The sequence below is a fragment of the Burkholderia sp. FL-7-2-10-S1-D7 genome, from assembly GCF_001524185.1.
In the GTDB taxonomy this organism is placed as follows: domain Bacteria; phylum Pseudomonadota; class Gammaproteobacteria; order Burkholderiales; family Burkholderiaceae; genus Burkholderia; species Burkholderia diffusa.
The window spans coordinates 1-47410 of the sequence record NZ_LOWY01000027.1; the positions used below are offsets into that span (position 1 = coordinate 1).

General features: G+C 67.9%; 39 protein-coding genes and 5 pseudogenes. 18 read left to right on the forward strand and 26 right to left on the reverse strand.

All coding sequences use genetic code 11. From position 1 onward, the window contains the following. The 3 genes and pseudogenes from WS75_RS34515 to WS75_RS12190 all read right to left on the reverse strand — a co-directional run. A pseudogene (locus WS75_RS34515) lies at window positions 1-149 on the reverse strand (glyoxalase); the annotation flags it as partial. A gap of 53 nt (window positions 150-202) precedes the next feature. After that, window positions 203-361, reverse strand: a pseudogene (locus tag WS75_RS34090) (DoxX family protein); the annotation flags it as partial. A 130-nt stretch (window positions 362-491) separates the two neighbouring features. Then, window positions 492-659 carry a DUF1427 family protein gene (locus WS75_RS12190; RefSeq protein ID WP_059467730.1) on the reverse strand — a complete coding sequence of 56 codons (168 nt, stop codon included), beginning with the start codon at window positions 657-659 and terminating at the stop codon, window positions 492-494. 113 nt (window positions 660-772) lie between these two features. Here WS75_RS12190 and WS75_RS12195 point away from each other — a divergent pair, with 113 nt between their 5' ends. Then, the gene (locus tag WS75_RS12195; protein ID WP_059680698.1) at window positions 773-1696 is read left to right on the forward strand and encodes a LysR family transcriptional regulator; all 924 of its coding nucleotides are present in this window, start codon (window positions 773-775) and stop codon (window positions 1694-1696) included. A gap of 18 nt (window positions 1697-1714) precedes the next feature. On the opposite strand, the gene WS75_RS12200 is transcribed toward WS75_RS12195, so the two are convergent. Beyond that, window positions 1715-2401 (reverse strand): hydrolase, encoded by a 687-nt coding sequence (locus WS75_RS12200; protein ID WP_059680724.1) that lies wholly within the window; start codon window positions 2399-2401, stop codon window positions 1715-1717. A gap of 284 nt (window positions 2402-2685) precedes the next feature. Between WS75_RS12200 and WS75_RS12205 the strand changes: the two genes are divergently transcribed. Genes WS75_RS12205 through WS75_RS12220 form a run of 4 tightly spaced genes read left to right on the forward strand, consistent with a single transcriptional unit; the run spans window position 2686 to window position 5891 of the window. Next, the gene (locus WS75_RS12205; RefSeq protein ID WP_059523312.1) at window positions 2686-2946 is read left to right on the forward strand and encodes a DUF1427 family protein; all 261 of its coding nucleotides are present in this window, start codon (window positions 2686-2688) and stop codon (window positions 2944-2946) included. Window positions 2947-2956: 10 nt separating this feature from the next. Then, complete coding sequence (locus tag WS75_RS12210; protein ID WP_059680699.1) at window positions 2957-4537, forward strand: Na+/H+ antiporter; 1581 nt, start codon at window positions 2957-2959, stop codon at window positions 4535-4537. Window positions 4538-4589: 52 nt separating this feature from the next. Then, a complete protein-coding gene (locus tag WS75_RS12215) occupies window positions 4590-4982 on the forward strand; it encodes an OsmC family protein (protein WP_059680700.1) in 393 nt (130 codons plus the stop codon). A 24-nt stretch (window positions 4983-5006) separates the two neighbouring features. Beyond that, window positions 5007-5891 (forward strand): pirin family protein, encoded by an 885-nt coding sequence (locus tag WS75_RS12220; RefSeq protein ID WP_059606463.1) that lies wholly within the window; start codon window positions 5007-5009, stop codon window positions 5889-5891. 60 nt (window positions 5892-5951) lie between these two features. On the opposite strand, the gene WS75_RS12225 is transcribed toward WS75_RS12220, so the two are convergent. From WS75_RS12225 to bcsB, 9 genes are read right to left on the reverse strand one after another with little or no spacing between them, the layout of a single operon-like run. Then, window positions 5952-6146 (reverse strand): hypothetical protein, encoded by a 195-nt coding sequence (locus tag WS75_RS12225; protein ID WP_059680701.1) that lies wholly within the window; start codon window positions 6144-6146, stop codon window positions 5952-5954. Then, window positions 6128-7681 (reverse strand): cellulose biosynthesis protein BcsG, encoded by a 1554-nt coding sequence (gene bcsG, locus WS75_RS12230; RefSeq protein ID WP_059680702.1) that lies wholly within the window; start codon window positions 7679-7681, stop codon window positions 6128-6130. Before bcsG ends, WS75_RS12225 begins: the two co-directional genes overlap by 19 nt. 27 nt (window positions 7682-7708) lie before the next feature. After that, entirely contained in the window at window positions 7709-10246 is a 2538-nt protein-coding gene (gene bcsA / locus WS75_RS12235; RefSeq protein ID WP_059680725.1) for a UDP-forming cellulose synthase catalytic subunit, read from the reverse strand. Then, complete coding sequence (gene bcsQ / locus WS75_RS12240) at window positions 10243-11031, reverse strand: cellulose biosynthesis protein BcsQ (RefSeq protein ID WP_059680703.1); 789 nt, start codon at window positions 11029-11031, stop codon at window positions 10243-10245. The genes bcsA and bcsQ overlap by 4 nt, the downstream gene beginning before the upstream one ends. Beyond that, window positions 11028-11237, reverse strand: a complete 210-nt coding sequence (locus WS75_RS12245) for a hypothetical protein (RefSeq protein WP_059606456.1) — start codon at window positions 11235-11237, stop codon at window positions 11028-11030. Before WS75_RS12245 ends, bcsQ begins: the two co-directional genes overlap by 4 nt. Then, window positions 11234-13189, reverse strand: coding sequence for a cellulose biosynthesis protein BcsE (gene bcsE / locus WS75_RS12250; protein WP_059680704.1), 1956 nt, complete (start codon window positions 13187-13189; stop codon window positions 11234-11236). Before bcsE ends, WS75_RS12245 begins: the two co-directional genes overlap by 4 nt. 9 nt (window positions 13190-13198) lie before the next feature. After that, window positions 13199-17131, reverse strand: coding sequence for a cellulose synthase subunit BcsC-related outer membrane protein (locus WS75_RS12255; protein ID WP_059680705.1), 3933 nt, complete (start codon window positions 17129-17131; stop codon window positions 13199-13201). Next, complete coding sequence (bcsZ, locus tag WS75_RS12260) at window positions 17116-18336, reverse strand: cellulose synthase complex periplasmic endoglucanase BcsZ (RefSeq protein WP_059680706.1); 1221 nt, start codon at window positions 18334-18336, stop codon at window positions 17116-17118. The genes WS75_RS12255 and bcsZ overlap by 16 nt, the downstream gene beginning before the upstream one ends. A gap of 3 nt (window positions 18337-18339) precedes the next feature. Continuing rightward, on the reverse strand, window positions 18340-20667 hold the full coding sequence (gene bcsB, locus WS75_RS12265) for a cellulose biosynthesis cyclic di-GMP-binding regulatory protein BcsB (RefSeq protein WP_059680707.1): 2328 nt from the start codon (window positions 20665-20667) through the stop codon (window positions 18340-18342). Window positions 20668-21171: 504 nt separating this feature from the next. On the opposite strand from bcsB, the gene WS75_RS12270 reads away from it, so the two are divergent. Further along, window positions 21172-22194 carry a sensor domain-containing diguanylate cyclase gene (locus tag WS75_RS12270; protein WP_059680708.1) on the forward strand — a complete coding sequence of 341 codons (1023 nt, stop codon included), beginning with the start codon at window positions 21172-21174 and terminating at the stop codon, window positions 22192-22194. A 37-nt stretch (window positions 22195-22231) separates the two neighbouring features. On the opposite strand, the pseudogene WS75_RS34520 reads toward WS75_RS12270, so the two are convergent. Then, window positions 22232-22504 (reverse strand): annotated as a pseudogene (locus WS75_RS34520) (serine aminopeptidase domain-containing protein); the annotation flags it as partial. A 68-nt stretch (window positions 22505-22572) separates the two neighbouring features. Continuing rightward, window positions 22573-23178 carry a CDP-alcohol phosphatidyltransferase family protein gene (locus WS75_RS12280; protein WP_059606443.1) on the reverse strand — a complete coding sequence of 202 codons (606 nt, stop codon included), beginning with the start codon at window positions 23176-23178 and terminating at the stop codon, window positions 22573-22575. 450 nt (window positions 23179-23628) lie between these two features. Between WS75_RS12280 and WS75_RS12285 the strand changes: the two genes are divergently transcribed. Both WS75_RS12285 and WS75_RS12290 read left to right on the forward strand, forming a co-directional pair. After that, window positions 23629-24261 (forward strand): lysophospholipid acyltransferase family protein, encoded by a 633-nt coding sequence (locus WS75_RS12285; RefSeq protein ID WP_059467781.1) that lies wholly within the window; start codon window positions 23629-23631, stop codon window positions 24259-24261. A 38-nt stretch (window positions 24262-24299) separates the two neighbouring features. Then, entirely contained in the window at window positions 24300-25229 is a 930-nt protein-coding gene (locus WS75_RS12290; RefSeq protein WP_059680710.1) for a phosphatidate cytidylyltransferase, read from the forward strand. A gap of 104 nt (window positions 25230-25333) precedes the next feature. On the opposite strand, the gene WS75_RS12295 is transcribed toward WS75_RS12290, so the two are convergent. Continuing rightward, window positions 25334-25918: a flavin reductase family protein gene (locus WS75_RS12295; protein WP_059680711.1), complete on the reverse strand. Its 585-nt coding sequence runs from the start codon at window positions 25916-25918 to the stop codon at window positions 25334-25336. Between the two features lie 433 nt (window positions 25919-26351). Here WS75_RS12295 and WS75_RS12300 point away from each other — a divergent pair, with 433 nt between their 5' ends. Then, window positions 26352-27512 (forward strand): porin, encoded by a 1161-nt coding sequence (locus WS75_RS12300; RefSeq protein ID WP_059680712.1) that lies wholly within the window; start codon window positions 26352-26354, stop codon window positions 27510-27512. Here the strand turns inward: WS75_RS12300 and WS75_RS12305 are convergent. Then, window positions 27500-27700 (reverse strand): hypothetical protein, encoded by a 201-nt coding sequence (locus WS75_RS12305; protein WP_059680713.1) that lies wholly within the window; start codon window positions 27698-27700, stop codon window positions 27500-27502. The genes WS75_RS12300 and WS75_RS12305 overlap by 13 nt on opposite strands. 229 nt (window positions 27701-27929) lie before the next feature. Here WS75_RS12305 and WS75_RS12310 point away from each other — a divergent pair, with 229 nt between their 5' ends. Next, the gene (locus WS75_RS12310; RefSeq protein WP_059680714.1) at window positions 27930-29144 is read left to right on the forward strand and encodes a transglycosylase SLT domain-containing protein; all 1215 of its coding nucleotides are present in this window, start codon (window positions 27930-27932) and stop codon (window positions 29142-29144) included. Window positions 29145-29165: 21 nt separating this feature from the next. On the opposite strand, the gene WS75_RS12315 is transcribed toward WS75_RS12310, so the two are convergent. Next, window positions 29166-29501, reverse strand: a complete 336-nt coding sequence (locus tag WS75_RS12315) for a hypothetical protein (protein ID WP_059680715.1) — start codon at window positions 29499-29501, stop codon at window positions 29166-29168. Window positions 29502-29774: 273 nt separating this feature from the next. Then, window positions 29775-30533, reverse strand: coding sequence for a MipA/OmpV family protein (locus WS75_RS12320; protein ID WP_059680716.1), 759 nt, complete (start codon window positions 30531-30533; stop codon window positions 29775-29777). A gap of 246 nt (window positions 30534-30779) precedes the next feature. On the opposite strand from WS75_RS12320, the gene WS75_RS12325 reads away from it, so the two are divergent. Together WS75_RS12325 and WS75_RS12330 are read left to right on the forward strand one after the other, a co-directional pair. Further along, entirely contained in the window at window positions 30780-31505 is a 726-nt protein-coding gene (locus WS75_RS12325; protein ID WP_059606429.1) for a response regulator, read from the forward strand. Continuing rightward, on the forward strand, window positions 31506-32876 hold the full coding sequence (locus WS75_RS12330) for an ATP-binding protein (RefSeq protein WP_059680717.1): 1371 nt from the start codon (window positions 31506-31508) through the stop codon (window positions 32874-32876). Between the two features lie 635 nt (window positions 32877-33511). Here WS75_RS12330 and WS75_RS12335 read toward each other — a convergent pair. Then, entirely contained in the window at window positions 33512-34390 is an 879-nt protein-coding gene (locus WS75_RS12335) for a LysR substrate-binding domain-containing protein (RefSeq protein ID WP_059680718.1), read from the reverse strand. Between the two features lie 75 nt (window positions 34391-34465). On the opposite strand from WS75_RS12335, the gene WS75_RS12340 reads away from it, so the two are divergent. The 6 genes and pseudogenes from WS75_RS12340 (at window position 34466) to WS75_RS12365 (ending at window position 41158) form a co-directional block, all read left to right on the forward strand. After that, the gene (locus WS75_RS12340) at window positions 34466-35365 is read left to right on the forward strand and encodes an HpcH/HpaI aldolase/citrate lyase family protein (RefSeq protein WP_059680719.1); all 900 of its coding nucleotides are present in this window, start codon (window positions 34466-34468) and stop codon (window positions 35363-35365) included. Further along, window positions 35362-36594, forward strand: a complete 1233-nt coding sequence (locus WS75_RS12345) for a CaiB/BaiF CoA transferase family protein (RefSeq protein WP_082729576.1) — start codon at window positions 35362-35364, stop codon at window positions 36592-36594. Before WS75_RS12340 ends, WS75_RS12345 begins: the two co-directional genes overlap by 4 nt. 167 nt (window positions 36595-36761) lie before the next feature. After that, window positions 36762-37574 carry an amidohydrolase family protein gene (locus WS75_RS12350; RefSeq protein ID WP_059680727.1) on the forward strand — a complete coding sequence of 271 codons (813 nt, stop codon included), beginning with the start codon at window positions 36762-36764 and terminating at the stop codon, window positions 37572-37574. A gap of 71 nt (window positions 37575-37645) precedes the next feature. Then, the gene (locus WS75_RS12355) at window positions 37646-39022 is read left to right on the forward strand and encodes a TIGR00366 family protein (RefSeq protein ID WP_059680720.1); all 1377 of its coding nucleotides are present in this window, start codon (window positions 37646-37648) and stop codon (window positions 39020-39022) included. 16 nt (window positions 39023-39038) lie between these two features. Then, window positions 39039-40484: an MmgE/PrpD family protein gene (locus WS75_RS12360; RefSeq protein ID WP_059680721.1), complete on the forward strand. Its 1446-nt coding sequence runs from the start codon at window positions 39039-39041 to the stop codon at window positions 40482-40484. 77 nt (window positions 40485-40561) lie between these two features. Beyond that, a pseudogene (locus WS75_RS12365) lies at window positions 40562-41158 on the forward strand (NAD(P)H-dependent oxidoreductase). Here WS75_RS12365 and WS75_RS12370 read toward each other — a convergent pair. From WS75_RS12370 to WS75_RS12385, 6 genes and pseudogenes are all read right to left on the reverse strand, one after another. Then, a complete protein-coding gene (locus WS75_RS12370; RefSeq protein ID WP_082729577.1) occupies window positions 41109-42983 on the reverse strand; it encodes a PAS domain-containing sensor histidine kinase in 1875 nt (624 codons plus the stop codon). The pseudogene WS75_RS12365 and the gene WS75_RS12370 overlap by 50 nt on opposite strands. Continuing rightward, window positions 42964-44286: a M17 family peptidase N-terminal domain-containing protein gene (locus WS75_RS31985; protein ID WP_082729578.1), complete on the reverse strand. Its 1323-nt coding sequence runs from the start codon at window positions 44284-44286 to the stop codon at window positions 42964-42966. The genes WS75_RS12370 and WS75_RS31985 overlap by 20 nt, the downstream gene beginning before the upstream one ends. A gap of 105 nt (window positions 44287-44391) precedes the next feature. After that, window positions 44392-44766, reverse strand: a complete 375-nt coding sequence (locus tag WS75_RS31990) for a BON domain-containing protein (RefSeq protein ID WP_156429769.1) — start codon at window positions 44764-44766, stop codon at window positions 44392-44394. Window positions 44767-45063: 297 nt separating this feature from the next. Beyond that, the gene (locus WS75_RS34925) at window positions 45064-45549 is read right to left on the reverse strand and encodes a DUF3331 domain-containing protein (RefSeq protein WP_082729580.1); all 486 of its coding nucleotides are present in this window, start codon (window positions 45547-45549) and stop codon (window positions 45064-45066) included. 78 nt (window positions 45550-45627) lie between these two features. Continuing rightward, complete coding sequence (locus tag WS75_RS12380) at window positions 45628-47103, reverse strand: alginate export family protein (RefSeq protein ID WP_059680723.1); 1476 nt, start codon at window positions 47101-47103, stop codon at window positions 45628-45630. 100 nt (window positions 47104-47203) lie between these two features. After that, window positions 47204-47410 (reverse strand): annotated as a pseudogene (locus tag WS75_RS12385) (DUF1275 domain-containing protein); the annotation flags it as partial.

The following is a 47410-nucleotide window of genomic DNA, read 5'->3' on the forward strand; positions in this document are numbered from 1 at the left end:
ACGCACACGTGCGTCGTATCGTACTGCGGACCGACGGCAACCGTGGGCGCGACGGCGGGCGGCACCGGCGGTTTCGCGAACGCGGCAGGCGCGGCGACGAGGCCGCTGGCAACCGCAAGCGCCAGCAACGCGGAACGAAGGATTTTCATGACGGGTGTCCTTGTTGTTTCATCAAATGGTGCAGCGGCTCGAGCGATCCCGGTCACCCGAGGCCGTCGCCGGCCGGTTGCCGAGCATCGTCGAGCAGGGTCGCGAGCACGAGTGCCGCGATCAGCCCAAGATGCTCGAAAAAGCTGTTGAGCGCCATGAAATGTTCGGCGCCCGAGCGGTTCCAGAAATCGTTCGCCACGACCATCGCGACGAAGCGGCCCGCGGTGATCGCCACTGCGGTCGCAGACGGGTTTGCGCGGTCGAGCGTCGAGAACCTTCCGTCGTGAAGGATCAGATCCGGTTGGGACTCGGTTGCGCTCATCAATATGTCCTCGATGCAATCAGAAACCGAGCCAGTGACGGACCGGTGCGACGGCCGCCACGCCGATCAGCATGCCGGCCAGCCCGACCAGCGCGATCAACGGCGGTGCGGGCGAGCGCACCTTGATCACGCTGTACACGACGCCGACCAGCACGCCCGCGCCCAATGAAGCCAGATACGATTCCATGCGCCCTTCCCGACTGAATTAGAATGTGCCGCATTGCCGCCCGGACGCCGTGCGACGGCGGCACGAACCGTTGCCGCCCCGTCCGCTTCACTTCGCCGCCACGCTCTCCAGCCATGCAACATCTTCCCGATCTCGAAGCCTGGGCCATCTTCGCGCGCGTCGCCGAGACCGGTTCGTTCGCCAAGGCCGCCGACCTGCTCGGCATCTCGCAACCGACGGTGTCGAAAGCGATCGCACGCCTCGAAAAGCGCCTCGGCGCGATGCTGCTGTACCGCACGTCGCGCAAGCTGTCGCTCACACCGACCGGCGAACTGCTGCGCGATCGCGCGATCCGGCTGCTCGCCGACGCCGAGCTGATCGAGGGCGAGGCATCCGCGCACGCGCTCGAACCGCACGGCCTCGTGCGCGTGAACGCGCCGATGTCGTTCGGGCTGCGCCACCTGGCGCCGGTACTGCCCGCGTTTCTCGAACGCTACCCGCGCGTCGACATCGACCTCGTGCTGACCGACCACTTCGTCGACATCGTGTCGGGCGGTTTCGACGTCGCGATCCGGATCGCCGAGCTGAACGATTCCTCGCTGCGGGCGCGTCGTCTCTGCGCGGTGCGTCGGCCGCTCGTCGCATCGCCTGCGTATCTCGACCGGCATGGCCGGCCGACCCATCCGAGCGAACTCGACCAGCACGTGTGCCTGACCTACACGAACATCCCGACGCCCGACTACTGGCGCTTTCGCCACGCCGCGTCGAACGACGAAATCGGCATACCCGTGCGCGGCCGCATCCGCACCAACAACGCCGACGTCATAGTCCCCGCGCTGCTTGCAGGCCACGGTCTCGCGCTGCAGCCGACGTTCCTGGTGTGGGATGCGCTGCAAAGCGGCGAGATCGAGGAAGTCATGCACGACTGGAAAATCGCCGACATCAACGTCAATCTCGTCACGCCACCCGGCATGCTGCGTGCCGCGCGCGTAACGGCACTGCTCGACTTCCTCGTCGAACATCTGTCGCACGCGCCGTGGGCACTGCCGCCCGTCTGAACGGGCGGCCCGCGCCCGTTACTTCGCCGGCACGGCCGGGATCGACTCGTGCGGCGTCGCGGTGCGCGGCGCGGCCTTGTGGACCATCGTGTACGCGTAGTCGACGCCCATGCCGTACGCACCCGAATGCTCCTTCGCGATCGCCATCACGGCGTCATACGTCTCGCGGCGTGCCCAGTCGCGCTGCCACTCGAGCGCGACCTGCTGCCAGGTGACGGGCACGACACCGGCCTGGATCATCCGCTGCATCGCGAAGTCGTGCGCGTCCTTCGACGTGCCGCCCGACGCGTCGGCCACCATATAGATCTCGTAGTCGCCTTCGAGCATCGCGCAGAGCGCGAACGTCGTATTGCAGACTTCCGTCCAAAGGCCCGAGACGACCACCTTCTTGCGACCATTCTCGGCCAGCGCATCGCGCACCTTCTGGTCGTCCCACGAGTTCATCGACGTGCGTTCGAGCGTCTTCTGGTTCGGGAACACGTCGAGCAGTTCGGGATAGGTGTAACCCGAGAAGCTGTCGCTTTCGACGGTCGTGATCGTGGTCGGGATGTTGAACGCCTTCGCGGCCTTGGCGAGCCCGACGACGTTGTTCTTCAACGTCTGGCGATCGATCGACTGCACGCCGAATGCCATCTGCGGCTGCTGGTCGATGAAGATCAACTGGCTGTTCTGGGGGGTGAGGACTTCAAGCTTCGGGTTGCGCATGGCGCGAATCATCCTTTGAACAGGAATCGTGGGAGGCTTGCCTCGATCGGAAACCGAGAGGAGCCGGCTGTGCGTTACCCCGGATCTGCGTCTTCCGGTTGCAGGCATTTAATCGGAAAAGCCGCGGCTCAAACACCCAAGAAATGGAATCGATCGAATTCCGAAAGAAGGGGCTCATCAAGGGCTATCCGCCCTTTTGTTCCACACGTAAACCCGATACGCTTCCAGCACGTTGAAGGCGCGCCCTTCGCCCCCCGATCAGCCTATCACGAGCGATTTTCATCATGAAACCGTATTTTCTGTCGCTGTTCGCAGGCATCCTCGCCGGTGTCATCTACGGCGCGCTCGGCGTGAATTCTCCGGCGCCGCCGATCATCGCGCTCCTCGGCCTGCTCGGCATGCTGGCCGGCGAGCAGATCCTGCCGCTCGCGCGCCGGATGCTGTCCGGCTACCGGCTGAATACCGCGTGGCGCGATGCGCAATGCAGCCAGCACATGTTCGGCACGCTGCCGGGCGGCGCCGCGAACGACCGTAAACCGTCGTGATGCAAGGCTCATGACCAACGTCGAACTGTTTCATTACCTGCTGCTGTTGATCTGCGGTGCGGGCGCGCTCACGTGGCTCGCGGAGCGGATCTCGATTCCACCTGCCGTCGTGCTGCTGCTCGGCGGCTGCGTGGTGGCCGTCGCCGGCAAGCGCGTGCCCGACATGGACCCGGCGCTGCTGCTTGCGGCCGTGTTGCCGCCGCTGCTGATGTCGAGCGGCTTCTATACGGCATGGAAGGAATTCCGGCACGAGCTCGGATCGATCGCGTCGCTCGCGCTCGGTGCGGTGGCGTTCACGACGGTTGCGGTCGCGCTCGCCGTGCATGCGGTCAATCCGGCGCTGCCGTGGGCCGCGTGTTTCACGCTCGGCGCGATCGTGTCGCCGCCCGACGCGGTCGCCGCGAAGGCGATCCTGCAGCGCCATCCGCTGCCCGCCCGGCTCGTCGCGGTGCTCGAAGGCGAAAGCCTCGTCAACGATGCGTCGGGCCTGCTGCTGTATCAGATGGCCGTGTCGGCCGCGCTCGCCGTCACCATCACGACCGCGAGCGCCACCGGCCTGTTTTTCTCGCTCACGCTGATCGGCATCGCGGTCGGTCTCGCATGCGGTCATGCGATGTGCTGGGTGTTGCAGCGCCTGCGCGAGCCGATGCTCGGCATCGTCGTGACCTTCGCGATAGCGTGGGGCAGCTACGGGATCGCGGAAGCCGTGCACGGCTCGGGGGTGCTGTCGGTCGTGACCTGCGGCCTCGTGCTCGGCGTGCGCCAGCATCGCGTGTTCGACGCCGACATGCGGATCAAGGCGAAGGCGACCTGGGAAGCGATCGTCTTCGTGCTCGACGCGCTCGTGTTCATCCTGATCGGCCTCGCGCTGCACGCGATCCTCGCGCGCGTGAACCACGAAGGCGCGGTGCTGATGGCCGGCCTGCGCGTCGCGCTGCCGGCGACGGCCGCCGCGATCGCCGCGCGCGTCGTGTGGGTGTTCGTCGCGATGTGGCTGCCGGGCCGCCTGCGCGCGCCGCGCGCGGGCCACGCGCCGTGGTCGTGGCGCGAAGCCGTCGTGCTCGGCTGGTCCGGCATGCGCGGGGTCGTGAGCCTCGCGGCCGCGATCGCGCTGCCGAACGACTTCCCCGGGCGCGACCTGATCCTGTTCAGCACGTTCCTGCTGATCATCGCGACGCTGGTGGTGCAAGGCGGCACGCTCGCGCCGCTGATCCGCGTGCTGAAGCTGCGCCCGGCCGCGCGGCACACGATGTCCGAGCATGCGGCGCGCGCGTACACGTTCGGCGCGGCGCTCGCCGAACTCGATGCTCGCGAACAGCGCGGCCCGGGCCTCGAACGTGCATCGCTCGACCGGCTGCTGACCGAATACCGCAGCCGCGTCGCGTTCAACGAGCACGCGCACCGCGACGGCGCGCAACCGGCGGACGTACGCGCGCGGATGCTGCGCGTCGAGCTCGAGCTGGTCGGCGTGTCGCGCGACGCGCTGCTCGACCTGCATCGCGACGGCCGGGTCGACGACGCGGTGCTGCACCGCATAGAATCCGAGCTGGATTTCGAGGAACTGCGACTGCAGCGCCTGCTCGAACCGTGACGCCCGGCCATGCCTGGCCGGCCCGTCTCCCCTTTCCCCACATGGAATTGCAATGAGCGAACTATCCGTCGAAGCGAGCATCGGCTCCGTCGATTACCTGGTCCATTTCACCGACGGCGTGCATCAGTGGCGCGCCGACGAACCGGCGTCGCTCGGCGGCGGCGACACCGCACCGACACCCGTCGCGCTGCTGCTGTCGAGCCTCGGCGCCTGCACCGCGATCACCCTGAAGATGTACGCGCAACGCAAGGGCTGGCCGCTCGCCGAAGTCCACGTGAAGCTCGCGCACGAAGCGGGCAGCGCGGGCAGCACGATCATGCGCCGCATCACGCTCGACGGCGACCTGACCGACGAGCAGCGCGAGCGCCTGCTGCAGATCGCGAACGCGTGCCCGGTGCACAAGATCCTCACGCACCCGATCACGATCGATACGGCCATCGCCTGACTCACCGAAACCGGGAGACCCACCATGTCCGCATCGATCAAGACCCTGCTCACGCCGCGCGAGAGCGACATCGGCAACCTCGTCGTGCGGCGCGTGCTGCCCGCGCGCGCCGCGCGCCTCGTCGGTCCGTTCATCTTCTTCGACGAAATGGGGCCGGCCGTGCTGCCGGCCGGCAGCGGGATCGACGTGTTGCCGCATCCGCACATCGGCCTCGCGACCGTCACCTACCTGTTCGACGGCACGCTGATGCATCACGACAGCCTCGGCTTCCGGCAAAAGATCGTGCCCGGCGACGTGAACTGGATGACGGCCGGGCGCGGCATCGTCCACTCGGAGCGCTCGCCCGACGAGGACCGCCCGCATGAACAGCCCGTGCACGGGATCCAGACCTGGGTCGCGCTGCCGGTCGAGCACGAGGACACGGCGCCCGCGTTCGTGCATCACGCGGCCGACACGCTGCCGTCGTTCACGCGCGACGGCGCGAGCGTGCGCGTGATCGCGGGCACTGCATTCGGGCTCACGTCGCCCGTCGCCGTGTTCTCGCCGACGCTGTATGCGTATGCGGAATTCGCCGCGGGCGGGCAACTCGCGCTCGATGCCGAACACGACGAGCGCGGCGTGTATCTCGTCGACGGCGACCTCACGATCGACGGCACGCCGCTCGCAGCTGCGACGATGGCCGTGCTCGAACCCGGCGCGAACGTCGCGCTCGCCAGCGGGAACGGCGCGCGCGTCATGCTGCTCGGCGGTGCGCACCTGCCGGGCGAGCGGTTCATCGAATGGAACTTCGTGTCGAGCGAGCGCGCGAAAATCGAGGCGGCCCGCAACGCGTGGGCCGAGCAGACCTTCGGCAAGGTGCCCGGTGAGGAAAACGAGTGGACGCGCCAGCCGGCGCGCCGCGCGCAGTAGGCCGGCAGCAGTCGGCTCATCGATGCGACGCGGCCGGCTTTCACGCCGGCCGCGTCGCGTTTACCGCTTCAATCCCATCAGCTTCGCCAGCACCGGCCAGCGGTCGAGCGATTCGACGATCGCGCGCCGCGCCTGCTCGTCGACGTAGCGTGCCGGGTCCAGCGCGGGCAAGTGCCGCGCGAGGCCGAGCACGTCGTTCGGTTGCGACAGGCGATCGTCGTCGCCTTCGCCGATGTTTACTGTTCGTCGATCCATACGCCGTCCGGAGTCTTGACCGCATAGCCGGCGCTCGTCTGTATCGTCACCGTGCCTTCGTTCTCGCCGACCATCCGCGTGCGCGGCAGGTCGGCAGCATATTGTGCGAGCGTCGCGCCCGGCTTGAACGGGCTGTTCGACACGAGGTTCGACAGCAGCTGCGCGAGCGCGAGAAAGCTCGTCGGCTGGTCGATCACGGTCGTCGTGCCGTGATTCCCGGCGAATCCGACGAGCCGCACGCCGACCGGCCCGTGAACGATGCGCGGCGTCGGAATCTCGCGCAGGCCCGCGACCTGGTTCTTGTCGCCTCGCAGCGCGGCACCGTGCTCGGGCACGAACACGATCACCGCGCGCCGGCCCGATTGCGCGATCAGGTCGGCGAGCCGGTCGAAGTCGTTCATCAGCTTGGTCGCGCGCTGCGGATACGAATCGATGCTGGTCAGCGCGCTACCCGCCACGCGGTTGCCGTCGTGCAGGCTGATCGTGTTGTAGTACAGCGCGACCGGGCCCGGCACCGACGCGCGCTGCGCATACCAGTTCGCGAGCGTGCCGTAATCGTCCTTGATCGGCGAACCGTCGAACGCATGCATCGCGACCGGGGCGGCGGCGTTCGAGATCATCGGCGCGTCGGGCACGCCGATATTATCGTGAATGACCTGCAGGAAGTTGTCGAAGTGGCCGTCGTGGTTCAGCAGCGACTGCACCGTGTAGCCGGCGGACGCGAGCTGCGAGAACAGATAGCACTGCTGGGGGGCGGCCTTGTAGAGGTCCGCATGCGCTTCCTGCCCGCAGCTTGCGCGCAGCACGCGGATCGCGGCCGGCCCGCTGTAGCTCGCCGCCGTGCTGAAGTTGTTGAACAGGTAGTCGAAGTGACTCAGCATCGGGTGGTTGCGCACCTTCGCGGCGTCGAGGTCGTCCCACGACAGCGAGCAGACATGCAGCACGATCACGTCGAACTGCGCGGCCGAGTCGTTGCCGAGATGACCGAACGCGACCTGGCGCTGAGATTCCTGCGCGCGGAACGTCGCGAGCGCCGCATTGTGATCCTCGGGCTGGCCGGCGCGCCCGCCCGTCGCGTCGGCCTGCTGCGGAAGCGGCGCGACGACGCGCGCCATCAGCCCGTTGCCGGCCTGCCACAGCGGCATCACGATCAGCGCGGCCAGCACGAAGGTCGCGACACGCACCCAGCGGTTGACGACGAAATAGACGATCAGCACGCCCGCGACCGTCAGCACCAGCACCGGCGGCAACAGGCGCGGCAGCAGCTCCACCCAGTAGTCGAGGCGGAACGTGGCGACCTCGCGCGCGGCTTCGGCGAGGCGTGCGAGCGGCGGCGCATGCATTTCGCGCGCGAGAAGCGGCACCGCGATCGCGATCGCGACGAGCTGTCGCACGATGCGCCATGCGCGCCGCCGGATCGGCGCGCTCGCCGCGAGCGCCAGCGCGAACGCGAGGTTCGCGAGCCACAGCGGCTGCAGGTGGCCGGTCGCGAACAGCGCGAACTTCAGGATGAAATACAGATTCCAGAACGTCATCTAAACCACTCCGTGATGGGCGCCGCGTCAGTCGCGCGCCCGATCGAGCTTCGGCGCCAGCATCGACTGCACGCCGCGCGCCGCGCCTTTCCACATTCGTACGTAACCGTCCAGGCCCACGCGCAGCACTTCCTTCAGCCCGCGCAGCGGCGTGTCCGTGCGCGCGCCCGCGTGCCAGTCGAGCCACGCGTCCGCGCGGCCGAACGTGCACTGCACGAGCTGGCGCTCCTGCTCGAGCGTCAGCGCCTCGAAGCTCACGCCGACATGCGTCGGCGTCACACGGCTCACGCGCACCGGGAACGGGAACGGCCGGTCGCCACGCGTCACGCACACCGTCAGCGTGTCGCCGACCGCGAGCGGCAGCCCCGGCACCGCTTCGAGGCCGAGCCCGCCGGTCGAGTAGTCGCTGGTGAAACACGCGGCCGTCGACCCGTCGGCGAGCAGCAGCGTCGCCGGCACACGCATCGCGATCCGGTGGGTGACGCGCACCTGCTTGGTCTCGCGCGCGACGGCCAGCGCGGCGCCGAGCATCGCGAGGTTGTAGACGGTCCAGCCGAGCGTGATCAGGATCGTCGACGCCTCGTCGCCCTGGTCGGCCACGAGCCGCCACACGCCGGCCACGATCGCGAGCACGTTCAGCGCGAACAGCACGAGGTACGGCTTCGACGTCGACCAGTCGACGTAGCCTTCGTCGATCTTGCCGCCCTTGTCGGTCACGTTGAACTTGCCGTGCTTCGGGCTGAAGAACGCGACGGTGGTCGGCAGCGCGATGTACCACGCGAGCACGGATTCGTAGACTTCGGCCCAGAACGAGTGGCGATAGCGCCCCTGCATCCGCGAGTTGGCGACGTTCGCGAGCACCAGGTACGGGATCACGTAGCTCGCGAGCGCGATCGACGACGCATTGATGAAGTACAGGTGGAAGAACAGGTATGCGAGCGGGATCGTCAGGAACACGAGGCGCGGGATCCCGTAGAAGAAATGCAGCATCGCATTGCCGTAGCAGATCCGCTGGATGAAGCCGAGCCCGCGCCCGAGGAACGGATTGTCGATGCGGAAGATCTGCGCCATCCCGCGCGCCCAGCGCGTGCGCTGCTTCACGTGGCCCGCGAGGCTCTCGGTCGCGAGGCCGGCCGCCTGCACGGTCGGCAAGTATGCCGACGTGTAGCCGCGGCGATGCAGCTTGAGCGCGGTGTGCGCGTCCTCGGTCACGGTCTCGACCGCGACGCCGCCCACCTCCTCCAGCGCGCTGCGCTTGAGCACCGCGCACGATCCGCAGAAGAACGTCGCGTTCCACAGGTCGTTGCCCGACTGCACGAGCCCGTAGAACAGGTTGCCCTCGTTCGGGATCTCGCGGAACGTGCCGAGGTTGCGCTCGAACGGATCGGGCGAGAAGAAATGGTGCGGCGTCTGCACCAGCGCGCACTTCGAATCGCGCAGGAACACGCCCATCGTGGTCTGCAGGAACGAGCGCGTCGGCACGTGATCGCAGTCGAAGATCGCGATGTATTCGCCGTGCGTCTTCGGCAGCGCGCGGTTGATGTTGCCGGCCTTCGCGTGGCGATTGTCGTCGCGCGTCAGGTAGCCGATTCCCGCTTCCCGCGCGAACGCCTCGAACTCGGGGCGGCGGCCGTCGTCGAGCAGGTACACGCGCAGCTTGGCCGTCGGCCAGTCGATGCTCTGCGACGCGAACACGGTCGGCTTCACGACCGACAGCGGCTCATTGTAGGTCGGGATATAGATGTCGACGCTCGGCCAGCTGTCGGGATCGTCGGGCAACGGCACGATCGGCCGGTCGAGCGGCCATGCGGTCTGTATGAAGCCGAGCAGCAGGATCATCCACGTGTAGGCTTCGGCACCGTACAACAGGTAGCCGGCGAATGCCTCGACGGGGCTGCGGAAATCGAGCGTCTGGGTCGTGCGCCACCATATATAGCGGACCGTGGCGAGCAGCGCGAGCGACGCGAGCGCGAGGGTCGGCAGATGGCCCGGCAGGCGGCGCAGCGCCAGCGCCAGCACCGCGACGATCACGAAAAACGCGAACTGCGCGCCGGGCATCAGCGGCGACATCCCGGCCGCGGCCCACATCAGCGCACCGGCAATCAGCAGCAGCGGCGCAAGCCAGCGGTGCTGGCCGACGCCGTGCGCGCGCGCGTCGAGCCAGCCGCCCCAGCGCGCCCACGGCAGGCGCCCGAGGAGCGCGTCGAGGCGGGCGACGAGCGCGCGCGCCGCGACGTAGACCGGCACGACGAACGTGTCGAACCATGCGAGCGGATCGCGCGCGGGCCGCTCGTCGGCCGCGCGCGGAGCGCGCACGATCGCGCGCCACAGCCATTCGCGCGGGCTCAGCGGCTGCAGCACGCCCCACTCCTGCGCGAGCCGCAGGAAGACGACGCGCGCCCAGCGGCGCACGGGATCGGCCCGGCCGGGCGGCGGCGCATGGAAGAACAGCCGCACGAGCCAGTCGAGCAGCGTGCGCTGGGCCGGCAGCCCGATCCCGCGCGCGCACCAGTCGATCGCACGACGGGTCGCGGCGCGCCAGCGCGACGCGAACGCGGCCTTCATCGCCGCGCTCCCGTGCGGCCGGCCGCGGCGGCCGCGAGCCACGTGTCGACCCAGTTCGCGACGCCGTTCAGGTCGTGCGACGCCTGCGAATACGGCGCGTCGTCGAAGATCCAGGTGCCGCGCGCAAGCGTCTCGGGCACGGCTGCATCGACGTGAATCCGCTGTTCGAGCATCGACGCGGGCCCCGCGACCGCGCGCAGCATCGCGAGCGCATCGCGCTGCATGTCGCGCGCCGGGTTCAGCCGGTTCACGACGATCTGCAGGTCGCCGCCGCCGGCCCGCAACGCGCCGAGGCGCGCGGCGACCGTCGCGCACGCGGCCGGTTCGGGCGGCACGACGACGAGCGTCAGGTCGGCACGGCGAATCGCCTGCTCGGCCTGCGGCGACGGATAGCGCGCGGTGTCGATCAGCACGACACCGTCGGCCGGCAGCGCGATCTCGTCGAGCGCGCGCGACAGCCAGGCCGGATCGGCCGCGAGCCGTGCATCGCAGGCGGCGGCGCCCGCCGCGTCGACCTGCCCGTACGGCACGAACAGCACGCCATCGGCATTGCGCCACGTATGCGCGTGCCACGGCTCGGCGTCGCCAGCGTCACCGAGCAGGCTGTGCGCGAGCCCGTGCTCGGCCAGCGTATCGAGACCGAGCGTCGCGCCCATCAGGTTCTGCGCGTCGAACTCGACCGCGACGACGGGCCGGCCGCGGCGCGCGAGCAGCACCGCGAGCGCGCCCGCGAGCGTCGTGCGGCCCGCGCCGCCGGTCGTCGACGTGACGGCGATCGTCTTCATGGCGCGGCCTCGTCGGTACGGCCGGCTTCGGGCAACAGGCGCCCGCGCAGCGCGACCGGCACGAGTTCGCACGGCACCGCGTCGCGCCGGTGCAGCCCGCGCGGCGCATGAAAGCCGCGGCCGAGGCCCAGGTGCTGCGCGATGATCCACACCGGCACCGCGATCGCGATGCCGACAACGAATCCGATGACGAGTTCGGCGATCATGCGCCCTCCGGCTTGCGCAGCGGCATCGCACTGCGGGTGGCGCCGCGCGTGCGCGCGACGGGAAATTCGGCGGACCGTGCCCGCGCATCGGCGGCCGGCGTCGCGTCGTCGGCGTGCGGCGGCGCCTCGGCATGCTCGTCGACCGTCCCGGTCGCTGCGACTTCGGCGTCCGGTTCAGCGGGCGTCGCGACATCCCCCGCGCGTTCGACCGGCGCGCGCGCCGCACCGGCCGGCTTCACCGTCGCGAACAGGTCGCTGTAGTCGGCGATCGGCGCGCGCCGGTTCTCCGTCTTCAGCGCATCGAGCTCGGTGTCGATGCTGCCCTGCCCGAGACACACGACGCGATCGGACAGCGTATCGACCGGCACGTCGAAGATTCGTGCAAGCGCGTCATCGGCATCGGCCGGCTCGCACGCGAACAGGAACACGTACAGGTGTCCGGCATCGGCGGTCACGACATCGCCCGCGCGGCGCGGCCGACAGTGCCGCAGCGCATCGACGTGCGACACGCCGGGCAGCAGCGCGATCTTCGCGAGCGTATGCGGCAACGCGAGCACGGCGCCGCGATCGAGCACCGCGCGAATCCGCAGGCAGAAGGCGCCGACCGGCAGGTAGCCCAGCACCGAATCGCCGAGCGCGGCCGCGAGCGCCGCACGATAGTCGGCCGCGACGGGCCGCGCATAGAGCTGCCCGCGCAGCGCGTTCACGGCCGCGTGCATCCGCGACACCGGCAGGTCGCGCGCGACCACGCGGTTCGCGCCGACGCTCAGCACGAGCATCTCGAACTGCTGGCGCAGCACCTCGCCGCGTTCGACGACGGCGATCTTCAATGCGCCGCCGGATTGCCGCCGCAGCGTGTGAACGGCCGCGCACAGCGCCTCGAGCTGCGCGTGCGTGCGGAACGCCAGAACCGCGGTTGCAGCCTGCGCATGCGCACAGGCGGCGACGACCGCCGCGTTGTCGTCGACGATTTCCCAGCCGGCGGGTACGCGACTCGTTTCGTCGAGCACCGCGCGGCTGACGACGACGCGATCCTCGTCGGTCGCGAGCTTCATCTGACGCGACGGCTCGGCGGCGCCGCCGTCGACGATCGCCGCGAGCCGACCGCTCGGCGCGAAACGCAGCGGCCGCACTTCACCGGCCGCGAGCGTGTCGCCAACACGCCAGAAATCGACGACCCACAGCAGCTCGCCATGCGTGCGCTGCAGCTGCGAGACGCCCGAGCACACCCCGTGAAAGCCGCTGCGCGGCGCGCGATTCGCATCGCGCACGAGCGGCGGATCGTCGGTATCCGGGTCGGCGCCGGTGCGCACGATCTCCGGATCGACCAGCAGCACCAGCGCGATCCGGTGCGTGCGGCACCAGTCGGCGAGCGCGTGTGCCTCTTCCGCGAGCGCCGCCGGATCGTCCCAGCTGAACCAGCGCTGCGCGCCTTCGATGAAATACAGCGAGCGCGCACGAAAGCCGTAGCGCTTCATCGCGCGCAAGCCGCCGGTAAGCCGTGCGAACGGACCGGGCGCCGCACGGCGCGGCGCACCCGGTTCGCGCGCGGCATCGCCGCCGGCCGGCTCATGCGCGGGCGGCATCGCCAGCACGTTCAGGTTACGCGGCCAGCCGGCCGGCTGCGCGCCGCCCGCGAAACCGCGCGACTTCATCTGCGCGGCAACGCGCGCCGCGTCGCGCGACAGCACGACCGTCACGTCGCGCGTGCGCGACTGCCGCACGCTTTCCCACACCAGCGCGTCGCACGCCGGCGTGCCGGCAGCGGCATAGATCGTGTACAGGCCGCCCGCTTCCAGCTGCGTCCATGTATCGGGCAGCCCGTCGATCGCGAGCCGGCTCAGCGGGCCGGTGCGGCCGCCGGGCCGCCCGATGCGCAGCAGCGCGCGCAGGCGGCCCAGCAGGCCGGCGGCGCCGAGCGCGGGACGGGTTGCATCGATTTCCGTATTCACGCGCTCCCCCTAGTAATCCGAATAAAGCCGCACCGGCGTCGGCGTGACGAGCCAGCTGCGCTCCGCGCGTGCGTCGAACGCATAGCGCAGGTACACGAGCGCCGAACTTGGCGCATAGTCGTGCGACCGGTCGACGTGCAGTTGCGCGCCGACGCTCAGGTGCGGATTCACGCGATATTCGACGATGCCGTTCACGCCGTACGAGAACGACACGCCGCGTGTCGAACCGCCCGCGTAGACGAGCCCCGCCGCCTCCTGCGCGGCGCGCTGGTTCGCGAAGGTCGGGTAGAACAGCGAGTCCTTTTCGTAGCTGTTCGAGATCCCGGCCGTGACGGTCAGGTCCCACGACAGCGCGTCGCGCCGCCCTGCCCATTCGATCGGCACGCCGAGCGACAGGTAGCGCTGCGGGCTGTAATAGCCGCCCTGTCCGTACGTGTAGTAGCGCAGGTTCTGCGCGTAGTGCCACGCGTTGCCGACGAGCCCGGTGCTGACTTTCATCGTCGCACGTTCGTAGACGGGCACCGTAAAGCCCGAGCGCAGCGTGACTTCCGCGTTGCGCTCGACGTTTTTGCCGGACAGCACGCCCGCGCCGAGTTCGGCGAACAGGTTCACGCGGCCGACGTCGACCGCCCCGCGCAGGTTCACGCCGTCGCGGCGCACGCCGCCCCATACCGCGCCGGTCCACGGATCGCGCATCCCCGCGTACGACAGCACGCTGCTCGTTTCCGGCCGGCGCGACGCGTTCACGGTGAAGCTCGCCGGGCCCGCGTCGAAGCGATAGCGGACGCCGCCGACCAGGTAATGCACCGGGAATCCGAGCGGCGACGTGCCGAGATCGAAGCGCCACGCGTCCGTGAGATAGCCGGCGCCGAGCGCGACGCCCGTCATCGACTGATGCAACGCACCCGGCGGGTTCGCGATCAATACATCGGCCGGCTGGGTCAGGTGGAACGGCGGCGGCAGCCCGTTCAGCGCCTTGAGCGCCGCGTAGGTCCCGAAGGTCTTCAGCGAATACGCGTTCGGGTCGCTCGTATCGAGTGTGCCGGCGTCCAGATGCACGGTGTCGAGCTGCAGGAACGCATGCCCGTCGTAACGCACCGGCATCTGCATGTAGATCGGCACCTGCTGCGCGCGGTACGCGGAAATCCCCTCGTCGCCCGACTTGTACGCGGGCAGCCAGCCCATCTCGATCTCGGGATCGCGCCGCTGTGCGAGATCCGCGAACGCGGCCTGCGCGGGCGTGCGGCCATCGCGGCCCGGGCTCACGCCGCTCGTGCGCTCCTGCGACAGCGACAGCCGGTACAGCGATGCGGCATCGTCGTAGCGACCCTGCGCCTCGGCCACGCGCCCCGCCGCGACCGTCACATCGGCACGCGCCGGGTAAGCTGCCTGCAGCGGGTCGATCACCTGCGCGGCTTCGTCCGGGCGGCGCAGCGCGTTCAGGCGGCGCACGACCGACAGCCGCGTGTCGACGTCGTCGTCCGGCGTGCGCCCGAGCACGGCCTGCACGCGTGCGAGCGCGGCCGCGCGGTGGCCGCTGTCCTCGTCGATGCGCGCGAGCGCGAGCTGCATATCGGCATCGTCCGGCGTGCGCGCGACGACCGGCGCAAGCGCGTCGCGTGCCGCGTCGTAATGGCCCTGCGCGCGTTCGAGGTCGGCCAGTTCAAGTGCGTAGCGCTTGTCCGCGCGTCCGGCCGGACTCGCCTGATCGAGCAGCGTGCGGGCGCGCGCATAGTCCCGTTGCGCGATCGCGTCGTCCGTCCGCCGCAGCACGAGGCGCAGCGACTGGTCCTCGATCCGCGCGGTCTGTGCCGGCGTCAGCGCCGGCTCGCGGCGCAGCGCGTCGAGCCACGCGGCGAGCGCGTCGTCGCGCCCCGCGCTGCCGAGCAGGTCGCCGTAGCGCAGCCGCACGTCGGGATCGGCCTCGTGCGGATGCGCGGCGATCCAGTCGCGCAGCGGCGCGAGGCCGCGCTCGGGTTCGCCCGCGTCGATCCACTGCGCGCCGACCGCGGCCAGCATGTCGGGATCGTCCGGCGCGCTCGCCTGCGCATGGGCGAGCGACGCGGCGAAGGCCGCACGATCGCCACGGCCGAGCGCGCCGCGCGCGCCGGCCAGCGCACTTTCCGCGTCGAGCTTGCGCGCGAGCGCACGCATGCCGTCCGAGCGTTGCGCGTCGTCGACGCCCGCAAGCGCGGCCTGCGCGCCCGCGATGTCGTCGAGCGAGTTGCGATAAAGCGCGGTCGCATAGCGCATCTCGGGCGTGTCGCTTTGCGCGAGCCCGTCGTCCATCACCGTGCGGCCGAGCTGCGGCAGCCCCATGTCGCGATACAACCGGGCGAGCGCGAAACGCGTCCACGGCGCATCGGGCGCAGCGCGCACCGCCGCTTCGTAGCGTTGCGCGGCTGGCCCGCGTTCGCCCTTGTCCGCAAGCGCGCGGGCGTCGCTCGCGAGCAGGTCGGCGCGCAAACCGTCGAGCGCGCGGCGGTCGTCGCGGCCCGTCACGCGGCTCTGCAGCGCGTCGAGCAGCGGGCCGATTCGATCCGCGCGGCCGGTGTTCTCGTACAGCGTCGCCGTGCCGCGCACCGCCGACAGATTCGGCGAACGTGCGGCGAGCAACTCGCGCAGCAACGGCTCCGCTCGCGCCCAGTCGCGCTGCGCGAGCAGCGCATCGGCAAGCTGCAGCTTCGCGTCCGGGCTGTCGGGCTGCATCGCGAGCGCGGCGCGCGCCGCGCGCTCGGCATCCTGCGGCCGTCCGGCCGACGCCGCCGCGCGCCCCTGGGCGATCAGCCCCCAGAACTGCGCGGTGCGTGCGAGGCTCTGCCACTTGCCGCGCTGGTCGGTCGACAGCGCCGCGGCGCGCGTAAACAGCGCGCGCGCTTCGTCGTGCCGGCCTTCGCGCAGACGCAGCAGGCCGAGCCCGCCGACCGCATCGGCGTCGCCCGCACGCGCCTGCGCGGCGCGCGCGAGCAGCGGATCGGCGCCGGCCAGGTCGCCGCGCGCGAGCGCCTGCAAGCCACGCTGTTGCGCGATGTAGCCCGGATCGCGCTCAAGCAGCCGCTGCGCGTCGCGCTGCCGGTCGAGTGCGGCGACGCGATCGCGGAATTCGGTGTCGTCCGGCACGAGCGCGAGATATGCCTGCAATGCGTCGAGATAGGCGGGATCGGTGCCGGCGGACTGCAGCACGCGCCGCCACACGGCCATCGCTTCCGTATGATCTGCGTCGCCCCGCTTCGCGAGCGACCACGCGATACGGTTGGCCTCCGCACGCGTGTCGTCGCGCTGGTTCAGGAGCCGCGCGAGCGCCAGCGCCGCGCTCGAATCCTGTGGGTCGGCCGCGACCGCGCGGCGCAGCGCGGCGATCGCCGGTTCGCGGCCGCCCGGCGCGTTCGCGACGATCTGGTAGTACTCGGCGCCCAGCGCACCGGACGGCGCACCGTTCGGAAACAGCGCGACGATCCGCCGGGCCGCCTCGTCGGCGCGGCCGCTGCGCGCGAGCAGGCGGATCTGCGCCATCTCGCCGCGGCCGCTCGTCGCGACGCGGTATTCGTCGGCCGCGCGGCGTGTGTCGGGCGCCGCGGGCGCGCGCGCCTGCAAGCGTGCCAGCGTGGCCTGCGCACCTTGCGCGTCGCCGAGCCGCAGCAGCACGCGCACCTGTTCCGCGAGCAGTTCGGGATCGTCCGGCGCGATCAGGAGCCCCTTGCGCAGTGCGTCGCACGCGAGGTCGTCGCGATGCTTGGCGCCCCACATGCGGGCGGTCGCGAGCTGAAGCCGTGCATCGGACGAAGCGGACGCAGCGGCCGAAGCCGGCGCCGACGCGGCTTTCGGCGCGACGGGTTTCGTCGCCGCGACGGCAACGGCGGCCGGCACCCCCGCAGAGACCAACGACGCGAGCCACGCAAGCCCCGCGACACGCCGCGCGGTGTACTTCATCGGCCTGCGCATGACCGGCCCTCCCAGCGCGCATCGAGCGACCCGTCCGCGCCGAACCGGTAGCGGCCATCGCGCCACCCGAGGCCGAACAGCGTCAGCACGCTCGTGTAGTAGCCGGGCGCCGACTGGCGCGCGAGCGCGTCGACACGGGCCACTTGGGCATCGGCGAGCGCATGCTGGCCGCGCGCGTCGAGGAACGGCACGGCCGCCGCCGAGAAGCCGCCATTGCCGTCGTTCGGCCCCGCGACGCCGGTTGTCGTGTCGACCTTCTCCGGCGGCGCGCCATGCGCGGCGATGTGATCGGCGAACGGCGCGAAGCGCGCGAGCAGCGGTGCCGCGAGCGGATCGGCGCGATCGAGCATGCCGGCCCACAAATACACGCGAATCGCGTTGTAGGCGCTTTCCGCATGGGTCTGCGGATCGGGCGCGAAGCCGGCACCGGCGCGATACAACGCCCAGTCCGGCGCAAAGCCCTTCGGCGCGGTATCGAGCAGCACGCGGCCGGTGCTGGCCGCGAGTGCGGACCAGCGGCGATCGTCCGGCAGGCGCGCGGCGAGCCCGCGGATCACCTGCGGCGGCGAATAGCTCGGGTTCACGCGCCATTGACCGTCGGCCAGCCTGAAGCCGGTCGGCCCGGGCAACAGCGTGAGGCCGAGGCCCGGCACGCTGGCCGTCTCGTCGTCGAGCACGCGCTTCGCGAGCAGCGCGCCGCGCGCGGTGTAGCTGCGCTCGTGCCACAGCCGTCCGGCTTCGACGAGCGTGTACGCGATCCACAGGTCGGCATCCGACGCCGCGTTCGCGTCGAGCACGCGCCACGCGCCGTCCGGCGCGCGGCCCCACAGCCACGCCGGCAGACGGGCGCTCAGGTCGCCCTGTGCAAGGTTGTTCTCGGTCCATGCGAGGATCGTGTCGAACGTGTGCCGGTCGTTCGCGACGAGCGCGAAGAACAGTCCATACGCCTGCCCCTCCGATACCGTGCGCGAATCCGCCGAGCCGACGTCGATCACCCGGCCGTCGGCCGACACGAAATCGCGCTTGAACGCGTCCCAGCGCGGCCACGCCGCGCCGCACCGCACGTCGGCCGCGCCGCCTTGCGCGGCCGGCGCGCGCCCGGCGGCGCCGGTCGCCGCGCACGCTGCCGCGACGGCCAGCACGAGCGTCGTGCCGACCCGCCGCGCCGGCTGCGTTGCCCGTCGCCTTGCGAATGCCCACGCCATCCGTTACATCCCCCGTCGGCGCGCGGCGATTCTCTGCAGCACGCTGAACACGCCGAGCGCGAGCAGCAGCCCCGCGACGACGCCGACCACGCCGAGCACCACCGGGTGCTGGGCCGCGTGCGTCCAGACGCGCGCGTACCACGGCACGAAGCCGACCACGTAAGGCTCACCGACGCGCAGGCTGTCGACCTGCCCCGGCCGCACCAGCGCGAGGTCGCCCTGCAGCTGCGACACGAGGCCCGGCTTCTCGAACACGTCGAGCAGGTCGGCAAGACGCGTCTGGTCGGTCGCCGTCAGCGCCACGACGCTGCGGCCATGGCTGCCCGGCAGCTCGAACCCGGCCAGCGCCGCGAGCGAGCCCGTCTGTTCGATATGCGCGCCGCCGTCGGCCATGCCGATGCCGTTGCGCCAGCGCTCCTTCACCGAAAACGCGACACGCGTCGCGCCCGTGCCGGCCTGCTGGTCGATCGACAGCGGCAACGCCGCGCGCCAGTGCGACAGCAGCGGCGACGCGGGCGAGCCGTCGATCACGAGCAGGTCCTTGCGGCCCGCGAGCGCGGCGACGTCGCCGGGTCGCGCGACCTGCACGCGCAGCGCCGGGAAGCCGGTCCACTGCCCCATGTGGCCGAGCATCGTCAGGTAGGCTTCCAGTTCCTGCGGCGACGGCCGGTCCGGCATCACGACCGCCGTCTGCGACAGGTCGGCGAAGCGCGTGAACGGGAAACCGCTGTTCGCGAAGAACGCCAGGTTCGGCAATCGCGCGTAATGCACGAAGTGCGAGAAGTCGATCGTCGAATCCGGATCGATCGCCGCGCGCTGCGGCTCGGTCGCGGTGCTCGAGCAGAGCCCCGTCTTCTGCGAATCGAGCGTGAAGCGGAACTGCAGCTGGTTGCCGCTGCCGACGCGGAATGCCGGGATGTCGACATCGCTCGTCACGCGCCCTTCCGGCACCGCCAGCAGCGGCAGTTGCATGCGCCCGCGCGCGTCTTCCGCGTGGGCCGGCCCGAGCCGGTACGACTTCACGAGCTGTTCGTTGATCTCGACGGCGAGCGTCGAGTTGTCCTGCACGGTCGGCGCCGTGTAGCGGTAGCGCAGCGTGATCGGCACGCCCGAGCCGTTCCACGAATGCAGATCGGCCGGCACGCGCAGGTTCAGCCGGATCGCGTCGGGCGACGTGCCGCGCACTTCGAGTTCGCGCGGATCCGACACCAATTCGCGGAACGCGATCGGCCGGTTCACGGGCAGCCAGCGCGGTGCGTCGTACGGCTTGCGCGGCGCGCCGAGATCCACGTGCGCGACCGTCGCCGCCGGGCCCGACAGCGCCGCGCGGCCGAGCACGAGCGCCGCGACCGCGTCGTCGACCTCGGCAGCCGTGCGGCCCGTCACGACCAGCAGCTTGCGGCCCGGCGCGGCCGGGTTGTCGGCGACGGCGAGCAACGGGCCGTTGACCGACGGCAGCGCGAGGCCGGCCGGCAACGTCGCGGCCGTGCCGACCACCACCGCCTGGTCGTCGGCCGGAAGCGTGGCTGCAACCGGGAAGCGCGCCTGCCGGTAGTCGGCCTGCGCGCCGAACCACGACGCGAGCACGCCGGCGCTGCGCAGCGTCGCCGAGTCGGCCGACGCCGGCAGCACGAACGGCAGCCGCAGAAGCCCGTTGTCACGCCGGTCGAAGAACGGCGCGGGCAAGAGCGCGAGATCGTTCGGCAGGCGCACCGGCGACTCGTCGAGGATCAGTTCGCTCGTCGGGCTCACGTCGGCCCACAGGGCCGAGCTCGACGGATCCTCGCAGTGATCGAGTGTGTAATGCGCGATCAGGCGCAGGCCGATCTGGTTGAAATCGGAGAAGTAGCGCGGATCGATCGGGATGTCCTGCGTGACCGTGCGGCCCGCGCGCGTCGCGTCGAACGGGACGGTCGCGACCACCTCGCCGTTCATCGACACCTTGATGTGCGACATCGGGAAGACCAGCGACGGCGAATACGCGTAGGTCAGGCGCAGCCGCGCGCCGGTGACCACGCGGTCGAGCCGCACGCCCGCATTGATCGTGCGCGCGTCGTCGGCGCCGCGCAGGTGGAGAGGATCGAACGCGCCGAGCGACGCGAACGGCAGGTGCACGGTCGTCGCGGGCAGGCCGGCGGACGCCGCGCTGGCGGCGCTCGGCATGGCCGCGAGCGGCGGCACGGCCGCGCCGCTGGCGGGCACCGGCACGGCCGGACTGCCGGCTGACGCCGAAGCGGCCGCAGCCGGCATGGGCGCGGCCGCCAGCGCGGCCGCATGGAACGCGCCGAACGTGGCGACGGACAGGACGAACAGCGACGCGGCCGGCTTCATGCGCGGCCCCGTATCGTCACGATCTTCCGGTCATCAAGCGCGCCGCAACCGCCGCGCGCAAAGCAGCTATGCCCGTGAGTGCACATCCCCACTGCTTCCCCTCAAAGTCTGGCCTGAATGCATTTATAGAAACAACGCGGCGAATCATTTTGCTGCCGACTCGTCGGACAGCGCGCACCTGGCACCGGCGCTCACCCATTCATCACACTATCTCAAAATCTAGACGAAACTCGTCCTGATTCGTGCTGACGAAGCGAAAAACAACTCAATCCGGTCGAAAATACTGCGCGGCGCGATGGAATGGCAAGCGTTACACCGTTGCTGCCGGCCGGACCGGCCGGCATACTGCCGGCGCTGCCGAACCGACGGCCCAGCGTCCCGGGAAACCGGCCGGATGCCGGCGGCGGCCCGTTGCGGGCCGCCCGGAACGCGCTGCCGCGTGAGCGGCGCGTATGCTACCGCAAGCTCGGGCCGCGTGCTGTGCTTTCTACATGGAAAACTGACTTGGATCAAATCGTCGACACCGCCACTCCGTCCCCCGATACGCTGCTGCGCATCATCGCCGCGCAAACCGAGATCGCGAAACTCGGCGTCGACCTCGGCAGTGTGATGGCTTACGTGACCGAGCAGGTACCGCAACTCACGGGCGCGAGCGGCGCCGCGGTCGAATTCGCCGAAGGCGACGACATGGTGTACCGCGCCGCGTCGGGCTGCGCCGCCGGGATGCTCGGGCTGCGGCTGCGCCGCTCGGGCAGCTTGTCCGGCCTGTGCGTGACGCGCGGCGAATTGCTGCACTGCACGGATTCGGAATCCGACCCTCGCGTCGACCGCGATGCGTGCCGCCGGGTCGGGCTGCGCTCGATGCTGGTGATGCCGCTCACCCATGCGGACACGACGGTCGGCGTGCTGAAGGTGATGTCGCCGGAAATCGACGGTTTTTCGGCCGCCGATGCCGCGACGCTGCGGCTCACGGCCGACCTGATCGCCGCCGCGATGTTCCATGCGGCGCGCAACGAGGCCAACGAATTGTACCTGCGCGCGACGCACGACGCGCTCACCGGCCTACAGAACCGCGCGCTGTTCTACGACCGCCTGCGCCAGTCGATGCACACGGCGCTGCGCGCGAACGGCCGGCTCGGCATCCTCAATATCGACATGGACGGGCTCAAGCCGATCAACGACGGCTACGGCCACCGCGCGGGCGACGCCGCGCTGCGTGCGGTCGCCACGCGGATGCAGCGCGCCGTGCGGCGCTCGGACACGGTCGCGCGCATGGGCGGCGACGAGTTCGCGGTGATCCTGCCGGACATCGGCAGCCGCGAGGACGCCGATGCGCAACGCGCACGGCTCGCCCGGCAGGTCGGCGAACCGTTCGAATTCGAGGGGCATCCGCTGCGGCTCGGCGTCAGTGTCGGCGTCGCGATTCTGCCTGACGACGGCACCGACATGAACGCGCTGATCGAGCATGCGGACCAGGCGATGTACGCGGTGAAGCGCACGCGGACGCAGCGGGCGGCGCACGCATGACCCGCTTGGCCACCGCGAGCCGCGGCCGTCCGGGCCGGTCACGGATGGCTGACCGACGCGCGCCGGCGTCAAGCGCACTGCGCGCGCCGGGCGAGCGGCCGTGGCCGCGCGCATCTCACGCGAAGAACGCGAAGTCCGGCAGGTCGAGCGCGTCGACGACGTGCGCGACGCGCGCAGAATGTTCGTGGCCGCGATGCAGCAGCACGCTCGCACCACGGCAGCGAGGACCCGTCGCGGGCCCGTGACGATAGAACGGCGCTTCGCCGTCGCTCGTGATGAAGTCGGCCTCGCGGGCCGCGCTTGCGTTCATGCGGTCTCGCTCGTTTCGTTATTCGAATCATGCGGCGGCGCCCTCCGGCGCCGGTCCCACTACCGCCGTCAGCCGCCCGCTTCGGCGATCCCGGCCTGCACGCGCCGCACCACCGTCACGATCGACAGCACGATCAGCACGCGCCACAGCCACGCGGCGACGCTGCCGACCGGCAGACCGAAGCCGATCCACAGCGCGAACGCGCCGAGCGCGAGCGCGCGGTCGCTCTTGCCGAACGGGCCATCGTAGCGGCGGGTCGCGCCGGCAAGCGGGCCGATCAGCCCCGCGCATTCGACGATGACCGCCGTCAGCGCGAACAGCCAGACGTCCGCCGCAGCGAACGCGGGAATCGCGAGAAACGGCAGCACGAGCGCGACGTCGGATACGACGTCGCCGAGCTCGTTCAGGTAAGCGCCGAGCGTGCTCTTCTGCCCGTGCTCGCGGGCGAGCATGCCGTCGATCGCGTTGAGCGCCATCCGCACGAACAGCCAGATCGGGATCAGCAGGAACAGCACACGGGCGAACACGCCAAGCCCCGCGAGCGCGCCGACGACGATCGAGCCGCCGGCCGCGAACAGCGTGACCTGGTTGGCCGTGACGCCGCGTTCGGCAAGCGAATCCGCGAACGGACGCAGACGATTCTGGAATTTCGGTTTGAGTGCGTAGAGGCTCATCGTTTTATTGGTTCTTTACGTTCGGACACGTTTGCGGCCCGGCCCCGGGCAGCGCACCCGTCGGCGGCGGCTTTCGACAGGTGGGCGTAATCGTCGCCGAGCGGTCCCCACGCGTCAAGCCGCACCCCGCTCCGTGCCACGCCGGGCAATCTGGTGTTTTCGACGGAAACTCGCGATAATCCGCTGGCCCGCGAGCGCAGCAATTCATTCGAACTGTGGCCGGGCGCGCGTGCAACAGCCGATTATCACGCCGTCGAACGGCGAATTCGCCGCGACGTAATACCCGCCGGTGCATCGTCCGATTATCGCGGCCCTGCAACAGGCAGCCACGAATTTGAAAAAACTTAAACAAGGGCCGACCGGCGCGCATCCTGCCGCACCGGCATTCCGGGATTCCGCCCGCCGCGCGTGCGCGGCCGCGCGGGCATGCATGCAGGAGGCGCGGCGCCGATGAACATCCTGAACGTCTGGCAGCGCGATTTCCTGCTGTCGATCGTGCGGCTCGTCGCCGGTGCGTATCCGGTCTGGCATCAGGCGCCGCCTTCCCCGACGCAGAAGATCTACTTCTCGAACCATACGAGCCACATCGACACGCTCGCGATCCTCGCCGCGCTGCCGCGCGACGTGCGCGCGGTCGTGCGCCCCGTCGCCGCGCGCGACTACTGGGACAGCAGCAACGTGAAGCGTCACATCGCGCAGAAGCTGCTGAATGTCGTGCTGATCGACCGTCACCGCGAAAGCGGCGGCGACCCGCTGGACCCGGTGCGCGATGCGCTACGGCAAGGCCACTCGATCATCATCTTTCCGGAAGGCACGCGCGGCGCCGAAGTCTTGCCGCAGCCGTTCAAGAGCGGCCTGTTCCATCTCGCGACCGAGTTTCCGGAGGTCGCGCTCGCGCCGGTCTATCTCGAGAACCTGCAACGCATCATGCCGAAGGGCGCGATCTGGCCCGTGCCGCTGATCTGCAAGGTGCACTTCGGTGCGAACGAGGCGCTCGGCGCCGGCGAAGACAAGCCGACCTTCCTCGCCCGCATGCGCGACGCGATCGTCGCGCTCGCGCCGCCGCAGCGGCCGGCCGGCTGAACGCGGCGCCCCTCTCTCTCCCTTTTCCGGACCTCTCCATGCGAACTCTCTTCTGGGAACTGGTCGCAGGCGTCACCGGCGTGCTGGTACTCGCGACCGTGATCGGCGCGATCCTCGGCGCGCGCAGCGGCGGCACCAGCGCGACCATCGTCAACCTGAACCAGCGCATCCGCGCGTGGTGGGCGATGATCGCGATCATGGTCATCGCGATCAGCCTCGGCAACAACGTCACGTATCTGGTGTTCGCGCTGCTGTCGTACCTGACGCTGCGCGAATTCATCACGCTCACGCCGACGACCGCAAGCGACCACACGACGCTCTTCATCGCGTTCTTCGTCGCGATTCCGGTGCAGTACCTGCTGCTCGGGATCAACTGGTACGGGATGTATTCGATCTTCGTGCCAGTGCACCTGTTCTTCGCGATGTCTCTGGTGTCGGCACTCACGCAGGACACGCGGGAATTCCTGAGCCGCAACGCGAAGATCAACTGGGCGCTGATGGTGTGCGTGTACGGGTTGAGCCATGCGCCGGCCGTGCTGATCCTCGACATCCCGCGCTACGCCGGGCAGAACGCGCTGCTGCTGTTCTTCTTCCTGTTCGTCGTGCAGATCAGCGACGTGCTGCAATACGTCGTCGGCAAGTTGTTCGGACGCCGCAAGATCGCGCCGCAGCTGTCGCCGTCGAAGACGATCGAGGGCTTCATCGGCGGCGGGCTGCTGGCCACGCTGTGCGGTGCATCGCTGTATCGCGTGACGCCGTTCAGCTTCGGCGCGGCGTTCGGAATCTCCCTCGCGATCGTGATCGCGGGCTTCGTCGGCGGGCTGGTGCTGTCGGCCGTGAAACGCTCGCTCGGCACCAAGGACTGGGGCTCGATGATCGCGGGCCATGGCGGGATGCTCGATCGCGTCGATTCGATCTGCTTCGCCGCGCCGGTGTTCTTCCACCTCGTTCGCTACGCGTACGTGTGATGCGCGGGCGGCGCCACGCCGCCCGGTTCCGATTGCTGCACGCTCGATCTCGCGCACGACGTCGTCGACGCCGCGCTGGACGCGGCCGGCTGCACGCCCGACGCCTACTTTGCGGCCGGATCGACGTGCAGCGATTCGCCGATCGCATAGAAGTTGCCGCCCGCGATGTAGTGCAGGCTGCGCAGCGCCGGATCGGCCGATTCGAAATACCAGTGGCCGTCGCGGAACACACGCGTGTCGGACCACGCAGCGACCACCTCGCCGATGAACAGGTCGTAGGTCTGCTGGTTGTGCGGCTCGGGAATCAGCCTGCACGCGAGCCAGCCCGAGCAGCCGGCGACGAACGGCAGGTCGTGGCCTTCGACGTCGAACAGCGTGACGCCCGCCTCGCGCAGCTTGTCCGGCCGCTCCGCAAGACTGTGGCTGCCGACCGCGTGCGTGAGCTGCAACTGCGCGGCCGTCGGCACCTGGATGACGAAGCGCCCGCTGCGCTCGACGAGCTCGCGCGTCTTCGCCGACTTGTCGAGCACGACCGTCAGCTTCGGCGGCAGGAAGTCGAGCGCGCACGCCCATGCGGCGGCCATCACGTTGTCGACGCCGTCGTGACGGGCCGACACGAGCACGGTCGGGCCGTGGTTGAGAAGACGGTAGGCTTTCTTCAGCTCCACTGGAGCGATGTGAGTGTCCATGCGGGTTCCCTGGTGAGCGGCACGACGCGTGCCGGCCGAAGCCCGCATTCTCGCACCCGATGCCAATTGCCGCTGATGGTGAGCGCGCCGCATCACGCTCGCGCGAAGCGCGTATTAACACACCCAAAGCGCACCGCGCGATTCAATTCATTAAATAATTAATTGATGAATCGGCGACGAATGCGTCGCCATCGAAATTCGACCGAAAATCGTGCGGAATTATCACGAATCCGGCAATGCACCAATCGCTCCATCGTGAAATTCAGATCGATTGATGCACAGTTATCAATAATGCGAATCTCTCAATGGACCTTGCCGCAGCATGTGCATGTCTGCTTTACGTCACATCGAAGAATTTCATTTTTGCCGTTCGTCGGCGGCTCGGTAGTCTCCTGCCAATCCGGTTCAAGCAAGCCAATCGCAAGGAGATGAAATGAAACGCACGACCCTCTCGCTGATTTCGCTCGCATCGTTCGCGGCGATGCCCGCCGCGCATGCGCAGTCGAGCGTCACGCTGTACGGCGTGATCGACACGTCGATCACGTACGTGAATCACGCGCAGGGCAAGGACAACGCGTGGATGCTCGGCAACAGCAGCGCGGGCAATCTTGCCGGCAGCCGCTGGGGCGTGAAGGGCACCGAGGATCTGGGCGGCGGGCTGAAGGCGCTGTTCCAGCTCGAGAACGGCTTCGACCCGAGCAGCGGCCGACAGGGCCAGGGCGGCCGCATGTTCGGCCGGCAGGCGTTCGTCGGGCTGTCGAGCGACCGCTACGGCACGCTCACGTTCGGCCGCCAGTACGATCCGCTCGTCGACCTCGTGCAGGGCATCACCGCCGACAACTATCTCGGCAGCGTGTTCGCGACGCCAGGCGACGTCGACAACTACGACAACAGCTTCCGCGTCGACAACGCGGTGAAGTACACGTCGGCCGTGTATTCGGGCCTGCAGTTCTCGGCGATGTACTCGTTCGGCGGCATCGCCGGCAGCACCGGCGCCGCGCAGTCGTATTCGGCTGCCGTGTCGTACAACAACGGCCCGTTCAGCGTCGCGGGCGGCTACTTCCACGCGACCAACAGCCCCGCGTCGAACGGGCTGCGCAACGGCTGGACCAGCTCGTCGGACGGCACCTTCGACGGCCCGATCAATACCGGCTATGCGAGCGCGCACTCGATCGGCATCGCCCGCATCGCGGGCCAGTACGTCGCCGGCCCGTTCACGTTCGGCCTCGGCTATAGCAACGCGCAGTACCGCCGCGACGCGAGCTCGGTGTTCAACTCGAACGAGCACTACAACACCGGCCAGGGCTTCGTGAACTACCAGGCGACCAATTCGCTGCTCGTCGGCGTCGGCTACAGCTATACGCGCTCGGGCGGCGATACGTCGGCGACCTATCACCAGGTGTCCGCCGGCGCGGACTACAACCTGTCGAAGCGCACCGACGTGTACCTGACCGCCGCGTACCAGCACGCGAGCGGCCAGACCGGCGACGGCAACGGCGGGGCGATGGCCGCGCAGGCGTCGATCGGTTCGTACGGCTATGCGGGCACGAGTTCGCAGACGATGGTCAACCTCGGCCTGCGTCACCGCTTCTGATCGACGATGGCCGGTTGCGCGGCATCGCGTGGCCGGTCGATCGGTACCGGATCGGGGATCGAGCAATCACCGGCACGGCGGCTGCGGCCGCCGTCGTCGCTTCTACGGCCCGTGCAGCGCCGGATGCGCCTCTCGTCATCCGCTTCGCCGCACCATTCACTGCCGCCTTCGCGGCGCATCTGACGCATGGCGTCAGGATTGCAACTGCGCGGACCTGCCGGCATACGCGAGATTGCAGTCTCTTTTACCGATTCCGTCCTGTCGCGCGTCGATACCGGCGCCAACGAAAATGCGTGACACATGCGCCGGCAAATGCAAAGGAAAGTTTGACGCGAGCCATTTGACTGCGCGCTATGGCACACTTCGCGTCTGCGTAATTTCCTTGCACCGGGCGGCCGGATTCCGCCCCATCCTGCCATGCCGCGTCAGACTGCCCGTTCGATCAGCCACGCCACGCCGAAGATCGCCGCGACGATCGCGTTGTCGTGCGCGCTGCACGGATTCGCGCGGGCCGACTGCCTCGACGACGCGGCCACGTTCCAGAAGGTGAGCGTGAGCCTGCTGCGCGGCATCGCGCAGGTCGAATCGGGCATGAACCCGAATGCCGTCAACACCAATACGAACGGCACCGTCGACATCGGGCTGATGCAGATCAACAGCACCTGGCTGCCGACGCTCGCGCGCGAAGGCATCTCGCGGGAAAGCCTGTTCGATGCGTGCACCAACGCGTACGTCGGCGCGTGGATCCTGTCGCAGAACATCCGCCAGCTCGGCGCCAACTGGAACGCGATCGGCGCGTACAACTCCGCGTCGCCCGACAAGCGCCTCGCGTATGCCCGCAAGGTCTATGATGCAATCCGGACCATGCCGGATTCGCCGGATACTCCCATGCCCATCCTGCCACCCTCTTTCACGCCGCCGCAGCAGGTGCAGGCGTACAACCCGTTCGCGAGCCTGAGCGTGTCGACACCGCCGGTCGCGCGTGGCCGCGCGCTCGCGCCGGCCGCCCCGCCGCCGCAGCCGCAAGGCGGGCCCGCCGGCCCGGCCGGCACGTACAACTTCGGCTGGACGGTCACGGGTGCCGACCAGGCCAAGCCGACCCAGGTGTTCGACGACGGCGCGCGAATCTACGTGCAATTCAGCGACATGAAGCACGTGCCGGCGATCTTCACCGAGACGTCGTCGGGCCGCGTGCTGATGTCGTGGGAGCTGCAGTTCCCGTATGCCGTTCTGACGCGTCCCGCGCAAACGTTAATCTTCCAGCTCGGGCCGTTCGAGGCGCGCGCGCAGCGCGGTGCGGCAGGGGCGACTGCGCAGGCAGGGGCTGGGGCGGGAGCGGCAGCGGGAACGCCGCGTTCAGGCGCGACGGCGGCAACGGCTGCCGCGGCACCGACCGTGAAGCACACTGCCAATGCGCTCTGGTATATCGATACGGCGTCGACGTCAGGATCGGCGGCGACCTCGAGTACGGCAAATGCCTCGACGGCATCGACCACGTCGCAGACGCCCGCGACGTGGCCCACCGCAGTGACGTCGAACACGCCGCCCCCCGTCGCGACACCTCAGGCGCCGGCCGCGACGAAGCCGGCTGCACGCGTCAGCACCGACGCGCTCTGGTATATCTCGAAGTAACGCACGCACCGCCCAGCCGCATCACCCGCGCCGCACCCAGATCACCTTGCCGTCGCGAATGCCAAGGTCGCGGCGCTCCAGGCGATAGTCCATCGTGCCTGGCAACGACTGGCCGTCGCGCTCGAGCACGCGCCACAGGCAGCCGTCGAGCAGCGCGGCCGCCTCGCCCTCCGTCTTGCCGATCAGCGCATCGTCCGGCGCGGCGTCCGCCTTGCATGCGTTCACGGCGCCCGACGGAGCCGGGTTCGTCACTGCGCCGCCGGCGGTGGCGTTGCGGTGTTTCGTGTTCATGTCCGCACATCCTGCGAAGGTTGCGCTCGCAACGAGTGCCACGAGCATCGCGATCGTTCTCTTCATCGGTATCTCCCTGTCGCGGCCCGGCGATACACGTGCGGCATTCGTGCAAGGCCGGGTATCGCTTGCGTGATCGGCGCCGCGCGCCGCCGGCCCTATCCTGACGGATGGCAGCCGGCGAATGGCGGCAATGCACGACGCGGTCGAGCCGTTCAGGCGCACCGGCGTCGCAGGCCCGGCGCGACGCCGGACCCGCCCGCATGTTACCGCACGCGGTTCGCGGCGACGGCCCGAAACCGGCGCGTCATGTCCGGCACGCGCGCGCCGGCCACCCGTTCAAAACCTGTAGGTCGCGCCGGCCATCCCGTAGTAGTTGCTGCGCGACTGGACGATCGGGCTGTCGCCATAGCGCCCGAGCAGGCGCGTCACGCCGCCCGTCGCGACGACCGACCAGTGCCGCGACATGTTCCAGTGCCATGCGACCGACATCGTCGCGCTGTCGATCCCGCCGCTCGTCGAATATGGCCGGAAGCGGCTCGCCATCGACTGCGCGTCGGTCACGCCGTAGAACGTCTGCGTGTAGCGTCCGGTCCCGGCATGCACGCTGCCCGTCACGACGATCTCGTGCCGCGCGGTCTTGAACACCGGCACCGCGAGGTCGACATGCCCCGACACGCCGCGCGACGTATGCGTCACCGGGGTGTCGACCGACACGCTCAGCTCCGCCGCATCGAACAGCGTCAGCCCTGCCCGCACGCCGACGAGCACCGAGCCCGGAATCCGGCCCATCCCCTTCAGGTAGTCCGAACCGGGCAGGTCGAAGCGGTTCTCGTCCGCACGGCCCGCGTCATAGCTCACCGCCGCCGACACGAACGCGCCGTGCGGGAGGTCCAGCCGATAGCCGGCGCCCGCGGTGCTGTCGATGAAGAAGCCATTGCCGAACTTCGCGGAAAACCCCGGCGCGACGACGCCGCGATACTGGTTGCTCCCCTGGTAGCGCGGCGCGAACCCGCCGCCGAGCGAAAGCGAATACTGGTTTTCCGCATGGGCGGCGGCGGCAAGGGTCAGGCCGGCAGTCAGGCCGGCAAGCGGCACGCAATAACGGGAGCGGCGAAGGGTTGGGCGCACAATATTGAAATAAGAGTGACGGAGCCCGAAGTCTAGGTGCCGCCGTGCGCCGGGACTGTCCGGAATCTGCGGGGAATCTGTGCTCAATTGTGTTCGATTGTTCGCGATTGTCGCCTTGCTGCCCAGGCCGCCGGAACGCCGGATAGAATTCGCGTGCCGCGCCGCGCGCCCGCCTGCCGGGATGCGGGACGACGCGCGCGCATCGAGGAGACCATGTACGACAATCCGCTCAAATACCGTGTACTGCTGATCGAGGACGACGACCGCCTCGCGCAGCTCGTGCGCGAATACCTCGACAACTACGAATTCGCGGTGACGGTCGTGCGACGCGGCGACCTGGCGGTCGCGGCGGTGCGCGAACACCAGCCCGCGCTCGTGATCCTCGACCTGATGCTGCCGAACCTCGACGGGATGGAAGTGTGCCGGCGCATTCGCGCGTTCACCAACGTCCCGGTGCTGATTCTCACCGCGCGCGCGGACGTCTACGATCAGGTCGCGGGCCTCGAAACCGGTGCCGACGATTACGTGACGAAGCCGATCGAGCCGCGGGTGCTGGTGGCGCGCGCTCGCGCGCTGCTGCGCCGCGCGCAGCCGGCCGCGACGGACAGGCCCGCCGCCGCGCCCGAAGCGCTGGTATTCGGAGAACTGACGATCTCGCCGCCGAACCGCACCGTCACATGGCGCGGCGATCCTGTCGACCTGAAGACGGCCGAGTTCAACCTGCTGCTGATCCTCGCGCGCGCGGCCGGCACCGTGCTGAGCCGCGACGACATCCTGAAGCAGTTGCGCGGGATCGAGTTCGACGGGCTCGACCGCTCGGTCGATTCCGGCATCTCGAAGCTGCGCCGCCGCTTCGAGGATGCGTCGTCGGAGCCGCACAAGATCAAGACGATCTGGGGCCGCGGCTACCTCTTCAGCCCTTCCGCGTGGGACGAATAAATGCTGCGCCCGTTGATCAGGCTGTACCTCATCGTGATCCTGTGCGTCGCCGGATCGATCGCGTTCATCCAGTTCTCGTTCGACCGGATCTTCTATGATCGCGTCGCGCAGGCGCAGCGCGATTCGCTGACGACCTACGCGTTCGTGCTGAACGATTATCTGGAGCGTCATCCGGGCGCGCAGCGCACGCTCGCGCTGCGCGAACTCGCGAAGCACGGCAACGAAGGATTCGGCTTCATGACGATGGCCGACGCCCGCGCGCAGTTGAGCGGCACACCGCTGCGCGATCTCGACGCGGGCCGGATCGCGATCAGCTACGACGCCAGGGATTACTACATGCCGCTCGCGGACGGGTCCGTGCTGCATGCGCGCCCGACCGAGGCGGCCGATCTCGACATCAAGATCTACGCGTACCTGCTGCTCGCGCTCGCCGCGCTGTTCGCCGTGGTTCTGTGGATCTCGTATCACTGGCGCGACCTGCGCAAGCTGCAGGCCGCCGCGCACGCGTTCGGCGCGGGCAAGCTGTCGACGCGCGTGAAGCTGTCCGGGCGATCGAACATCTACGAGCTGTCGCAGCAGTTCAACGACATGGCCGAGCGGATCGAGGCGTCGATCAAGCAGCAGCGCGAAATGATGCATGGCATCTCGCATGAGCTGAAGACGCCGCTCGCGCGCCTCGAATTCGGGCTCGCGCTGCTCGCCGAATCCGACGAGAGCGGGCGGATGCGCGAACGCCGCGACGAACTTCGACGCGACGTGCGCGAACTCGACGGTCTCGTGACCGAGTTGCTGACGATCGGGCGGCTCGAACAAGGCGCAAGCGAGCTCGCGCCGATGGACGTCGTCGTCGATGCGCTGATCGACAGTGTGGCCGGCAACGTCGCGAACGACGTCGCCGACCGCGGCCTCACGCTCGGCGTGTCGACGAGCGGCGCCCCTGCCTCGCACGTGTGCGATCCGAAGCTCGTCGCACGCGCGCTGCTGAACCTGATCCGCAACGGCGCACGTTATGCGTCGCGCACCGTCCTGCTGTCCGCGACGCACGATGCGTCCGGCGCGCTGGTGCTGAGCGTCGACGACGATGGTCCCGGCATTCCGGTCTCCGAACGCGCGCGCGTGTTCGAACCGTTCCAGCGGCTCGACTCGAGCCGCGACCGGCAGACCGGCGGGTTCGGGCTCGGGCTCGCGATCGTGCGACGCGTCGCGCTCGTGCACGGCGGCGACGTGCGGCTCGAGGATTCGCCGCTCGGCGGCGCACGCTTCGTGATTACTCTGCCGCCGCGGGCGTTGCCGGACTTCCTCGGCGACGCACCGGAGAATACGGCACGTGGCCGGGCCGGCCGCGCATCGTCCATTTCACTGCGTCAATGAATGCAAGCGGGGCGTCGCTGCGCCCTGATCGGCATGGCACTCGCACTCGTCGCGATATTCGCGCTTACGTTCCATTGGCTGGCGACCAAGGACCGTCAGCCTCCCCCTAAAACCCCGGCTCCCTCTTCCCCTTCGCTCCTTACGATCGACGAACACGAAGAATGGGAAGCACAAGCGCCGTATGCAGATCACGTGCAGGACGCGCTACGTGACTCGGCTCTGCATCGCCCAATCGAATCCGTAAGCCTCAGTCTTCGTTCGCATCTCCCGAGTTCGACGAACCTCCTCTCGACGCCGCATCAGCCTTCTCTGAGACGCACCACGCGCCGCCATCCCCTGACCATTTCTCCTACGCACCGCAATGGGCGATCCACGCCACACCGGCCCCAGCCCGCACCTTCGGCTGTCCGCATTGCGGCTCGACGTGGATCGACACGCTCAATATCGGCCGACGCGCTGGCAGCACACTCGGCAGCGCCGCCGGTGCGACCAGTGGTGTCGCCATGGCGTTGTCCGGCGCCGAAGCCGGGGCAGCAGTTGGGGTAATCGGCGGACTGCTCGGCAGCGCGGCCGGCTTAGCCGCCGGCTCCGCTGTCGGGAGCGTGCTCGACTACATCCGCACGGCCGCCGACAGATCAACGACGCTGCACCATTCGGCGGCTAATCGCGAGCCATTCGCGAATCGCGCCTTCGCGCGGCGCCCCTCGACGCCAGAGTATGCCGAAGCGCCTCGGCTCGGTCGGCTTCGGCAATGCGAGCCGGACGATCCTCAGCCGCTCTGCGAGTGGCGACGCGATGTCCGGCACCAGCGACACACCCAGCCCGCGCTCGACCATCATCGCGATCGCCAAGAGCGAATTGATCTCGAAGCGTTCGTGCGGATCAATCCCGTGGTCGCGCAGATACCGATCGGCCTGCTTGCCGCCGCCGAGACTTCGGTCATAGCGAATCAGCGGCTCGTAGCGCAGAAGGTCATGCGCGTCGCGCGCGGCGAGATCCTGCGGCGCCAGCACGACGAGCGGCTCGATGCGCAGCAGTTCCCACACCATGCTTTTCGGCAGCGCGAAACTCGGATGCAGGCAGACTGCCGCGTCGTGATCGCCTCGCCGCACGGACTCGTAAAGCTCGGCCGACGTACCGGACTGGATCAGCACCTTCAGCCGCGGATGCCGGGTCGCGAACTGTGCCAGCACGTCGGGCAGGATGCTGTGCAACGCGGTGTTAATCGCGCCCAGACGCAATTCCCCGGACAGCTGCGCATCATCGGCGGCGACCGCTTTCAGGCCGTCGAACTCGCGGACAAGCCCGCGCGCACGCTCAAGCACGCGGTAGCCGGCCTCGGTCGGCCGCACCGAGCGGCCCGCGCGAGCGAGCAGCGCCACGCCCAGCTCCCGCTCCAGCACCCGCATTTGCAAGGCAACCGCGGCGGGCGTGAGATCGAGCTGTCGGGCGGCCTGCGCCATCGAGCCCGTGTCCGCGACGAGCACGAAGCTCTTGAGGAACACGACATCCATAAAGATAGCTTTTCTATCGTTTAAAGGAATCAAACCTGTATTCATTCAGTGTAGCGGGATTTCTATACTGGCCGCATGAAAAGCAAACTATTCGTTCCGAGCTCCCGTCCCGACCTTTTCGACAAGGCCCTGAACGGTCCCGCCGACGCCGTCTCGTTCGACCTCGAGGACGCGGTCGCCGAACACCGCAAGGATGCCGCGCGCACCGCGCTGCGCGCGCGGCTCGGCCAGCCGCTGCCGGCGACGAAAACCATCGTGGTGCGCGTAAACGCGCTCGGCACGCGAGGCTTCGAAGCCGACCTCGACGCCATCGCGCACCCCGGCGTCGCGATCGTCAACCTGCCGAAGCCTCGCGACGCGGACGACGTGCGCGCGGCGGCGGCCGCGCTCGAACAGGCCGAGCGCCGCAACGGCGTCACGACGCCGATCGGGCTCCTCGTCAACATTGAAACGCCCCGCGCGCTGCGGCTCGCATCCGAACTCGCGGCGGCCGATCCCCGCGTGATCGGCTTGCAGCTCGGCCTCGGCGATTTGTTCGAACCGCTTGGCATCGACCGCCGCGAAACTGCGGCCCTCGTGCCCGTGATGCTCGCCGTACGCACCGCTGCGGGCGAGGCGGGCATCGCCGCCTACGATGCCGCGTTCGCAGACATCGGCGACGCCGACGGCTTTCGCGCCGAGGCCGCGCTCGCGCGGCGGCTCGGCTTCGCCGGCAAGAGCTGCATCCATCCGACGCAGGTCGGCATCGCCAACGACGTGTTCCGGCCGACCCTCGACGAAATCCGCGCGGCGTTGCGCGTGCTCGACGCGCAACGGCAGGCTGCCGCCGACGGCCGCGGCGCGTACGTGGTGGACGGCCGGATGATCGACGCGCCGTTCGTCGCCCGCGCCCGCGCGATCGTCGACGAGGCGATCGCATTCGGCCTGATCCCGCCGGCAGGCATCGCCCCCCAACCCGCACGCATCGCGCCATGAACCGACCTCTCATCGACACGCCGGCCGCACCGCACGCAGCCGGTCGCGGCCACGCCGGCGCCGGCCCGCTCGCCGGCATCCGCGTACTCGACCTGAGCGCCTACATCGCAGGCCCGTACGGGTGCACGTTGCTGGCCGATCAGGGTGCCGATGTGATCAAGATCGAGCCGCCCGCGGGCGACAACCTGCGCAACTATCCGTCGACACTGGACGCGCAGAGCCGCGCATTCCTCGGCGTCAATCGCGGCAAGCGCGGGATCGTGGTCGATCTCAAGCAGCAGGCCGGGCGCGAGGTGCTGCTCGAACTCGTGCGCGACGCCGACGTGCTGGTCCACAATTTCCGGCCGTCCGTTCCCGCGCGGCTCGGCATCGATTACGCGCGGTTGCGGGAACACAATCCGCGCCTCGTCTACTGCGCGGTCACCGGCTACGGCGAGTCGGGCCCGCTGAAGGACAAGGCCGGCTACGACCAGGTGCTGCAGGCGATGACTGGCATGTGCGCGCTGCAAGGCGAACCCGGCGCGCCGCCGTCGATCGTGTACGGCTCGGTCGTCGACTATTACGCGGCCTCCCTCGTCGCCGCCGGCATCGCGTCCGCGCTGTATGAACGGACCCTCAGAGGCACCGGGCAATACGTGGGCATCTCGTTGATGCGCGCCGCGCTCGCAATGCAGTCAGCACGACTGGTCTGGGCCGAAAGCGAGACGCGCGACGTCGGACGCGACATGCGTTCGGGCGGCATCACGGGCCTGCACCCGACCCGCGACGGTTATCTTTACCTGTCCGCGAACACGCCGCATTTCTGGCGCGCGTTGTGCGTGAAAGTCGGACTGCCCGCGCTCGCCGACGATCCGCGCTACGACACGGTGCGCAAGCGCGCGCGTGCGCACGACGAACTCGTCCCGCAGCTGCGCGCCGCGCTGCTGGCACGCACCGCGCGCGACTGGGAAGCCGTGTTCGGCGACGACGTGCCCTGTGCCGCGGTGCGCCAGATCGAGGACATGTTCGACGATCCGCAAGTCAACGCGGAACGGCTCATCGCCGAATTCGACCATCCGTCGGCCGGCCGCTATCGCGGCTTCTGCCGTCCGATCGCGTTCGAGCGCACGCCGGGCCCCGATCCGCTCGGCGCGCCGGCGCTCGGCGAGCATTCGGACAACGTGCTGGCCGAGCACGGCTACGATGACGTACGGCGCGCCGAGTTGCGGCGTCGCGGCGCCATTCGCTGAAACCGCACACCGCCGGCAGCGCGCCGCTCGAACGACACGATTCACCCGGAGACACCATGAGAAGACGTACGTTCCTCACCTCGCCCGCCGCCGCGAGCGCGTCGCGCGCGCATGCATCCGGCCTCTCCACGGCCGAGGCGGCGACGCAGTCGGCGCACACTGCGCCGATGCGCGCATGCGACGCGCATCTCCACGTCTTCGATTCCCGCTTCCGGTCCGAGCCCGACGCGCAGGTCTTCGCGAACGCGACGGCCGACAATTACCGCCGCGCGATCCAGGCCCAGCTCGGCACGACGCGAGCCGTCGTCGTCACGCCGCGCGCGTACGCGACCGATAACAGCGTCACGCTCGATGCGATACGACAGCTCGGCGCGGAGCGCACGCGCGGCGTGGGCGTCGTGCGCGCGGACGTGTCGGACACCGAATTGCATGCGCTGCACGACGGGGGCATCCGCGGCATCCGCTTCACGCTGTATCGCCCTGAGCATGCACCCACGCGCTTCGACATGGTCGAGGCGCTGTCCGCGCGCGTGCATGCGCTCGGCTGGCATGTGCAGCTCCACTGGACCGCCGACCAGATCGCCGCGCACGAGGCGCTGCTCATGCGCCTGCAGTCGACCATCGTCTTCGACCACATGGCACGCCTACCGCAACCGGCCGGTACGTCGCATCCCGCATACGGGATCGTGCGCCGTCTCGTCGACCAGGGCAGGACCTGGGTCAAGCTGTCCGGGCCGTACCTCGATTCGCGCGCAGGCGTGTTGGGACGGTTCGCCGACATCGACACGGTCGCCCGCGCGTGGGCCGTCGCGGCACCCGAGCGTCTGGTATGGGGTAGCGACTGGCCGCATGCAACGGAATCCGCCACGCCCGACGACGCAAGGCTGTTCGATCAACTCGCCGACTGGGTGCCCGACGAACGCTTGCGCGAGCGGATCCTCGTCGACAACCCGGCCCGGCTGTACGACTTCCCCGACTGACTGCCACACCGATACGACGACGCAACGTTGACACGCATCGCCAACACGACAAACATCAATAGGAGACATGCATGCGCCTCGCCGATTCCCCGCCTCGAGCGGCCCGCATCCGCCTGACGGAGGCGACGATTCGCGTGTTCGAGCGAACGATTCCCGATCCGTTCGTGCTCGCGCTGCTGATCACCGTGTTCGTCGCCGCACTGGCCGTCGCGATCGCACCACGCGCGACGCCGGCCGTCATGATCGGCGGATGGACGAAGGGATTCTTCGAGATCCTCACCTTCACGGCGCAGATGGCGCTCGTGTTCGCGACCGGGCACGCGCTGGCCCACGCGCCGCTCGTGCAGCGTGCATTCCGCGCGATCGTGTCGTTCGCGCGCACGCCGGCCCAGGCGGCGACCCTGGTGTTCCTGTCGGTGGCCGTCACTTCGTTCGTCAACTGGGCATTCGGCCTTGTGATCAGCGCACTGCTGGCGCGCGAAGTCGCGAAGCGGCTGCGCGTCGATTTCGCATGGATCGTCGCGTGCGGCTTCTCGGGATGGGTCGTATGGGCGAGCGGACTGTCCAGTTCGATCGCGCTCGCACAATCGACTCCTGGCAGTGCGATGAACGTCGTCGAGAAACTGACCGGCCACGTGTTGCCGTTCAGCGAAACCGTGCTGACCCGCTTCAACCTGATTCCGACGCTCGCGATGCTCGTGTTGACGCCGGCGCTGCTCGTCTGGCTGATGCCCGATCCTGCTCGCGTCGAAGCACTGCCGCCCGACATGCAGCCCGCCCGGGCCGCACCCGCTTCCGCCGCGCCCGGTGCCGCCGGAGGCCGCTCGCCGGCGCAGTGGCTCGAGCGCTCGTGCGTGCTCAGCGTGCTGGCCGGGCTGTTCGGCCTCTCGGTACTGGGGCTGGCACACGCCGGCCGCATTCCGCTGGCGGGCGTGAACGTAGTGATTCTCGCGATGCTCACGGCGGGCGTGCTACTCCACGGCCAACCACTCGCCTACGCGCGCGCGATCAAGCAGGCGACCGCGCAGACGGGCTCGCTGCTGATTCAATATCCACTGTACGGCGGCATCATGGGGCTGATGGACGCGACCGGCCTGCCGGGCGTGATATCGCATGGCTTCATCGCAATCGCGAGCACTGACACGCTGCCGTTCTGGAGCTACGTCTGCTCGCTCGCGATCACCTTCCTGATCCCGAGCGGCGGCGGGCACTGGGCCGTCCAGGGCCCTTTCGTGGTGCCGGCCGCCGTCGCGCTGCACGCGTCGCTGCCCGCGACGACCATGGCCGTCGCCATGGGCGAACAGGTGTCGAACATGATGCAGCCGTTCTGGGTCGCACCGGTGGTCGCGATGGCCGGCATCGGCGTGCCGCGGGTACTCGGTTACACCGCGCTGACGTTCGTGCTCGGCGCGCTCGTCTACGGCTGCGCGCTGCTGTGGCTCGTCTGACACGCCCGGAGACACGATGAAGCGCAGAACGTTTCTCGCCGCGCTCGGCGCGGCCACCGCCTGCCCGGCCGTCGCGCAAGTCGCGCCCGCGACGCCCACCCTGGCGCGCCAGTTGGCCGACTATGCTGCCACGCTGACCTGGGACGCACTCGATTCAACGACGGTCGAAACCGCGAAGGCCCACCTCATCGACGCGCTCGGCTGCGCACTCGTCGCCCACGACGCGCCGCCCGTCGCGATGTCCCGGCGCATCGCGATGACGGTTGCGGGGCCCGCGACGCTCATCGGCACGCGGCGCCGCTCGACACCAGAGCTGGCCGCGTTCGCCAATGGCGCGGCCGTCCGCTACGAAGATCTCAACGATCTGTATGTGGGCGCCGAACCGGGCCATCCGAGCGACAACGTCGCGCCATGCCTGGCCATCGCCGAAACCGAACGCGCGAGTGGACGCGACCTGCTGCTCGCGATCGTGCTCGCGTACGAGATCGACTGCCGGCTGCTGGACGCCGCGAACATCACGAGCCGCGGCTGGGATCACCCCGTCTACAGCTTGCCCGCCGTCGCGCTGGCGGCCGGCAAGCTGATGCGGCTCGATCGCGGCCGGATGGAGCAGGCGGTCAATCTGTCGCTCAGCGGTCATCTCGCGATGAACCAGACGCGCGTGCAGCAACTGTCCGACTGGAAGGGTCTCGCGGATGCTTCGGCATCGCGCGACGGCGTGTTCGCCGCACAATTGGCTCGCGAAGGCGTGACCGGCCCCGCGCCGATCTTCGAAGGCCGGGCCGGGTTGTTTCAGCAGGTATCGGGTCCGTTCGCGCTCGACGTCGCATCGTTCGGCGGCCCGCAACGCGCGTTCCGGATCGATGCGTGCGCCATCAAACCCTATCCGGCCCAGGGCTACACGCTGACCGCGATCGCTGCCGCGATCGACCTCGCAACGCAGATCGGCGATCTCGCACGCATCCGCGCGATCCACATCGACACGACGCACATGGGTTACGTGACGGCCGGCCGCGATCCCGAGAAGTGGAGGCCCGGAACACGCGAGACGGCCGATCACAGCCTGCCCTACATCGTCGCGCGCGCGATGCTGGACCGCGATATCACGCGTGACAGCTACGGCCCGGCCGCGCTGCGCGACCCGGTCGGCCACGCGCTGATGGCCGTCACGACGGTCGCCGAGGATGCCCGCCTCACCGCGATGCAGCCGGACGCGATTCCGAACCGGCTGACGGTGACGCTCGACGACGGCCGCAAGCTCGAACGGCAAGTCGACACGTTGCCCGGCTTCCCCGGACAGCCTACGTCACGCCCCGATACGGAACGCAAGTTCCAGCGCAACGTCGCGGGGCGTCTTTCGGACGAACGTGCGCGGCACGCGCTCGACGCGCTGTGGGCACTGGATGCCAGCCCCGATCTGGACGGACTGCTCGCCCTGCTGGCCGTTGAGTCCCGGCCGTGACCGGCTCGCGCGCGAGTCGATGGATGCCCGCGCGTCACGAAATGCGGCGTTCCGGGCAGGCGGCACGCCGGGGTAAGATGAACATTCATTCCGCCGCTTCGCTGCCCGCAGAGGTACGCCGAGAGATCTCCCGACTCGAGCAGGCCGATCTCGTGCTGTTCCAGTTTCCGATCTGGTGGCATGCGGCGCCCGCGATGCTGAAAGGCTGGTTCGATCGCTTGTTCGAGAATAGTGGCCTGTAAACGGGCAGCCGCTGCTGCGGCCGGCGGGCGGTCTGCTCGGTCACGACCGGTGCGCCGGCCGCAATGTTCGGCCCGGGCGGGCGCAGCGGCTACATCGGGCAGCTGCCGTGGCCGATTCATTACACGATGCATTACATGGGGTACGACGTGCTGACGCCGGTGCTCGCGCATGGCCTGCAGGACGCGCGCAGTGGCTATACGTATCAGGACCAGGCAGCGCTGACGGCCGAACTGGCCGCGCATCGCGATCATCTCGCGCGCGGGCTCGCGTACGGGCAGACGGAATGGCCGCTGCGATTTCCGGGTTGGGACGACTGGGACGAACACGGGGTGCTGAAACCCGAGGTCACCGAGTATGACCGGATCGTGCGGGGTTGCGCGGTCAAGATTCAGTCATTGCCAACCGCCCATTCCTCGGCAATGTCAAAATAAAGGTGCAGCCCTTTCTCGGTCGGCTGAGCAGTTCGATGGTTCCCCCATGTCGCTGAGCGACCGTCTTGACGAACGCGAGCCCAAGCCCAACGCCCGGAGGACACGAAGGCATTCCGCTTCGCAAACGCCGGAACGGCTCGAATAAATCTTGCTGCGCTTCAATCGAAATGCCGGGCCCGCAGTCGGACACCGCGATCGCATACCCTTGCTCAACACCGTACAGCCGCACGGTCACCACGCCCCCCCTAGGGCTGAACTTGATAGCATTGCTCACGAGGTTGGAAATCGCACGCGTTAGCAGGAAAGGCTCCACCTCGGCGATGCAGACTTCGTCATCCATGTTCACTTCGAGCACGATACTCCGTGCTTGAGCCTGCGCCCACATTTCGTCTACGGCATTGAGCACAATGCCGTCGATATGCGTTTCCACAAGCGACCATGTCGGCTTTTCTGCGCGCGCCAACTGCACGAATTCCTCCGCCAACTCAAGCGTCCGGCGCGCATATCCCGCAATTCGATCTAGCATATTATCAGTAGTCCTACCATGCCTGGCGGACTTCTCAAGTTCGATCAATGCCAGGATTGAAGACTGTGGCGAGCGCATATCGTGAGAAAGGAAGTGTAGCCACTCCTCTCGACGCTGTTCCGCCAAACGAGTTTTCGTAATGTCGAGCACAAACCCGACGGTTCGCTTGGCAATCCCATTTTCATACTGTAGATAAGCAGCCGATTGAAGCCATCGAATCTCACCATCGGCATGGATGATTCGGTACTCGACCGCATCGTCTCCTCCCATGGCGGCCCGCGTCATATCAACGGCTATATCGACGTCATCGGGGTGAACCAAGAGTCGGAGCTGGTCGAGCGAGACGATGGGGTGACTCAGACTACGTCCCATGGTTCGATACCAGTTCTCATCGCACCGCAGCGTGTCTGAAACAATGTCGTAATCCCAGACCCCCAAGCCTCCGACCCGCGCCGCGATCGCGAGACGCTCTTCGTTCTGGCGAAGCAACTCGAGTGCGACGCGTTCTCGCGTGACGTCTCTCGAAACACAGAGAATGGCTGTCGTTGTTCCGTCAGCGTCCAGTATCGGCGTCAGCATATTGTCCCAATACTGCGCGTCCTTCCCCGGAATGACGCTTCGCCCCGAAAACCGGCTAAAAACACCTCGTCTTGCAACGTCGAGCGCCGCATATCCCTCGGCCCAAACGTCTTCGGGCAGCAGCGGCAGCCACGGCATACCAAGCTCAGCACCTTCATCAACGCCCAACGCGCGACATCCGGCACGGTTCATGTACAGCAAGTTTCCACCAGGCGCGATCAGTTTGATGCAGTCGACGCTGACGTTCAGAAGATCTCCTTGAATCGATACCCGGCTCTTCAGATCAGCTTCTTTCACCTTCAATTCATGAATATCCGTGGATGTGCAAAGCCAACAGTCATGCACTCTATGAAGATTGACGATGAACCATCGGCCAACGCCACGAGAATCAGCTAGACGGCACTCGATCGCCACATGATCCCGATCGGACTGCGTAGCTTGAAGTTTGGAAAGAACATTGCATCGGTCCACCACGTGCACCAGTTCTATCCACTGGAACGATCGCGACGTCTCCATGCGGCACCCCGCATAGACTCGCCATGCATCGTTGATGCCCACCACCTCGCCACTCTGATTGAAACAGCACGCCGGTGTCTGAAGGGCATTGATCAGCCCGTCAGTCTGAAATACATCGTCGCTTCCTGAACGAGTTTGTTCTGTCAAAACACCTTGGTAATTCGGGATAAAGCCTGGAGGGCAGCTACGATCTGGATTGTGCATGTACGTCTCGGACAAATCCTTCCTGGTCGAAAAAAATCAACATCCTCAACTTGCACATATGCCTCGTTAACGCGAACTCAGAATGCCGAGTACCCCAAAAAGTATCAATAGGTAGTGACCTGTGCACTTTCATGGGACGAATTTCCAGCAGAGCTCCTGTGTCGCAGCCCCCCACGAAGCTCGGGAAATCACACCTGGAGCAAACACAACCACAATCGCGCAGAACATGGATCAACATACCGAAATCAATAATCCGCTCATGCTTCCCGGAGACTGACGACCTATCCGGGTGGAAGTGACTTAGGTGCCGTGTTTTGCCCTTGATCGCGTTATCGATAAATGCCGCTATCGATCGGGCGCATCCCGACCGATAGCGGTGACGCATGCTTCGCAGCGTCCATCCAATGGCACTCGCCGACCGGGATACTCGAATGCCGACCGGTTTCGTCACACCTCGACGTCGAAGCTGTGCAATCAAAGTTTGAGGCGCCGGTCGACCAAAGTTGCGACCGGCTGCCGAATTGTGGTACTGCAAGCCGCCGCACAACGCGCTCGTGACGAACGAGAGCACGAATTCGACATCGCGAATGGCGGGTCGGCCAGACACCCACGGAACATACCGGTGCGGGTCAGCGCTCGCGCCGCGTGTTTGAGCCCTGCGTTCCGACACGAACGCGCAGCGCGCGAATCCAGCATCCTGAGCTCGCGCGCTCACAAGCGCGGCTCGGAAATGTTCCACGACGCCGTCGAAACGCGACGCCCCGACATCGAAGACCCAACGGCGCAGTGACGGTACTGCGGCAAGACCCAGCTCCGCGAGCCGGTATTGCGTGTCGATCACGCTCAGCACGGCCTTCACCATGACTGCCGGCATGCCTTCTGTGACGGCGGTCGTCAGCCCGCCGTCGAGTATGCTAGGCGCGAAGGCTGCACTTTCGGCCCCTTGCTGTATCGCTGTCCGGGCAGCCATGGCGGCAGCATCCGCCGTTCGTTCAATCGTCCAGCTTGCGGGATCACCGAGCCCGATCAGCAGCAACGTACCCGCGGCGATGCTCTCGGGCGGCTGGCTGATCAACAGTGTCTCCATCGGTGAGGCCAGAAAAAGACCTTCGCGCCGCAAGCCTGTGAGTGCACCCGACAGCGCGATGTCGAGATGGCGGAGGCCGCCCGTCGGGCCGTCGTCGCTCGCTTCATGGGCAAACATGCAGCCACTGGAGAGATCGACTTGTGCAGCTACGCCGTCCCAAGCTGCAACTTCGAACGACACATCCCGCCAACTGCCGAAGATCTGTCGAGGAACCATATCGTTTCTCCCGTAAAGTCAGTTCACGACGGACTCGCCATCGAGAACGCATCCAGTGTGGGACTGGAGGCGTTCCGACAGGCGAAAAATTTCTATCGAACGCCATTACTGGCCGTTGTCATGCACACTCAACTGATTGTTGATTTTCGTTACGCCAGCGACAGATTTGGCCGCATTAGCCGCCATCTCAATCTGAGCCGCTTCGGGGACGGTGCCAGTGAGCGTCACGGTACCGGATTTCACTATCACCTTGATATGCATTTGATTGAGGTCGTGCGTACGCGTGAAAGCATGTCGTACGTCCTTCGCAAGCTTCCGATTCTGGGCTCGGACAGCTTTATGATCAGTGCCTGCAGGAGATGCTGCATTCGTGCCGGCATTGGCTTGCATAGTGTTGTCAACTTGATCTGTTTGCGCCATAGCCGACGGACCGATAAAGACGAGAGCTGCGGCAAGTACAAGATTGGACATACGGATCATCGCAATGCTCCTAATGTAAATAGTAAGAATAACCAACTACACGATCAGCCCCGATCTTGTTAGCGCTTCGAATCGGCCGAACGAAATCGTCCATGGGATAGACAATTTTCCGGACCGAGGCGGGGGTCTCTGAAAAATGATCGGCTGATGTTGCTTGACTACCCAAAATGAAAATCGGCAACCTCCGCTGGCTGCGAACGTAAGAGGCGCGATGATGCGCATGTCCTCCAGCAGCTCTTATGTACGATTGGTCAATATCCGGGCGACCCGACTCGCCGTCAGCATGACCTTGTCTTATTACGACATCCTTAGCACCGTCGCCAATATCATGGCCTTTGCATTTGACGGAACCGGGCGTCCGGTTGGTTTGAATATCTCGTAGCCGGGAACAATTTTACTTCCGGAAAGCGCGCAAACTCCGGGACGCGCTGCTCGCGCCAGACGCCAAATCTGCTCCCCATAGTGAGTCCGTCCTGGTTCTACCCATCGCACCAGCAACGTGGCGCCCGAATACTCCAAGATCTGCACTCGGGGACGTATCAAAGGCCGATAGACCGACTCGAGAGCAGAGGCGAGAATCATTCTTCCATACGCCGACTGACCTCTCGGACTGAACACCGGCTCACCGCATATGATCTTCGCCCCCGAAAAGGAACATCGCCCCGAACGAAGCGCACGACCTGGTGTCCAGAGCTGCTCCTCGTCATCGACCTGCCCTTGCTTATGCCAGCGCAAGAGCAACAGGTCGTCCGAATACGTCAGTATCTGCACCAATCCGCTCATTTGTCGTCCTCCGCTCCGAGGTGACGCGGTATTACCCGCCTCGCGAGATCACCGCTCCCGATGGATCACATCCCACGCCTACCAACCGTACTTAAGCTCAACGCCGGCATAGTCGGCGTTGTGTCCGCCCGCCTGTCGAATCGCGTCGCCGACCTGGAAGTGCACGGCCTCGACCGCGCCGATTAGGTTCGCGGCGATCGTCCAGTCCGCACGCAACTGCACGTACATGCCCGTCCACAGGCCGCCCTTGCCTGCCGTGCCCGGCACTGCGACGTTGGCCTGCTGATAGACGGCGTCGCCAGTCGTCTCGCGCCACTGGAAGCCCAGCGCGCCGAGCAGCGACAGGTTCGCAGACGGTTTCAGCGTCACGGACGGCTTCACGTGAAACATGTTCGAGTAGCCCGTGTAGCCGGCCAACGTAAAGTAGTAACCGTTCGGAAACAGCGCGTTGAAGGTGCCGACGCGGCCGTCGTGCGGATGCCGGTCACCCGAAGCCGCATCGACCTGCAGCGCGACGCGCGGCGACCACGGCGCATCAAGCCGGTAACCCGCGATCGAGCCGACGGCCCACGCAGCAATCGTGTTGTTACCGACCGTCCCGGTCTGCAGCATCGTTTCGAGATCCCAGTCGAAGCGCCCTTGCGTGCCGGTGTAGCGCAGGTCCCACACGTCGCGACGCTCGCGGCCGGTCGCATCAAGGAAACGCGCATTGCTTCGGTTGTAGCGCGACCAGTATCCCGACAGGTCACCCGGCCCGGCCGACTGCCGCTCAAAACGCACACCGCTGAACGTGAGGTCGCGATTCGACGCGTCGTCAAATGCAGACATGGAGCGGTTCTGCACCGGCTGCGTCGCGTATCCGATGAAGCGCCATTTCTGGTATTCGTAGGCCACCCAGACCGCGTCGAACGCCAACCGCACGTTCGGGCCGTCGCGCGTAGCAATGAAACGCTGCAGGTCGAACGCCATCTCCTGCCGGCCGACGCGGAACTTGAACGTGCCGCCGCCCAGCGCGCCGGTGTAGGTTGCGAATGCCTGTTCGAGATCGAGCGGATTTTTGTCGACCGCCGTGATCGTGTTCTTGCCGAACGCGCGATCATCCTGCAATTGCACGAAGAACTGCCAGTGCTGGCGGAGATGCGCATCTGCATGCACTTCGACGCGCTGGATCAGGTATGTATCCGATTGCGCGGAACCGATGCCGAACAGCGGCGCGTTGTTGGTTTCCAGCCGCTCGCGGAGGTTCACACCGAGCGACAAATAGGACGTCGGATCGTTGCCGAGCGGAATGTATTTCAGCCCATCGAGCGGCTGGCGCGGCACGCACGGATTCGCGAGCACCGACCAGTCTTCTTGCCAGCGGTTGAACAGTACGACCGGCCGCGTGGCGGTACATGTGCCGGTAGCCGTGCCGCCGCCAGCCACCGTGTCCGATGCGGAGGCACCCGCCTCATCGTCCGCGCGACTCGCACTCGCCCACGTCACCAGCATCCCGGCAACAATAGACACGCTGACAGCCGCGCCGATCCGTCGGCCGCGCATCGTGGTGGACATCAAGTTTTTCCTTTCCATTGCCGGCTCACATCGTAGTGTCATCTCGCACGGCGCGCCGAATGCGAGCGGCGTGCACCTCCTCTTCGAACCGGATCACGCGCTAGGCCGCGGTCTGCGCTTCTCCGCCTGCCGTCACTGCGAGCCACGCGAGCGCGGCCGACGGCGCGAGCAATGCAAGGAAACCAGCGTAGCGGAACCCTAGAGCGCCGCACGCCGCGCCGAGCGCGAACGCGACGATCGCCGGCAGCATCTTGCCGAAGCGCGCCCGCGCCGCCGCGCGCGCGGTGTCTGCGGTGCCGGCCGACAG

Excerpts from the sequence above, each read along its gene's own strand:
- WS75_RS12190 (WP_059467730.1), bottom strand. The coding sequence starts at position 659 with ATGGAATCGTATCTGGCTTCATTGGGCGCGGGCGTGCTGGTCGGCGTC.
- WS75_RS12195 (WP_059680698.1), top strand. The coding sequence starts at position 773 with ATGCAACATCTTCCCGATCTCGAAGCCTGGGCCATCTTCGCGCGCGTC.
- WS75_RS12200 (WP_059680724.1), bottom strand. The coding sequence starts at position 2,401 with ATGCGCAACCCGAAGCTTGAAGTCCTCACCCCCCAGAACAGCCAGTTG.
- WS75_RS12205 (WP_059523312.1), top strand. The coding sequence starts at position 2,686 with ATGAAACCGTATTTTCTGTCGCTGTTCGCAGGCATCCTCGCCGGTGTC.
- WS75_RS12210 (WP_059680699.1), top strand. The coding sequence starts at position 2,957 with ATGACCAACGTCGAACTGTTTCATTACCTGCTGCTGTTGATCTGCGGT.
- WS75_RS12215 (WP_059680700.1), top strand. The coding sequence starts at position 4,590 with ATGAGCGAACTATCCGTCGAAGCGAGCATCGGCTCCGTCGATTACCTG.
- WS75_RS12220 (WP_059606463.1), top strand. The coding sequence starts at position 5,007 with ATGTCCGCATCGATCAAGACCCTGCTCACGCCGCGCGAGAGCGACATC.
- WS75_RS12225 (WP_059680701.1), bottom strand. The coding sequence starts at position 6,146 with ATGGATCGACGAACAGTAAACATCGGCGAAGGCGACGACGATCGCCTG.
- bcsG (WP_059680702.1), bottom strand. The coding sequence starts at position 7,681 with ATGACGTTCTGGAATCTGTATTTCATCCTGAAGTTCGCGCTGTTCGCG.
- bcsA (WP_059680725.1), bottom strand. The coding sequence starts at position 10,246 with ATGAAGGCCGCGTTCGCGTCGCGCTGGCGCGCCGCGACCCGTCGTGCG.
- bcsQ (WP_059680703.1), bottom strand. The coding sequence starts at position 11,031 with ATGAAGACGATCGCCGTCACGTCGACGACCGGCGGCGCGGGCCGCACG.
- WS75_RS12245 (WP_059606456.1), bottom strand. The coding sequence starts at position 11,237 with ATGATCGCCGAACTCGTCATCGGATTCGTTGTCGGCATCGCGATCGCG.
- WS75_RS12255 (WP_059680705.1), bottom strand. The coding sequence starts at position 17,131 with ATGCGCAGGCCGATGAAGTACACCGCGCGGCGTGTCGCGGGGCTTGCG.
- bcsZ (WP_059680706.1), bottom strand. The coding sequence starts at position 18,336 with ATGGCGTGGGCATTCGCAAGGCGACGGGCAACGCAGCCGGCGCGGCGG.
- bcsB (WP_059680707.1), bottom strand. The coding sequence starts at position 20,667 with ATGAAGCCGGCCGCGTCGCTGTTCGTCCTGTCCGTCGCCACGTTCGGC.
- WS75_RS12280 (WP_059606443.1), bottom strand. The coding sequence starts at position 23,178 with ATGAGCCTCTACGCACTCAAACCGAAATTCCAGAATCGTCTGCGTCCG.
- WS75_RS12285 (WP_059467781.1), top strand. The coding sequence starts at position 23,629 with ATGAACATCCTGAACGTCTGGCAGCGCGATTTCCTGCTGTCGATCGTG.
- WS75_RS12290 (WP_059680710.1), top strand. The coding sequence starts at position 24,300 with ATGCGAACTCTCTTCTGGGAACTGGTCGCAGGCGTCACCGGCGTGCTG.
- WS75_RS12295 (WP_059680711.1), bottom strand. The coding sequence starts at position 25,918 with ATGGACACTCACATCGCTCCAGTGGAGCTGAAGAAAGCCTACCGTCTT.
- WS75_RS12300 (WP_059680712.1), top strand. The coding sequence starts at position 26,352 with ATGAAACGCACGACCCTCTCGCTGATTTCGCTCGCATCGTTCGCGGCG.
- WS75_RS12305 (WP_059680713.1), bottom strand. The coding sequence starts at position 27,700 with ATGCGTCAGATGCGCCGCGAAGGCGGCAGTGAATGGTGCGGCGAAGCG.
- WS75_RS12310 (WP_059680714.1), top strand. The coding sequence starts at position 27,930 with ATGCCGCGTCAGACTGCCCGTTCGATCAGCCACGCCACGCCGAAGATC.
- WS75_RS12315 (WP_059680715.1), bottom strand. The coding sequence starts at position 29,501 with ATGAAGAGAACGATCGCGATGCTCGTGGCACTCGTTGCGAGCGCAACC.
- WS75_RS12325 (WP_059606429.1), top strand. The coding sequence starts at position 30,780 with ATGTACGACAATCCGCTCAAATACCGTGTACTGCTGATCGAGGACGAC.
- WS75_RS12330 (WP_059680717.1), top strand. The coding sequence starts at position 31,506 with ATGCTGCGCCCGTTGATCAGGCTGTACCTCATCGTGATCCTGTGCGTC.
- WS75_RS12335 (WP_059680718.1), bottom strand. The coding sequence starts at position 34,390 with ATGGATGTCGTGTTCCTCAAGAGCTTCGTGCTCGTCGCGGACACGGGC.
- WS75_RS12340 (WP_059680719.1), top strand. The coding sequence starts at position 34,466 with ATGAAAAGCAAACTATTCGTTCCGAGCTCCCGTCCCGACCTTTTCGAC.
- WS75_RS12345 (WP_082729576.1), top strand. The coding sequence starts at position 35,362 with ATGAACCGACCTCTCATCGACACGCCGGCCGCACCGCACGCAGCCGGT.
- WS75_RS12350 (WP_059680727.1), top strand. The coding sequence starts at position 36,762 with ATGCGCGCATGCGACGCGCATCTCCACGTCTTCGATTCCCGCTTCCGG.
- WS75_RS12355 (WP_059680720.1), top strand. The coding sequence starts at position 37,646 with ATGCGCCTCGCCGATTCCCCGCCTCGAGCGGCCCGCATCCGCCTGACG.
- WS75_RS12360 (WP_059680721.1), top strand. The coding sequence starts at position 39,039 with ATGAAGCGCAGAACGTTTCTCGCCGCGCTCGGCGCGGCCACCGCCTGC.
- WS75_RS12370 (WP_082729577.1), bottom strand. The coding sequence starts at position 42,983 with ATGCACAATCCAGATCGTAGCTGCCCTCCAGGCTTTATCCCGAATTAC.
- WS75_RS31985 (WP_082729578.1), bottom strand. The coding sequence starts at position 44,286 with ATGGTTCCTCGACAGATCTTCGGCAGTTGGCGGGATGTGTCGTTCGAA.
- WS75_RS31990 (WP_156429769.1), bottom strand. The coding sequence starts at position 44,766 with ATGATCCGTATGTCCAATCTTGTACTTGCCGCAGCTCTCGTCTTTATC.
- WS75_RS34925 (WP_082729580.1), bottom strand. The coding sequence starts at position 45,549 with ATGAGCGGATTGGTGCAGATACTGACGTATTCGGACGACCTGTTGCTC.
- WS75_RS12380 (WP_059680723.1), bottom strand. The coding sequence starts at position 47,103 with ATGTCCACCACGATGCGCGGCCGACGGATCGGCGCGGCTGTCAGCGTG.